This window comes from Chloroflexota bacterium (assembly GCA_016219275.1).
In the GTDB taxonomy this organism is placed as follows: domain Bacteria; phylum Chloroflexota; class Anaerolineae; order UBA4142; family UBA4142; genus JACRBM01.
On the sequence record JACRBM010000064.1, the window covers coordinates 1 to 57,647 of the forward strand.

The window sequence follows — 57,647 nt, forward strand, 5'->3', positions numbered from 1 at the left end:
CGTCAATTCACAGGGATATATCGTCGGCGTCGTATGGTATAATGTCTTTGGGGTTCTCATGCGCTGCTCTTTCTTTGGTAGGATAGAGACAGTGTGCATGAGAACCCTGTTTAGTCAAAAAGTGAGTTTTGCGGTACTGCTTAAATTCCTTCAATTGGTCTTCAGTCAAAGACTGTCCTGCAATTTCGCAATCTCGAATTGATTTAGCGTAGAGAAAAATATAATCGTGGAGCGTTGCCAAAAACTGCTCTGACTGTCTTCCTCTCGGATTGCTTTGAATTGTTATTTTGCCGATGAAATTTTCTTCTCCAAAAATTTCATCCATCAACAACTTCAAATTTGCTTGCTCGTTATCGTCAATGCTCACAAAAATCACGCCGTCTTCGCGCAGTAAATTCCGTGCCACGTACAAACGCGGATACATCATCGAGAGCCAAACGGAATGAAACTGCCCATTCTCGCGCGAGTTCTTGCGCCACAAATCTTGCTTGTTCAAATATCCCGCGCTGTCCGTAATTCCCGCGCGCTTTTTGTACTCGTCTTGCCGTTCGGCGTAATCGTCGGGATACACAAAACTATCGTTGCCCGTGTTGTACGGCGGGTCAATGTAAATCATCTTGACCTTGCCAAAGTATGACTTGAGCAATATCCTCAACACCTGAAGATTTTCGCCCTCGATAAAAATATGCTCATGCCGCGAATTGCGCGAATCTCCGCCAATTTCTGTTTCGCGCAAATTCGTGTCATTCGCGGCTGGAATCAAGGTCGCCGTCGTCTGCTTTTGAATTTCCTTGCGCGCCTCGGCTTTGCCCGCCCAAGACAATTCGTAATGCTCGTTGGGGAACGCGGCAGTTTCCCCCAACACATCTTTCAAGCGCGCAAAATCAATTTTATTTTCCGCAAACACTTCGGGGAAGAGCGCGCGCAGTTGCGCGATTTTTTCAGCGGTTAGGTTGAGCGATTGACCATCCATAAGCATCATCCTTTTCCAAGACCTGACAGGTCTTAAATTCCCGGTGATTCTATCACGACCATTTGAGCGAGTCAAAACTCACCCCAGCCCCCTATTTCGCATAACACTGATCGCTGGCTCGTCAATCTACCGGCGGAGTGATAACCTACTGATAACCTAGAACCTACCTACATCCTACCTAGCCCTTCCCAGCCACCTCCTAGGTTACACGAAACACGCCCGCGTCTTGCGACGCGGGCGTTTGTTGTTCTATGCTTTCAGTTTACCAAATCGTTGTAATATCAGCCGCGTGAATCTCGTGGTCCTTGGTGACGAGCGGCAGACCCAGATGCAACGCGGTCGCCGCAATAATGCGGTCAGGCATTTCCGGCACATCGGCGCGTGAAATGTGCCGCAAAGTCTGTGCGAGAGCAAGATCAAGCGGAACGAGTACCAAGTTGCTATCCGAGCGTTCCAGTTCAGATACAAGGCGCTCAAATACCGATTCCGGGATGCGTCCTTTTTCAACCAGGTAAACAATCTCAACCAAGGAAATCGAAGCAATGTAAATGGGTCCGCCGGTCGTGTCGGCATCATCAAGCGCGGCGACCGCCCCGGACGAAAGTTTTTCCGGCGATGCAAGATACCAAACGATAATGTGCGTGTCGGCAACAACCGCTCATAGTTCAATATCTCGCGGGAAATTTTTCCACATTTCTTTGCGCGCTTGCTTGATGTCCGATTCGGACAAGTCAATTTTGAGGTCCGCCCACGATCCTTTGAGACGACGACGCGACGATGCGGGCACAACTTGCTTGTGCGCCAAAAACTCGACGAATTCGAGCACCTCGCGTTGCTTGTCCTTTGGCAGTACGCGTAATCTCTGAACGACCGATTGTTCAATCGTCATTTCATCCTCCAAGCCAATCGGCTTTGCTTACGCGCATACTTTACCATATCACTTGCAGAGCGTCAACCGGAAAAAACCAACACGCTCGCGTCGAGGGACGCGAGCGTGTTTTGATTTATGCCTCTTGCGCTTCCGCTTCGCGCAACCCCGCTTTGTACGCGGCGGACTTGGCTTTGTGGCGCTCTTCGGTGCCCAGAATCTTTTTGCGAATCCGTAAATTCTTGGGCGTCACTTCCAAAAATTCGTCGTCGGAAATGTACTCGATCGCTTCGTCGAGCGACATGAGGCGCGGCGGTGTGAGCCGCACCGCAATGTCCGAGTTGGAACTGCGAATGTTCGTGAGATGTTTCAGCTTGCACACGTTCACCGGAATATCGCCCTCACGCGCCTGCTCGCCGATGACCATGCCTTCGTACACTTCGACGCCGGGACCGATGAACAAAATGCCGCGCCCCTCCGCGTTGTTCAGTGCGAACGCCGTCGTCGTGCCGGTCTCGAACGCGACGAGCGAACCATGCTCGCGCGTTTCAATGTCGCCCATCATCGGCTCGTACCCGTGAAAGAGCGCGTGCATAACCCCAGTGCCGCGCGTCGCGGTCAAAAACTTTGAGCGAAAGCCGAGCAAGCCGCGCGTCGGCACGAGGTAACGCAAATGCACCGAGCCATCGTCCGCGGTGTGCATCTCTTTCATCTGCGCGCGCCGCGTACCGAGCATCTCCATTACGACACCGAGAAAATCGGACGCAACCTCGATGTACACATCCTCGACCGGTTCCAATCTTTCGCCGTCGCGTTCCTGGAAAATCACTTCGGGCTTGCCAATGTGAAACTCGTACCCCTCGCGGCGCATCGTCTCGATCAAAATCGCGAGGTGCAATTCGCCGCGCCCCGACACGACGAACGTGTCCGACGACCCAGTTTCTTCGACGCGCAAACTGACGTTCGATTCGAGTTCCTTGAACAACCGCTCGCGCAATTTGCGCGATGTGCTCCACGTGCCTTCGCGTCCAGCGAACGGCGACGTGTTCACGCCGAACATCATCCGCACCGTCGGCGCTTCGACGCGAATCGGCGGCAGCGGTTTCGGATCGAGCGCGTCCGCGACCGTCTCGCCGATGTACACTTCGGGCAAGCCGGTGATCACGACGATTTCGCCCGCGGCGACTTCCGGAACTGGGATGCGCTCCAGACCTTGATGCACGAACAATTCCGCGATCTTGCCGGGCGTCTGCGATCCATCGTGCGCGATGCGAACGACATTTTGCGCGGGGCGAATCGTGCCGGCGAACAAGCGTCCAATCGCGATGCGACCTTTGTAGTCGTCGTACGCGAGCGTCGTGACGAGCAATTGCATCGGTTGATCCGGCTCGACCTGGGGCGCGGGCAAATAATTCACAATCGTTTCAAAGAGCGGCTGCAAATCAATCCCTGTGTCGCCGGGCGTGAGCGTTGCCGTCGCGCGAATCGCGTCGGTATAAACGATTGGAAACTCGGCTTGGTCGTCGGTCGCACCCAGGTCAATGAACAGGTCGAAGGTCGCATTCGCGACGTGATTGAGCCGCGCGTTCGGGCGATCCACTTTGTTGATAACGACAATCGCCTTGTGTCCCAGTTCGAGCGCCTTGCGTAAAACGAAACGCGTCTGCGGCATCGGACCATCCACCGCGTCCACGAGCAACAACACGCCGTCCACCATGTTCAACACGCGCTCGACCTCGCCGCCGAAATCGGCGTGCCCCGGCGTGTCCACGATGTTGATCTTGATGCCGCGATACGTGATCGCGGTGTTCTTTGCCAGAATCGTAATGCCGCGCTCGCGTTCGAGATCGTTCGAGTCCATCACACGTTCGGCGACGACCTGGTTGTCGCGAAAGATATGCGATTGCTTGAGCATTCCATCCACGAGCGTCGTTTTGCCGTGGTCCACGTGCGCGATAATCGCGATATTGCGGAGATCATTTCGAGTTTGCATCATTCCTCACTTGAAGGATGAAAGACAAAGGAATGACATTCGTCATTCGTCCTTCATCGCGCCAATAAAAACCTCGGCGTCACAAAAAGCCGAGGCACATCGGTACAACGAACGAGGCGCATTATACGCCGAATATCGCATTTGGCAAGTAGGGGGGCGGCATTGGCAGAATCGGATTCTTCGAGACAAGCAATTGAGAGCAACGAATCGTCTTCAAGATTCGTCAGTTGACAAATGTCTCGCCCCTACCAATGAACGCGCATTGCGCGCAAATACCTTTACGGATACAATCCAACTATCGCGCTATTGAACTATCGAACCATCCAACTATGACACGGAGAAAGTATGCCACCGAAATTCTGCGCGCAGTGCGGTCACGCGCTCGAATTGCGCCCGGTCGAAGATCATCGCGTTCGTCCGGTCTGCCCGGCGTGCGGGCACATCGTCTATCTGAATCCGCTCATCGCCGCGGGCGTGATCGCCGCGCGCGCAGATGGCAAACTCGCGCTCGTACTGCGCGGCGAAAATCCGGGCAAGGGGTTGTGGGGGTTTCCGACCGGCTTTATGGAGATTGACGAAACCGTCGAGCACGCCGCGCGGCGCGAATGTTTGGAAGAGACCGGCTTGCGCGTCGAACTGGGCGACCTGCTCGGCGTGTGGTCGTACGTCCACGAATGGAAGCAGAGTTCCGGCGTGTTGGTCTTGTACGCCGCGCGCGTCATCGGCGGCGAACCGCGCGCGGGCAGTGATACGATTGACGTGCAATTCTACGCGCCCGATGAAATTACGCCGGCGATGCTCGCGTTTGAAACACACCACGCCGCGTTGGAACTATGGAAACATCGAGCGAGCAAGTAACCGGAAACCAAACGCATTTCCCTGGTCTCCCCCCTACTTGACCAGTTGTTGCTCCAGAGCATCGAGCGCGCGAGCGTACTCTTGTTCGACGAGCGCGACCTGGGTCGTCACATCCTGCAGGTTTCTCATGCGCCCCATCATTTCGATTTCTTTCGCCTGCGCCGCCAACGCCGCCGCGCCAAGCGCCGCGCTGGTGCCCTTGAGACTGTGCGCGGTTTTGTACAACGCCTCGCTGTCGCCGCGTTCGGCAGCCACGCGCAACTGTTGGAGCAACGGCGGCGCAGTCTTGCGAAACATGTCGAGCAGTTCGCCGATAATATCGCCCATGCCCTCCGGTTGGAGCGCGCGCAATGTTTCAATCGTTGCTAAATCGAGCGTTGCATCATCCCACATCATTACCTCCTTGATCGTGATTGTTTATCCTTGCGAAGGTTTGAAAGTGAATTCTCTAGAAATCCAATTTGTTGTCGCCGCGCGATTCTTCGGCAAAGCGATTGGCAACCTTCGCAAGGATGCGTTGAGCAGATCCCCTTAATCATCGGTTGACCATTTCTTGATCACGTTTTCCAAATTTTCGAGTTTGACCGGCTTGCTGATATAATCGTCCATCCCCGCGGCGAGACAGCGTTCGCGATCGCCTTCCATCGCGTTGGCGGTCATCGCGATGATCGGCAGATGCCGCCCGCTCGTCAGTTCCGCTTTGCGAATCACGCGTGTCGCTTCGAATCCGTCCATCTCCGGCATTTGGCAGTCCATCAACACAAGCGTGTACGCGTCCGGGTCGGCGACGACTGCGCGAATCGCTTCGCCGCCGCTCTCCACTGTTTGCGCGGCGTAACCCAGTTTCCCCAGTTGTAGAATCGCGACGCGCTGATTGATCGGATTATCTTCCGCGACCAGAATCCGCGGCGAACACGCGGGCGCAGCGGTCTTGATGTCCGGCGACACGGGTTGCGGGTCGTGGCGCGCCTCGACCGCGTGCGCGAGCGCATCGAACAAATTCGATTGGCGCACCGGCTTGGTGAGATATGCGGCGAACCCGGACTGGAGCGCCTTTGCGCCGATGCCGCGTTCGTCGAACGCGGTGAGCAAGATCAATCGCGTGGTCGTCAGCGCCGCATCGCCCTGCACGCGCGCCGCGAGTTGCCAGCCATCCATATCCGGCATCCGCATATCCACGATGGCTACGTGGAACGGCTCGCGCGCGGCGGTGGCTTGACGCAACGCGGCAAGCGCCTCTACGCCGTTCCCCGCCGCCGCCGCGCGCATCTCCCAGGACGCGAGATAGTGCGCGAGAATATCGCGATGACTCTTGAGGTCGTCTGCAATCAACACGCGCAAACCGCGCAAATCTACCTGGCGCGGCGCGACCGGCTCTCCGCGCTCCAAACGCGCGGTGAACCAAAACTGCGTGCCCTTGCCTTCCTCACTCTCCACGCCGATTTCGCCGCCCATCAATTCGACCAAGCGTTTGGAGATCGCAAGCCCCAGCCCGGTCCCGCCGTACCGGCGCGTCGTCGAACCGTCGGCTTGCGTGAACGGTTGGAACAAAAGACGCTGCGCGGCGTCGGGGATGCCGATGCCGGTGTCGCTGACGACAAAGCGCAACAGCACATCCTGTTCGCGTTGCTCTTGCAATTCGACGCGCACGGCAACTTCGCCTTGCTCAGTGAATTTCACCGCGTTGCCGATCAGGTTGACGAGGATTTGGCGCAGTCGTCCTGGGTCGCCGAGCAGGTGACGCGGAATCGCCGGCGACACGAACGCCATCAAACTCAAGTTCTTGGCGCGCGCCTTGGACGCGAGCAATTCCACGCTCCCTTCGACCGTGTTGAACAAATCGAACGGCGCGCGGTCCAACACCAAGCGTCCCGCTTCGATCTTGGAAAAATCGAGAATGTCGTTGATGATCGTGAGTAACGCGCCGGCGGATTCGTGAAGGATGCCCGCGAGTTCGCGCTGGTTCGGCGTGAGCGTGTCGTCCAGCAACATTTCGCTCATGCCGATGATGCTGTTCATCGGCGTGCGAATTTCGTGGCTCATCGTCGCGAGAAATTCAGACTTGAGCCGCGACGCTTCCATCGCTTGATCGCGCGCGCGCGCGAGCGCCTGCTCATGCTCTTTGCCTTCGGTCATATCGCGCGCCACCGCTTGAAAGCCGGTGATCCGCGCGCCTTCGATCAGCAACTGGACTTTTTGACCGAGCCACAACTCGCGACCATCTTTGCAGAGCGCCGGAAATTCGAGATACGTGAGCGGCGTGCGCGCGACCAGTTGTTGGCGATAAAAGCGTTGCGCCGTGCGGCGAAAACGCGGGTGAATCAAATCCAGATAATGCCAGCCGAGCAATTCGGTTTCGCCATAACCCAAGACCTTGCTCGTCACGGGATTGTAGAACGTAAAGTGACCGCGCGCATCGGTGCGATAAATAATATCTTCGGCTTGGTTGATCATCGCGCGGAAACGTTCTTCGCTTGCCTTGAGTTCCGCTTCGACGCGCTTGCGTTGCTCCAACTCGCGTTCCGCCGCGGCGAACAAGCGCGCGTTGTCGAGCATCTGGCTCACCGCGCCGGCAACGCTCTGCACGAGCGCAATTTCCTCGGCGGTGAATTCGTGCGGCTCGTAGGTATCTAACGCCAACGAACCGATCATCCGATCGCGCACCAACAATGGCGCGATCAAAATCGAAGCAACGTTCAATCGGCGCAACAACTCGCGCGAGACGTCAATCCGCGGATCGGTGTTCACATCTAAAACCGCCAACGGCTGACGATACGCGCGGATGTACTCGGTGCTTGGATTGCCCGCCGCGGGAATCGTCTTGCCGCACGCAGAAGGCGCGTCGGCGGGACGATGTTCGGCGACGAACGTCAACCTGGTCTGCGCGTCGTTCATCAACGCGGCGCGCACTTGCGGCACATCCAAACCGTGCGCCAGTTCGTCGCAGGCGACTTGCAACACCCATGCCGGGTCGTGCGCGGTCGTCGCCGCGGAGATCACGCGGTTGAGCAACGTCGTTTCGCGCAACCGGCGTTCGAGTTGCGCTTCTTGTTCGTGGCGCGGCGTAATATCGCGCATGACGGCGAGAACCTGATCAGCGCCGCTCACATTCATGCGGATTTCATAATGGCGCGTGCGCCCGCTGGTGGTCAAGGGAAATTCGACGAACTGCATTTCGCCGGTGCGCAATGCCGCGTCAATGCGCTCTTGCACCGCTTTGCCGACTTGGCGCGGCATCACCTCATCCAGGTTGTGGTTGTGAAATCGTTGCGGCGGGATCAGAAATGCTTCCGGATTTGCCGCGCGATAATCGAGACAAACTCCGTCTTTGCTCAAGGTGAGAATCAAATCGGGCATCGCTTCGAGCAGCGCGCGGTGCTTGCTCTCGCTCGCGCGCTGCGCCGCTTCGGCTTGTTTGCGCGCGGTGATGTCGCGCAAAGTGACGAGTCGTCCGATCGTTTTGCCCTGCCGATTGCCAAGTGGCGACATCTGCAACTCTAAAAGCCGCGTCGTTTTCTTTTGTTTCATCGCGATTTCGGCGCTGGCTTTTTCCACGCCGCGATAACGCTCGACGATATCGGAACACTCCCCAAGAACTTGGACGGCAGGCAAACCGATGATGTCCATCTCCCAGTCGAGCAATTGTTGCGCGGCAGGATTGACCTCGACGATTCGCCCGGCGTTATCCAGCACCATCACTGCATCGCTCATGCTTTCAATCACGGCATCATGCGCGAGGGGCACCAGGTCGAATAGCCGAAATCGCAAGACGCCGAACCCAAAGATCAACCCGGCGAGCGTAAACGCGAACGGCGTTAAATCCAGGTTCGCGAGCGGCGTCCATCTGAACAGGTACAGCGCGTTGGCAAGCCACGGCACGAGCGCGACGAGGAACAATGCACGCGCTTGCGCGCGGTACACATTGCGCGTGCGCGCCGACAGACGAAGGAGGCGAACGCTCGCGATCAACAAGAGCAAGTACGCATACGCGACGTTGAGCCAGAACGCCGCACCATAACTCACCGCGAGAATCTGAATGTCTCCCAGAGCAACCTGGGTCGTTTGACTCCAAATGAGGTGATGCGCTTCGTTCGTCCAAACCAACACCAGAATTGCGAATGGCACGCTGGCGAGCGACCATCTAACGCGCCGCGCGAGAGACTGGCGATGATTGGCATACTGCGCAACGAAAATGAACCAGCCGAGCGGCACGGTGACGATACCGATGTACTCGACTTTTGCCCAAAACACCTGAACAGCAAGATCCGCGCTGGCGAGTTCGAGCGCGTAACCGAGCGACCAAATCGCGACGCCGAGCATAAAGCCGAGAAATGCCGGCAAGCCGCGCGACGAACGACGTCGCGCGGCGAGTACGGCAAGCCCTACGGCGACCACGGTCGCGAGTAGCGCGAGCACTGCATAGATCGAAAATTGCCAATTCATACGCATTACAATCTTTATTCGTCGGGCGGCGCGAGGTAGGCGAGCACGCCCACTTCCGTGATCGCGCCGGAAAGAATATTTACCGGATATTCTTGCCCGATTTCGTTCACCACGACGATCAACACCTGCGCGCCGCTGGGGAGCGCATCCAACGCGAAACGACCATCGGCTTGGGTCGTGACCGTTACGTCCGGCGCGGCGACGAGAAACACTTGCGCTTCCGCCAACGGTTGCTCTTGCGCGCCCACGACGACGCCGCGCACCGCGCCGTCACTGCGCGCCACGCGACTCGCGAGATTCGTGCCCAGCAACGGGTACGCAACGAGCGCAAGCGCGAGCACCATCAACACCACGGTCAGGACGCGCGCGACCTGACTGCCGCAACCCAGCCGCTCGCGCGGTTTGCCGTCGGTCGTATACTGAACTGCCGGACTATTCACGAAAGACATTTTAGCGACTCCCTGGCTTACGGCGCGGTCACTTTGAAATTGTCGAAACTGGCTTGGCTCGACCACACGCGCAGACCGGCTTGACCCGACGAGTACGTCGCGTCTTTGCCGACGAGCACCGTCTGCCCGTCAATCTTGGCGGTGAATGTATTTCCTTTCACCGTTAGATCAACGTGCCGTGGCGTATTCGTCCACTGATAATTCGCCGGCGGCTTTGCCGTCGCGATCGGGGGATACACTTGAGCGCCGTTCACCCACTTTCGCATAATGAATTGTCCCTTGCCAGACCCCGGCTCATACTGAAACGAATAGCCGTTGATTTTTTTATCGCCCGACGCGCGAAAGAACAGCCCATAACCGCTCCCCTTGTTGAGCAACGCGTCCACCGAAACCGTGTAATCCTTGGCATTGCTGCCCTTTGCCAGCGCGCGAAATTCACCGCTCGGACCCGCGCACAAACGTCCATCACAGAGCCGCCATTTGCCATTCAAGAAACTCCACCCGGCGGAATCCTTGCTAAAGTCATCGCTGAAAATCACGCTCGGCGCGAGCGCGCAACCCTTGCCGGCATTCGCGCTGAAAACGCCGACCACCTGACAAAAAACGCCATCGAGGCGAACACCGACGACCGGCAAAATGAGCATGGACACGACCGCGACCATCACCAAAAGCAAGGCGACTTCGACGTTCGATTGTCCGATTTGCGACCCAGCATCCTGTTTCATCGGCGCGGCTCCTTCACCTAGCGCGGCGGCGTGGCGGCGGCGGCAAGACGTTTCTTGACGCGCTGCCAACCCAGTTTCGGCGCGGCAGGTGGAATGGTGAGATGACGTTCTTTGCTGATGCGATACGCGTGATCTTCGATCAGCGCCGCGACCGGTTCATCCGGATGCGTGTGCATCAAGGGCGCGCCGCGATTGATCGCAGTGACAATTTGATCGGGCATAAACGGCAAGACGAGGTGAATCGGCAGGCGTAATGCGGCTTCGATATCTTTGCGCGCAAATCCTTGGCGTTGAAACGTCCAATTCAACACGACGTGGATTTTATCGGCGGGGTATCCTAGCTTGGTGTACGTCTCGACGGCGGCGGAGGCGGAACGAATCGAAGCAAGGTCGGGCGCGAGGACGAGCAGAACCAGGTCGGCGCTGTCGAGCGCGTGGAGCGCCACCGCGTTGAAATCGTGACTGAGGTCGGCGACGACATAATCGTAGCGCGGCACGAGCAGTTTCAAGATCGCGTCGATGTGCTCGCCGGTGATGTTCTCGCTATCGGCGGGCGACGTGGGTGCGGCGATCAGGTGCAAGCCACTCGCGTGTTGACCGATGATCGTCTCGAGCGCTTCCCAGTCGAGCTCATTCGGCGCAATCGCGGCAATGTCCGCCCACGTGCGCCGCAACGGCATATCGAGCATCAGCGCGTCTTGTCCGCTCGTCGTCACCAAATCGAGCATGGCGGTTTTGCCATCCCACAAGCCGGCGAGCGCGATCGCGGTGTTGACCGCAAGACTGGAACAACCGACCCCGCCGCGCAAACTGTGCACCGCGATGAGACGCGCCTGTTCGTCGGTTTTCAAGCCGAGCGATTGCGCGCTCTGCGCGACCTGACCGCGCCGCAACAATACCGCCAAGCGCGCGGCGAGTTCGCCCGGCTCGAACGGCTTGACGACATAATCGTCCGCGCCGGCTTCGAACGCGCGAATCTTTTCGTCGAGACTCGCCTGGCTGGTCAGCACGAGAATCGGCAGATACGCGAACGCCGGATCGCGGCGTAACCGCCGGGTGACTTCGTACCCGTCAATGCCCGGCATCACCACGTCGGTGATCACGAGTTCAGGGGACGTGCTCCGCACCATTGCAAGTCCCTGCTCGCCATCCGGCGCGGTAATCACTTGATAGCCGAGCGGGGTCAACGCGGCGGTAATAATCTTGTGAATGATTGGACTGTCGTCAATCGCGAGGATGCGCGGCATAGAGTACCTCTTTGGAATTTGCCCAAATTATATGCCGCGCAGATGTGGGGGACAATAGTACGCTTTGTCTGATACGGATGTCCTACTCGCCGGACGCGCATGCGTCCAGCAAATTTGCTTACGCGATTTCTGCCGCGACCGGATTTTCCAGAACGCCGATGTGTTCAATCGCGATTTTCACGACATCGCCCGCGCGCAAAATTATCGGCGGCGTGTGCGATGCGCCGGTGCCGCTCGGCGTGCCGGTTGAAATGAGGTCGCCTGGTTCGAGCGTCATCACCGAACTGAGATATGCAACGAGAAACGGCACGGAGAAAATCAGATCGCGCGTGTTGGCATGTTGGCGCAATTCGCCGTTCACCCACAACGACAAATCGAGAGCGCCGATGTGCGCGATCTCATCGCGCGTGACGAGCGCGGGTCCCAGCGGACCGAACGTATCGAATGTTTTGCCCATCGTCCACTGCGATTGGCGCTTTTGAAAATCGCGCGCGCTTACATCGTTGAAAATCGTGTACCCGGCGACGACATCGAGCGCGCGATCTTCCGGCAAGTTACGCGCGCGTGCGCCGATCACGACCGCGAGTTCGCCTTCATAGTCCACTTGATTCGCGATGCGTGGGAGCAAGATCGGTTGACCCGGCGCAAGCACGACGTTGTTGAATTTCGCAAAAATATCCGGATACGTTGGCGGCGTCGCGCCGGTGTGACCGTGATAATTGTGCCCGACGCAGATGATTTTGCCGGGGCGCGGGATAGGCGCAAGCAAGGTTACGTCCGATTGGGGCAACCGGAATTTCGCGTCGGCGCGCTCGACCGTTTCGCGGGTGAGCGCCATCGCCGCTTCGCCCGCGTCGAGGAACGCGAGCATGTCGGTTGGCAAACTGGGTTGCGCGCGATTCAGGTCGAGCACGAATTCGCCCATCTGCGCGCCGAGGCGCGGCGCGTGACCTTGGGTAAATGTGACTAGTTTCATCGTCGGTGTCTTCTCCTTTTGGGGATGCCTTCGTCAGAATCCAAGTTTCTTCGAGAAACCTGAATTATTAGTTCCGCTGGCACATTATCACATTTCGCCACGCAGGTAAATGTGCGTTTGGGTCAAAATCATCACGACTGCGAAAATGATGGTTACGCGAGGAGCGCCCAGGGTTCTTCGATCAGATTGGCGAGCGCATCGAGGAATTGCGCCGCGCGCGCGCCGTCCACGACGCGATGATCGCACGATAACGTCAGGGTCATCATCGGGCGCACGACGGCTTGTCCCTTCACCGCAACCACACGCTCGGCGATGCGACCGACGGCAAGGATCGCGGCTTGCGGCGCGTTGATGATTGCGTTGAACGCGTCCACGTTGTACATTCCCAGGTTCGTCAGCGTGAACGTACCGCCGGCAATATCCGCCGGTTTCAGTTTGCCCGCGCCCGCGCGTGCAACCATGTCCTTGCGACGCGTCGCGATGTCGCCCATCGTCAACGTGTCCGCGCGGTGCACAACCGGCACGATCAAGCCGTCTTCAATTGCGGTCGCGATGCCGATGTTGATCTCGTCGTTGAGTTTGATGTTTCCATCAACCCAGCTTGCGTTGACGCGCGGATGATCGCGCAATGTGTGTGCGATGAGCTTGACGAGCAGATCGGTGTACGTCGGTTTGACGCCGACGCGTTTCTCGACGAGTGATGCGATACGTCCGCGCAATTCGACGAGCGCGCGCGCGTCCACCTCGCGCACAACGTAAAAGTGCGGCACAGTCGTCCAGTTCGTCGTCATCCGTTCCGCCATCACGCGCCAGATAGTGGAAATGGGACGCTTCGCGTGGAGGTTAGAGGTTGGAAGTTGGAAATTGGACGTTTCACGTTGGACGTTGGACGTTGGAGCAGTAGGAACATCTGACGCGATAATTGCGCCGTCGGGACCAGAGCCGCGCAGGGTTGCGAGATCAACATTTCGCTCGCTCGCCAGGCGACGCGCTTGGGGAGACGCGGGAATTTTTGCTCCCCTCACCTGTTCGCCGATTTTGCGAACGGGAGAGGGGCTGGGGGTGAGAGCAAGATACGCCAGCACATCCGCTTTCTCAACGCGCCCGCCGCCCGGTTTCACACGCGCGAGGTCAACGCCGTGATCCTCCGCGATTTTACGCGCGACCGGTGACACCGGTAGAGACGTTGCACGCAACGTCTCTACCGAATCAACGATCAGCGCGATCGTTTGCCCAACCGGGATCACATCGCCTTCGCGCGCGGTAACATTCGCGAGCGTGCCGGTCGCAGTCGCTTCGATCTCGACGGTAACTTTGTCCGTCTCAATCTCCATGATCGGCTCGCCTTTTGTCACTGCGTCGCCTTCGCGCTTGAGCCAGCGTAAAATTTTTCCGGTATCCTGCGCCATTTCGAGCGCGGGCATGATGATGTTTGTGGGCATTCGACTCTCCGAGTTCCCTGATTTCCCTCAGTTCCCTGACTTCCCACAAAGGGAACTGAAGGAAGTAACGAAACTTAACCTCTGACCGCCGCGACCATTTTCTTCACATCCTCGTTCGGCTCTGGATCGTGCACGCGCGTCGTCGGCAGCGGACCGGTCGCGGTGTAATAGTGATGCCCGGCGACCATCAAATCGTTTGCCGGAAAACGCGTGATGATTTCGTGCCCGGTTTCCGTGACGACGATTTCTTCTTCGATGCGCGCCGCGCTCCAACCATCGGTCGAGGGCCAGAACGTTTCGAGCGCAAACACCATCCCCGGTTTCAACGCGATGGGATGATCGAGCGAGACGAGGCGACTGATGACCGGCTTTTCCCAAATCGCGAGACCGACCCCATGACCGTACTGCAACGCGAACGCGGCTTCTTCGTTCGGGAAGCCAAACTCGGTGGCTTTAGGCCACACGGACGCAACTTCGCCGGTCGTGCGCCCAGGGCGAATCAGTTCGATTGCCGCGTCGAGATAATCGCGGCAACGTTTGTACGCGTCCACCATCGCGCGCGAGGCGTAACCGATAACGAACGTGCGATAATAGCACGTGCGATAACCCATGTACGATTGCAGAACGTCGTAGTACACCGGGTCGCCGGGGCGCAACATACGATCCGAGAAAACGTGCGGGTGCGGATTGCAGCGTTCGCCGGAGATCGCGTTCACCGCTTCGACGTACTCGGAGCCGAGATCGTACAACACTTTGGAAACGATGCCGACCGCTTCGTTCTCGCGCATCCCCGGTTTCATCGCGCGATAGAGTTCGTCATACGCGGCGTCCACTTGCGCGGCGGCGTGTGTGATGAGCGCGATCTCGTCCTGGGTCTTGATGAGCCGTGCGTCAGACATGAGTTGCTGTCCGTCCACGACCTTCAAACCTTTTTTCTGCAACTCAAACAGCACGGGCACTTCGGCAATGTCCACGCCGACCGGCTCTTTTTCCAAGCCGCGCTCTTTCAACTCGACCCAGATTTTGTGCGCGACATCTTCCGCGCGTCCCATCTCCGGCGACATGGCACCGCGCAAAAGTGAGATGCCGGGACGCGAGCGTTTCTCGCCGAGCCAGGGCGCGTAGAGTTGATGATGCCGCGCCGCCGAGCCGAAATCCCAGAGAATCGGCTCGTCGTCTTGCGGCAACAACGTAAAGCGATTCATCTTGTCCTGCGCCCACGTGCCGATGTGCGTCGCGGTGAGATAGCGCACGTTGTTCATGTCGAAGCAAAGCAACGCGCCCATCTCCGATTCCTTCAAAAGTTTCTTGGCGCGCCCAAGTCGTTCCCGGCGCAATCGCTCAAAGTCAATGCGCTGTTCCCAGTCTACTGCCATCGTGCCGTAGGTTTTGATTGCCATTGTATCACTCCTTTTCGTCCGCGAATTACGCGAATCTACGCGAATAAAAATTAGCGCAGATTCGAGACTGTAGCATTGCTACTGCGAATTTGGTATTTACCGCTGAGACGCTGAGAGCGCAGAGTGCGCGGAGAGAATTCATATCAATAATCTCAGCGTGCTCCGCGTGCTCCGCGCCTCTGCGGTAAAATTTCCGACTCATCAGTAACGGTGCTAAAGTGTCGCAGATTCGCGTAATTCGCGGATAACTTATTTCCCGCACAACATCTTCGCCATCTCAAACACACTCTGCTCCGTCGGCACGGTCAGGTCTTCGAGCACCGGCGAGAAGGGCACCGGCACGTCCAGCGCGCCCATGCGCTTGACCGGCGCATCGAGATAGTAGAACGCGCCATCCGCGATGACCGACGCGATTTCGGCGGTGACGCCGTACTGCTCGTACCCTTCGTCAATCACGATGGCGCGCGACGTTTTCTTCGCCGACTCGACGAGCGTGTGCTTGTCGAGCGGCAAGGTCGTCCGCGGATCAATCACCTCTGCACGGATGCCGATTTCCTTTAGCATTTCCGCCGCGCCGAGCGCGACCTGCACCATCGAACTCGTCGCGACGAGCGTGATGTCGTCGCCCGCGCGTTTAATATCCGCGACGCCAAATGGAATCGTGTACTCGTCCGTTGGCACAATGCCTTTGAGTTTGTACATCATCTTGTCTTCAAAAAAGACAACCGGGTTTTCATCGCGAATCGCGGTCTTCATTAAACCCTTTGCATCGTACGGCGTCGAAGGAATCGCAACCTTTAATCCTGGGATATGGCTTACCCACGCGTGAAGTGATTGCGAATGTTGCGCGGCAGAGCGTCGCGTCGCGCCCATCGTCGTGCGAAACACCATCGGGACGCGCAATTTGCCGCCGGACATGTAATGCACTTTGGCGGCTTGGTTTGCCACCTGATCCATCACCAAGCCCAGGAAATCGCCGAACATGATGTCCACGACCGGGCGCATTCCGGTCATCGCCGCGCCAACGCCGATGCCGGAAAAACCTGGCTCGGAGATCGGCGTGTCAATCACGCGGTCTTTGCCAAATTCTTCAAATAAGCCGGACAGTACTTTGAACGGCGTTCCCGCTTCGGCGACATCCTCGCCGAGGATGAACACGCGCGGGTCGCGCCGCATTTCTTCCGCCAATGCTTCGCGGATCGCTTCGGCAAACGTGAGTTCGCGGTCAGGCATTGCATACCTCAAGAACGAGATTTATGGGACGCGGATTAACGCGGATGCACGCGGATTTTTTCTTTTTATCCGCGTTAATCCGCGTCCAAATTTTCTATGCGTAAACATCTTCATCCACTTCGCTCACATCCGGATACGGCGCGTCGAGCGCGAACGCGACGCCAGATTCGACTTCGGCGTTTACATCAGCTTCGATTCGCTCAAGCACGGATTGATCCGTCAATGAATTACCAATCAACCAATTACCCAAAATTTTCAGCGGATCGCGATTTGTTCGCCATTCGAGTTCTTCCTCTTTCGAGCGATAGTACGCGCGATTGATGTCGCCGACGTGATGACCGTAATAACGGTACGTGTCGCACTGCAAAAATGCCGGACCTTGTCCGCGTCGCGCGCGTTCGACCAGACGTTGCATTGCCACATAAACCGCGTGCACGTCTTGCCCATCCACGATTTCCGCGCACATGCCAAACGCACGTGCGCGCGCGCTCAACTCGCCGGCAGTCGTTTCGTTGTTATGCGTGTACTCGTTGTATAGATTATTTTCGCACACGTAAATCACCGGCAGTTTCCACAACTGCGCCATGTTCATCACTTCGTACAGCAAACCCTGATTCATCGCGCCATCGCCGAAAAAGCAGACCGCGACCTGACCACTGCCGCGCATTTTCGCCGACATTGCCGCGCCGGTCGCGATGCCCGCGCTCCCGCCGACAATCGCGTTCGCGCCCAGGTTGCCAGAATCCGGATCGGCAATGTGCATCGAGCCGCCCTTGCCGCGACAATACCCGGCTTCCTTGCCCAGCAATTCCGCGAACATACGATCCACCCGCGCGCCTTTGGCGAGACAGTGCCCGTGCCCACGATGCGTACTCGTGATGTAATCGTCGCGCTGCAACGCCTCGCACACGCCAACCGCGACCGCTTCCTCGCCAGTGTAGAGATGCGCCAGTCCTGGCATTTTCGCGCCTTTGTAGAGTTCGTTCACCTGTTCTTCAAACGCGCGAATCTTTGCCATTTGTTGGTACATGTGCAAGGATTGTTCGAGGTCTATGTGGTCGGTCATTTGTAAACTCCAAAATGTGATGCGTAAAACGTTATTACCATTTACCAATTACCCTTTTATCCCCGCCATTTGCGCCAGCGCTTGAAACATCACCGCGAAATCCTCTTTCGCAAATCCCATGCCACGCGCGGTCGTAAGCATCTCGTTCGTCGCCGCGGTCGTCGGCAGCGGCACGTCAAGTTGGCGACCCAGTTCGAGCGCGAGCAACATATCTTTTTGCATCATGTTCACGTCGAACCACGCTTCGTCCGGCAATTTCAAAACGAATGGTCCACGATACTTGACCATCGGCGACGCGATCACGCTGTTGAGCAAAACCTCGACGGCGGTCGCGCGCGGAATGCCGGCTTTTTCCGCGATGAGCACGCCTTCGCTGAAGGCGAGCATCTGCACCGCGAGCGACAGGTTCGTGGCGATTTTCATCGTGACCGCGAGTCCGTTCGCGCCAACGTAATTCACTTTCGGACCGATCGCGAGCAGAATCGGTTTGATTGCGTCGAAGGTCGCCTGGTCGCCTGCAACCATCAACGATACGTTCCCTTGTTCGAGCGTGATAACGCTCCCCGATACCGGCGAATCGAGCATCTGCGCGCCGCGCGCGGCGACTTGCGCGGCGATCTCGCGCGATGCCGCCGGGCTGACCGTGCTCATGTCGACGTACACCTTGCCGCGCGACAAACCGGCAAGAATTCCATCCTCGCCGTTCACGATTGCGCGCAACGCCTCGGTGTTCGTCACCATCGAGAACACAACATCGCTTGCTTGCGTGACCGCGCGCGGCGAGTCGCCCCACTTCATTCCCGCATCGAGCAACCACTGCGCTTTCGATTTCGTGCGATTGTACCCGGCGATGGTGTGTCCCGCGTCAAGTAATCGTTTCGCGATGCGACTGCCCATCACGCCGAGTCCGATGAAACCTAGGTTTGCCATTGTGCCTCCGGGGTTGGTAATTTGTAAATGGTCATTGGCAATGACCATTTACCATTTACTTTTCACTATCGCGCCGTACTTGCCTGAGATGCGCGCGCATCGCCTCGCGCGCGGTTTGGGGATCGTGCGCGCAAATCGCTTTGAGAATTTTCTTGTGATGGGATTGTCCGCGCGGCGCGCCGTTGACGAGGAAAATTTTCTTGCGATGCTCGCGGAGCAAATCCACGATTGGGTCGAGTAGCGTAGGGATGAACGCGTTCTGGGTTGCGCGCGCGAGCGCGAGGTGAAACGCGAGGTCGGCTTCGATGAACGCGTCGGCGTCGTCAATGGTGCGATCCATTGTCGCGACAATCGCGTTCAGGTCGGCAAGGTCTTGCCTGGTCGCGCGTTTGGCGGCGAGCGCGGCGATCTCCGGCTCGAACAATTCGCGCGCCTCGACAAGGTCATCCGCCCGTTCGGTCGTGCCGATCTGCATCATCCGTCCGAGCGAGTCGCGCGCGGCGCGCGAGGTGCCGTCGGTCACAAACGTGCCGCGCCCCTGCTCGCTACTGACGAGCCCCTTTTCGCGCAGGGTCTTGACTGCCTCACGCACGACCGTGCGGCTGACGCGAAATTTTTCGGCGAGTTCGCGCTCGTTCGGGAGACGGTCGCCCGGGTGGAATTCGCCGTTCAAAATTTGCGTTTCGATGCGCGCGACGACCTGTTCGTAGAGTCGCGCCGCGTGAATTGGCTGGTCTTGCATAATTGGTATGATGATTATACCAATTTCAGATTTCGCGTCAAGCGCGGCAAAAACGACGCCGCGCGGGTTCGTTCGCGCCCTTCTTTTTCAGATCGTGGTGACGGTCCGATTTACAAGTTGGTGATGGATAGAAAATAAAACGGGCGACCTGTGCGGTCGCCCCTGATTTTTCGCTGCGCTCAACGCGCGCGTCGCCATTCGAGATAATTGACGACCTGCTCTTCCGCGAGCGTCATCGGCGCAGACATGAGCGTGAGCAAGTCGCCGGTAAATTCGTAAAATTGTTCGCGATCAATCCCAACCCAGTTCGGATACGTACAGCCCTCGACGTGATGAATCACCATCGGACGCATCGTATCCACCTCGAACGTGCCCCAGTACGCCATGCACCCTTGAAACGCGGCTTGGATTTCTTCCGGCGTGCCGCGTTGCCAATCGTTCGACGCAAACCTGGGTCGGTCGGCTTCCATCACCTGCAGCGCCATGTGTCCGTCCGGCTCATAGATCAAAATTCCGCGCACGCCTTCGCCGAACGGATGAATCGAGATGCCGTCCGCCAAACGAATTTCGTACTTGATGAGTTTCCACACGCCGATGAAGGGATTGTCTTGCATGGTTCACCTCGTCGTGAAATGCGCGGCTTGAAACAACAACACGGTCGTCGCCATCGCCGCGTTGAGCGATTCCGCGCCGCCGTGCATCGGAATCGCCACGCGCGCGGTCGCGATTGTTTTCGCATCGTCGCCCGCGCCTTCCGCTTCGCCGCCGACGATCAACGCGACCGGGCGCGACCAATCCGCGCGCGTGTACACGATCTCGCCGCGCGCGTCCGCGAGATAGATGCGCGGCATCATTTCCATCATTTCCTTAATTTCCGTCCAAGCCCTTACGCGGATCGGGAGATAAAAATGCGCGCCCATCGCCGCGCGCACGACCTTGTCGTTGTACGGATCGGCGGCGCCGTGCGCGAAGAAGATCGCGTCCACACCCGCCGCGCGCGCCGAACGCAGAATTGCGCCGACATTCCCAGGATCGCGTACCGCGTCGAGAATCAAAATGAATTGCGGGTGCGCGGGCAATGCGAGTTCGATGAACGGCAGAACCGCGACGATGCCTTGCGGCGTTTCGGTACTCGCGATCTCCTGCATCAGCGCGTCGCTCACCTCAAGCGTGTCCGGCGTGAGCGCGCGCAAGCGTTCGAGCAACGCGTGTGTGCGCGGCTCACCTTCGATCTTTGCGGTGTAGAGCGCAAACGCGGGAATGATGTTCGCGTTCACCGCTTCTTCGATGAGGCGCACACCTTCCGCGACGAATTGCTGCGCGGCGTACCGTTCCTTGCGCCGCGCGAGTGCGCGGACGAGTTTGATTTTGGGGTTGGCGTGGCTGGTGATCATTTCAATTCATCAGGATCATTCTGAGCGGCATCGTCAAGTTGCCTCTGGTCAAATTCATCATACCGCAATCGTTCGTCGAGTTCTAATGGGTTCATTCGCTTGACTCTTTGCTGTACCTTGTGGTCATATTGACGGTCATTAGGATCCCACCAAGCGTGCTTCCGTCGGTATTCCTCATAGAATATTCTAATCACTTCGCTAAGACGTTTCTTTCTCTTGTTCATAATGACTCGCTGCCACTTTTCCATCAAGAAATCTTGCTATCAACGTAACATCGGCTCACGCGCAAGTTCTCACGCATGAGCCGATGTGTATAAGAGAATCGATTCCTCTCCGTCTGACTACTGTCTACTGACGACTGACTGCTGGCACTACGCCTTTGCGGTCTCAACCAACTTGGCGAACGCGTTTTCATCGCGGATCGCAATGTCGGCGAGCGCCTTGCGGTCCAGCTCGACGCCGGCTTTTTTCAAGCCCGCGATCAACTTGCTGTACGTCAATCCCAGCGGTCGCGCGGCGGCGTTGATGCGCGCGATCCACAAGCGGCGAAAATCGTCCTTGCGTTTCTTGCGCCCGACGGTCGCGTAATACTTGGAATGGAGCAACCCTTCGTTCGCGCGGCGGAACAGCAAACTGCGCGACAGGGCTTGCCCTTTCGTCTGCTTCAATACTTTTTTGTGGCGCGCGTGTGACGTAACGCCACGTTTCACTCTAGGCATCGTAATCTCCCATTTAGCAAATCGCGTATAGCAAATGGCTGATTGCGGATCGCAATCTGCTATACGCCATTTGCCAATTGCTATTTTTGGCGTAGCGTTGGCGCGAGTTGATGAATCTTTTTGGCGCGTTCGTGGCTCTCAACTTCCACCCGGCGATCAAATGCGCGCTTGTTGCGTTTGGCTTTGCGGCGGCGCAAGTGCGACTTGCCGACCTTGGTGTGCATCAATTTGCCGGTTGCCGACACTTTGAAACGTTTGGCAGTGGCTTTGTGGGTTTTCAGTTTGGGCACCATATCCTCCCAGGTGTTATTTCAGATTTATGATTTCAGATTTTAGATTTTGTATTGATAGCGATTTTCCGCCGGGGCTGGGGGCGAAAATCTGCAATCGGAAATCTGCAATCGGAAATCTACAAGAAACAGTCGGGGCAGAACCCCGACCGTGACGGTTGTTCGATTAGAAAAGCTTAGGCAACCGGCGGCTTGACTTCATCCGGCGACTGGACGACGATGCGCGAGTTTTGCACCAACGCCCGTGCGGCATCCGGTCCACCCTTCATCGGTCCAGGTATCAGCAACATCATCATACTTTTGCCGTCCATCAACGGGGCTTGCTCGATGGTGGCGGCGTCGGCAAGTTCCGTCGCGACCTTTTCCAGAATCTCGCGTCCGATACCCAGGTGCGTCATCTCGCGCGCTCGAAAGACCACGCGCACCCGAATTTTGTTGCCGTCTTTCAGAAACTCGCGCACGCGTTTGAGCTTGAAACCGGTATGATACCAATTCGTTTTGGGACGAATGCGTAATTCTTTGATCTCGATCTGCTTCTGACCTTTTTTGGCTTCGCGCTCTTTTTTGGTGCGCTCGTACATGAACTTGCCAAAATCAATTACGCGGCAGACCGGTGGTTGGGCATTGGGCGCAACCTCGACGAGATCGAGATCGCGGTCTTGCGCCATGCGTAATGCCTCGAACGTGGGCAGAACACCGACTTGCTTGCCGTCCGCATCAATGACGCGAACTTCTTTGGCGCGAATCTGTCGGTTGATTCGAAAATCCTTGTCGCTAATTAGTCTCGCCCCTTCCTGAAAAATGTGGCGCAACTATAGCACAAGATATGCCTCAAGTCAAATTGCTTTACAAAAAAGACACGGTTTTTCAAAAGTCATTTGCAGACCCATCCCCCTGCCCCCTACCCTTATAGGGAAGGGGTTGGGGGTTAGGTTGGCAAGTGAGTCAAGCGACTTTAGAAAAGCCGTGACAAAAAAGACCCGCAGGGTTTCGTAAACCCTGCGGGTCTTGGTTCATGGCTTGGGTGTGCCGATCGCCGCGGGCGTAGGTGTCTCGGCTGGAGGCGGTGTCGCCGTCGGTGTGATGAGCGGCGGCGCGTCCAACAACACCTTGGCGCCGTCAATGATCCATGTGCCAACGATAAACACCTTGTCGGTCGCGCCGGTGTAGATCACATAGTAGTTCGAATCGTCCGGCGTTTTGTCGCCAACGGTGATCGCATACGCCGTGCCATCGTTCGTCACCACGCGAATCTCGAGCGCGGCGGCGCTCAAGCCATACGCTTTGAGGTCGCTGACGTTCGCCAACACGCGCGTTGCCTGCAGCGTCGCGACATAGCCGATGGCTTGATCAATCTTGGGCGCGTCGGCATCCTGGTCGAGCGGCATGATGCGCCAACCCTTGTCCGTGCGCGAGACCGTCACTTCGCGCGCGGCGCGCAGATCGCGCACCTGGAGCGTTTTCACGTCTGCCGCTTTGAGTTGCAACACATACGGCTGGGTCGCGGCAGTCGGCGTGCCCATCGCTTGATTGATCTGTTCGGTCGTCTTGTTGATTTCGAAAAAGTAGACGTAGCCGGCTAACAGCGCAAAGACCGCGACCATAATCAGAGTACTGCGCGACTTCACTTAACGTCTCCTTATCCAGACCAACACGCCGATCAACACGATCACCATCGGCAAGAGCGCCACGCTCGACAATTTCACAAACGCGTCCTGTTCGGCGGTGAGGATGATCGGCTTGGCTTGCGTTGGGGTTTTGGGCTGAATCGCGATCAAGTTTTCCTGACCGGTCAACCAGTTGATCACGTTGCGGAACAGAATGAGGTTGCCCGCGTCCGCGCTGTTCGCGCGGAACAGTGCGTCCAGGTTGCCGTTCGCGACGAACGTCGAGTTGCCCATCACCACGACGCGCGCCGCTTTCTCGCCGGCAATCTCGACCGCGTACGCGATATTCAACGGACCGCGCGTGTCCGCGCCAACATCGAGTTGCACCTTTTGATTCTTGAGCGCCTCGAAATCGGTTTCCCCCCAGCTCAGTTCGCTCGTCGCAAAGAGCGCAGTGGTGGTGCGATTCGGCGCGGCGGCGCTTTCGGCGTTGACCGAGCGCGCGCCGGGGAGAACCACATCAATGCCGACGAGGTCTTTGGTGATCGTATGCGGCTGGAAATCATTGACGACCGGAATCTGCGCGCGCCCGAAAAAGCCCAGCTTGGGATCAATCACCATATCGTTCCGTAACACCAGACCCAGGTTCTTGATCACATCGCCGAAACCGGCTTCCAGTTGCGGATCGAACATCAAGTACACGCGCCCGCCGGCGGTGATGTAATCCTGCACGCGTTTGACTTCTGCCGGATCGTACGGCTGAACAGGACCGGCGATGACCAGCGCGGACAAATCGGAGGGCAAGGTATCGGTGACGGTTTTCAGATTGATCGTCGCCGTTTTGTAGTTGAACGCTTCGAGCACCGCGCCGATACGCGCGTAACCATTCTGGTTCGTGTCCGTCAGAGTGTGCTCGCCGTGCCCGGTCACAAAATAAATCACGGATTGAGTTTCTTGAGACACTTTGAGCAGTGCGTTCGTCAAACTCGATTCGTCCGTGCCGAACACATTCTCGCGCCGCGTGCCGCGTTCCAGCACGATCACGCCATCCTGCGGAACCTTAAAGTCCTTCGCCATTGCCGGGTCGGCGTACGGATCAATAAACTTGTACGTGAACTTGGGACCCAGCTGCGTGTAATCGCGCAAACGATCTTCCGCTTCGCGCCGGTTCGGCGCTTCGGGAGAATAGAACGCCACTGCCGTCACCGGGTCTTTCAAACCCTGGACGATATTCGCGGTCAGCGGCGACAAGGTATACGCTTGATTCGCCGTCACGTCCCAGCGCACGTTGTAACGGTTGCCCAAATAGTTGAGCAATCCGACGATGCCGACAAACGCGATAATCGCGATGAGCGTGTTGGCGCCATAACGCACCGTCCGCCCCGTCAGCGCGTCGCGCACTTCGGTGGGCCGCGCGTACACGTACAGCCCAAAGAGCACCGCGCCGATCACGCCGAGCGCGATCAAACGTTCGTTCGGTTGATTACCGATCAGGTACAAGATTGCCGCCGCCACCCACAAAGCGATGGCGACACCGGCGAAATAGATCGCCCACGCATTTAATCGTTCTCGCATTAGCGCCACCTCCGGGATTGCAACAATTGCGTCGTCAAGAATAGGAATACGGCGACGATGCTTAACGGATAAAGCACATCCGCTAACTCGACGACGCCGCGCAAAAAGTTTTCATAGTGCCGCGTGATCGCCATATACGAGAACGCATCACGCACTGGACCATACCCCGCCCAACTTGCCAGCGCGTCCGCAATCCACAGCAAAATCAGAATGGCGAAACCGCCCAACCACGCGATAATCTGATTTTGCGTCAACGAGGAGGTGAACACGCCAACGGCGAGAAAACTCGCGCCGAGCAAGAACACGCCCAGATAGCCGGTCAGCGTCGGTCCGATTTCGGGTTGCCCAAAGACGCGCAGAATCAAAAAATAGTACAGCGTGGGTCCCACAAACATGGTGAGGTACAAAATCAACGCGCCCAGGTATTTGCCGACGACGATTTGCCAATCGTGCACCGGCGCGGTGAACAAGAGTTCAATCGTGCCCATGCGGCGTTCGTCCGCCAGCACTTTCATCGTCAGCGCCGGCGCGATCAACAACACGATGAACGTGATGTTGCCAAACAACGGACGCAGACTCGCATCCGCGCTCGACGTGAGGATCGCGGCGAACAACGCGCCGGTGACCAGCAGAAAGAACGCGCTCGTCAAGTACGCGATCGGCGAAACGAAAAATGATTTAAGTTCGCGAACAGTGATCGTCCAAACGTTACTCATCGTGGCTCCTTATTGCTCCACCGGTTCTGCGGTCTCTTCGGTCGTCAGTTTCAAGAACACTTCTTCGAGTGACATACTGACGGGACGCAGTTCGAGGACACCCCAACCGCGCTGCACCGCCATCGCGGCGATGTCGGCGCGCCGATCGGTGCCCAGGTTGGTTTCGATTTCGTACTCGCCGGTGGCGGGGTCTTTGGCTTGGACGCTCAATACACCCAGGATTTTTTCGAGTTCGGTTGCGATGTCGGGCGTGGGCTTGGCGACTTGCAAGTGCACATGTTCCGCGCCGCGCACGCGCGCGGTCAATCGTTCGGGCGTGTCCTCCGCGACGATTTTACCTTCGGCGATGATGAGCACGCGCGAGCAGGTCTGGCTCACTTCGGGCAGAATGTGCGTACTGAGCACGACGGTGTGTTCGCCCGCGAGCGATTTGATCAAATTGCGAATCTCGATGATCTGGCGCGGATCCAACCCGATGGTCGGCTCATCGAGGATCAGCACATCGGGATTGTGGACGATAGCTTGCGCGATGCCGACGCGTTGACGGTACCCTTTCGACAACTTGCCGATCAATTGATTCGCGCGGTCGTCAATGTTCGTCAATTCCATCGCGCGCTCGATTGCGGCATCACGATCTTTGACGCTCCGCAAGCGCGCCGTGAAATCGAGATAATCCCACACCGTCATTTCGGTGTAGAGCGGCACACTTTCCGGCAAATAGCCGATGCGCTTGCGCGCTTCGATAGATTGCTCGAACACGTCAAACCCGGCGACGTGCGCGACGCCCGCCGATGCCGGCATATAGCCGGTGACGATCCGCATCGTCGTCGTCTTGCCCGCGCCGTTCGGTCCGAGAAAACCGAGCACCTCGCCTTTCTGCACGTTGAACGTCACGTCGCGCAATGCCGTGTACGTGCCATACGTTTTGCTCAAGTTCTCGACACTAATCATCACATTGTCATTTGGCATAGACAAACTCCCTGGTGGAATATTCGATCTTCGATTTCTGATTTATGCTTTCACCCCGTGGGTGGCGTGTATCCGGAAAAGAAACTTTTCGTGTCATGCTGAGGAGCGTTTTTCACGGCGAAGCATCTCGCAACTAGCGAATCGCGATACCCTTCGCTTCGCTCAGGGCGACAATTCAAAAGCGGAATTCGTGACCGCGCTCAATGTAAATTACGGCAACTAACGCTAACAAGCCACGATGAGATTCAAATTAAGCCCAGATTAAAGGCGTTTAATGCGTTGCCATGCCGCTATCGAACTAATCCCTCCAACAACATGATCGACCGCGCGATGCGCCGCAGAGTTTTCGCGCGTCCCATCATTTTCATCACGCCCATCAACGGCGGTGTGACCGTTTTGCCGGTGACCGCGACGCGGAGCGTACCGAAAAATTGCGCGTTCTTTTGTCCCAGTTTTTCCGCGTCTGCGCGTAATTCGGCTTCGACTTTTTCTTCGTCGTCGAACGCGGCGTACTTGCCGAGCGTCGCTTCGGCGGCGCGCAACGCGGCAAGCGCGGAGGCGGCGTCGGCTTTGCCGACGAGTAGTTGCGGATCGTACTCCACATCCTCTTCGAACAAGAAATCCACCATCGCGGCGATCTCGTTCAGTTTTTTGATGCGCGGTTTCACCAGCGGCGCAAGCGCGCGCAAGGTCGCGAGATCGGCGCGGGGGATAAACGGTTGCAACCGCGCGGCGAGTTCATCGTCCGGCAATTCGCGGATGTAATAGCCGTTCAGCCAATCGAGTTTGCCGTAATCGAAGATCGCCGGCGCGTGCTCGATCTTGTCGAGCGTAAAGAGTTCGATCAATTGCGCGCGCGAGAACACTTCGCTCTTGTCGTCGTACGACCAACCCAGGCGCGCGAGAAAATTGAACATCGCCTCCGGTAAGTACCCTTCATCGCGAAATTGCACAACACTCGTCGAGCCGTGGCGCTTGCCCAGTTTCTTTTTATCCGGACCCAGGACGAGCGGCACGTGACCGTGCGGCGGAATTTCCCAGCCAAACGCCTGATACAACAAAACGTGTTTCGGGAACGAAGGAATCCAATCGTCGCCGCGCATCACGTGCGAAATCTTCATCAGGTGATCGTCCACGACGACGGCGAGGTGGTACGTCGGGAATCCGTCCGACTTTAATAACACCTGGTCGTCCACGTCCTTGTTCGCAATCGTCAAATCGCCGTGAATGAAATCGGGCAGAGTCGTTTTGCCTTCTTGCGGTACGGCGAGCCGAATGACGTACGGATCGCCGGCGCGGTCGCGCGCCACGCGTTCCTCTGGCGAAAGAAAGCGACACTTGCCATCGTACCGCGTCGGCAGACCTTTCGCGTGTTGCTCGGCGCGCATTTGCTCCAAGCGTTCGGACGAACAGTAGCAACGATACGCCGCGCCTTGCGCGACAAGCCAGTCCGCGTGTTCGCGATAAATCGGCAAGCGTTTCGATTGTTCGTACGGTCCGTACGCGCCGCCGACATCCGGACCCTCGTCCCACGCGATGCCGAGGTAGCGCAACGAATCGAGAATCAGTGACAAGCCATTTTCGACTTCGCGTGCCTGGTCGGTGTCTTCGATGCGGAGAATGAATTTGCCGCCGGTGTGTTGCGCCCACAAATACGAAAACAACGCGGTGCGAATGTTGCCCACGTGGGGCGCGCCGGTCGGGCTGGGTGCATAGCGAACGCGAACGTCTGACATACGACCAATCTCTCTACCACAGAGCGCACGGAGAGCACAGAGATAAAAAATAAAATCTCTGTGTGCTCTGTGACCTCTGTGGTGAAATAAAAATTACTGTCCTAATTCAACAAACGTCAACTTGCCGGCTTCGACGGTGACACGCGCGGCGTACTGTTGTCCGCTGACGCGCACGACGTAATCGCCGGCGGCGAGATCGGGAAACGCGAAATTCTCGCCGAGTTCATCGTCCGAGTTGACCGGCGGAAATTCGTCGCGGCTGTACGATTCAATCGAGTAGATGAATTGTTCCGGATCGGCGCGCCATAATTGAATGATCGCGCCGCGCGTCAGTACGCCTTTTTCCGCGAAGCGTCCGACGAGAGCGCCGCGCCCGGTCAGCGGCGTGGTCCACAAAATCGGATTGCGCGTGTGCGCGTAATCGTTCACGCCGACGCGAATCTCGAAATGCACGTGCGGTCCCACCGCGATGCCGGTCATGCCGATTTCGCCGAGCGGATCGCCTTGCTTGACTTGATCGCCGACGTTGACCGCGATGCGATTCATGTGTCCGTACAACGCAAAGACGCGCTGATCTTTGTATTGCCGCGCGAGTTGAATCACGACGAGTTTGCCGTAAAAGTTGATATCGCGCCCGCACGTCTTTTTGTTATCGTCGCCGCACAAGCGCGCGCTCGTATCATCGCCTGCGACGACGACAGCGCCATCGGCGACCGCGAACAGCGGCGTGCCGGTCGGATTCACAAATTCTTCGCCGTGATGCACGTCATAGTCCCCGCGTGAAGTTGTGCCGTACAGATACGTCAGCGCCGGCACAGTTGCCATCGCGTTCGGCGCGACCGGGCGCGTGACGTACAAATGCGTGTTCGTGACGATGCGTCCGGAACGAATCGTGATCGGCGTGCGCGCGACGGTTGGCGCGGGTGTGTTATCGGGCGACGGAGTTGGCGCAGGTGTTGCCGGTTCCGGCGTCGGCACGCGCGTCGAGGTTGGGCGCAACGTGATCGTCGGTTGCGGGCGCGGCAACGTCGCGGTCGGTGTGGGCGTTGCGGTGGCGAGCATCGCGGCAAGTGTGCCGGATTGGACGAACAATCCGGCAATCGCGACCGCGCCGAAAATGCAACCGAGCACCAGACCCGCGCCAACCGCTAGAACTATTTGAGCGAGTGTTTCCCGTCTTGCTGTCACGAGCGCCGATTATAGCACAGAAAACCTAAAGCGCAATTCGGCATGCCGTTTTCAATTCAAATAAAAAAGCGCACTGCTTTGAAAACAGTGCGCTTGAACGTCAACCATGCGCGGTCAATCAATCTCTAACACGTTCAGCCGGTTTTTTAACTCTGCCAAGCGTGTCTCGGCTTCTTGCAAAGATTGATGAGACATTGGATTGTGTGATTGTGCGCGCAGGGTTGGAATGACGAGGGATTCGAGGACATCAATCTGACTGAGTAGATTAAGACGGTCTTTGTAGACCGCGAAGGTATGCCGTGACGTGAGAATAGTACGATTGGTGCCCAGATCGGCAGTAATTTGATTCATCATCCCTACTTTCATTGCAGAGCAACAACTTCGTCATTACCGTTCATGTTAAAGAGAAGGTACCTAGCTGGAAAAATACATTCGCCATTGGACAAAAAAAACGGACGATCGGTTTGAGACGATACGTCCGTGTCCTACATCTACATTTCCGCCAGCCCTATCCGGCTTTCTCGATTTTCGCCCACGTATCGCGCAAGGTGACAGTGCGATTGAAAACCGGACGACCGGGTTTAGAATCCGGATCAACGCAGAAATAGCCCACGCGTTCAAACTGGATATGCTCGCCGACATGCGCTTGCGCGAGCGCCGGTTCGATGTAGCAGTTCGTCAACGTTTCGAGCGAGTTGGGATTGATCTGCGCTTTCCAATCTTCGGCTTCGTCCGGTTTGGGCGACAAGAACAAGTTTTCGTACAAACGCACCTCTGCCGGTACCGCGTGTTGCGCCGAAACCCAATGGATCGTGCCTTTGACTTTGCGATCCGTCGAACCGCCGCGCGTCGCCGGATCGTACGTGCAGCGCACCTCGACGACCTCGCCGCGTTCGTTGTGGACGACGCTCGTACACTTGACGATGTACGCGTAGCGCAAACGCACTTCAGCGCCGGGCGCAAGTCGAAAATATTTTTTCGGCGGGTCTTCACGAAAATCATCCTGGTCAATCCAGAGTTCGCGCGCGAACGGGACCTTGCGCGTGCCCATCGTCGCGTCTTCGGGATTGTTCACCGCGTCCAACTCTTCGACCTGACCTGCCGGGTAATTTTCGATGACAACTTTGAGCGGATGCAAAACCGCCATCATGCGCGCGGCGCGCTTGTTCAAGTCCTCGCGGACGCAGTGCTCGAGCAATTCGACTTCGATGAGATTCTGATTCTTCGCCACGCCGATGCGATTGGCAAACTCGCGGATGGATTCGGGCGTGAAACCGCGACGACGCAAACCGCACAGGGTCGGCATACGCGGATCATCCCAGCCGGCGACGAGTCCTTCGTTCACGAGTTGCAGCAGTTTGCGCTTGCTCATCACGGTGTAGGTCATGTTTAAGCGCGCGAATTCGATTTGGCGCGGGTGGTAAATGCCGAGCGTGTCGAGGAACCAATCGTACAGCGGGCGATGGTCTTCGTACTCCATCGAGCAGAGTGAGTGCGTCACGCCTTCGATAGAATCGGATTGACCGTGCGCCCAATCGTACATCGGATAGATGCACCACGCATTGCCGGTACGATGGTGCTCGGCTTGGCGAATGCGGTACATCACGGGGTCGCGCAGGTTCAGGTTGCCAGACGCCATGTCAATTTTCGCGCGCAATACGCGCGAGCCGTCCGGAAATTCGCCCGCGCGCATCCGCGCGAACAGATCGAGATTCTCCACGACGGAGCGATTGCGGTACGGACTCTCCTTCCCCGGTTCCGTCAGCGTGCCGCGATACTCGCGAATTTCGTCCGCGCTGAGATCGTCCACGTATGCCTTGCCCGCTTGGATGAGTTGCACCGCCCACTGGTATAGTTGCTCGAAATAGTCGGACGCATAGTACGGATGATCGCCCCAGGTAAAGCCAAGCCAGCGAATGTCTTCCATGATCGCGTCCACGTACTCGGTCTCTTCCTTCGTCGGGTTCGTATCGTCGAAGCGCAAGTTGCAGTGTCCGCCGAAATCCTGGGGAACGCCAAAGTCAAGACAAAGCGCCTTGGCGTGACCGATGTGCAAATAGCCGTTCGGTTCGGGTGGAAAGCGCGTCACCACTTTGCCGCCCCACTTGCCGTTCGCGAGTTCTTCCGCGACAATCGCGCGGATAAAATCTACGGGTTTGGATTCGGATTCAGGCATAAGGCAATCTCCAATGACAGATTATTTCTCGTCGCAAATTTTTACGGAGCGATTTTGTGGTTCATCAATTGGACGCGTTAATCTGTAAACGATTTTGTCGCGCGGCTGCTATTTTCGTATATTTCAAACACGCGGTCAAAGCCCGCCATCTCGAAAATTTCGATGAGGCGCGGCGTGAGGCAACACAACTTGAGCGCGCCGCCATGCTTGCGCGATTCTTTAAGCGCGGCAAGCAGAACGCGCAACCCGTTCGAACTGATATAGCGCGTCTCTTTGAGGTCCACGATGAAGCACGCATGTCCGGCGGCGATATGCTGTTTGATTTCGTGCTCTAACGGACGCGCCCCCGCCGCGTCGAGCCGCCCCGCTGGAGTCAGCACGATGATTTCTTGAGTCATACCACGCACCACGTTTTGCAGTTCACTTTTTAATTTTCTTGACCATCGTCAGCGTGTTCCCTTGCTCTTCAGAAAACTGAAACTCGACCTTGTTCATCAGTTTCTTCATAAAAAACAAACCCAGCCCGCCGATGTTGCGCTCCGACAGCCCTGCGCGCGTTTTGGGTTGCGCGACCTGCTTCGGATCGAACCTCTCGCCGTGATCGCGAATCGTAACGACGAAATCGCCGCCGCGTTTCGCGCACTCGATGTGGATTTCGCCATCGGGCTTGGCGCGATACGCGTGCTCGATGACATTCGTCACCGCTTCGTCAATCGCCATCTGAACATCGTACAGTTGATCGTCGTTCAAGCCGCACGCGCGCGCCGCGCGTTCGACAAATTCGGCAACCTCGCCGAGACGGTTCACGTCACTGTCTATCGTCATTAAAAATGTTTGCGCCATGAGTCATCTACGCAATACGCAATACAGAATACAGAATACGGAATACGGGCAGGTACTGCGTATTGCGTAATGTGTATTCCGTTGCCTTACTCGCGCCGGAAAGTTACATTCCCAGTTCGTCCGCGCGAGTCTTTGAACGTACAAGTCAAGGTCGTGGCATTCGTATCCGCGCCACAATCGAAATCAATTCCGGAAATCACCGGCGTTGTCGTGGTGATCGTCGTCGTCCCAGTTATCGGCGTACTCGGCGCGACGGTTGCCGCTGGAGTAAAATCTACGTGGAACGTAACGCGATCCGCTTTGAGCGCGCCGGATGTGATACGTCCATCCGTATCCGGCGCGCCGGGCAAAACGAGTCTGAATTCACCGCGAATCGCAGTCCCGCTCTGGCGCAACATCGCGCTGTACTGACCGGTCGCCGCGGATGCATTCCACCGTCCGGAAAACGTGATCGGCGTGGGCGACGGGAGCGGCAACGCGGGCGCACTTATGTAACCGGAAACCGTCGCCGATTTGCCGGTCTGCCGATACATGTCCACGGCTTGCGCGAACAACGTCCACGTCCCCGCGCTCGGCGGCGACCAATCGCACTGCGCGGTCTTGTTCGTCGTCGCGTGCGCGTCGAGCGTACAAATCACTTGCGGATTCGGCTGACCCAGAGCATACCCCCACAATTCAATCCGGTCAAGTTCCGCATTGCCATTGCCGGCAAAGGTCACGCGCAACGGCATCGGCGCGTTAAAGTTGTCTTTCGGTTGAATCAGTTCCGCGCTCGGTGCGGGCGGCGGCTGCGGACGCGCGGTCGCAGTCGGGCGCGGCGTGCGCGTGCGCGTGGGCGTCGCGGTTGACGCGGGCAAAGGCGTCGCTTGCCCGGTTCGCAAAATGCTGACGATTTGCGCGGGCGATTCTTTCGCTACGTTGCCCGCGTTGATCGCGCGCGCGCTGAGTGAATAATCGCCGGGATTCGCGTTCTGCCACACAACCTGGGTTGTCAATGTAGTTTGCTTTGCCGGATTCCCGCTCGGACTCGCGGCGACCACCTCTTTGCCGTTGAGCAATTCGACGCGCTGGATGCCGCTCGCATCCAGCGCGGTGATCGTCACGGTGATCGGCTCGCCGACCGGCGCGTTCGTGCGCTCGAACGAAACGTGGAGCGCGGGTGTGTGAGTGTTCGCGACAAAAATTTTGAGCGGCGCGGAATCGGTCGTTTGTTCTTGCGCGTCGCGCGCGCGGATGAACAAGGTGTGCGTGCCGGGCACGAGCGCGTTCCACGCGAATACGGTGGAGAATTGGGGCGGCGCCGCGTTCGTCGGCACGACGTACGTGTAAATTTGATTGTCCACCCACAGATCAAGTTGCGTCACCCCCGCTTCATCCGCTGCGGCGGCGTAAATGGAAACGATCTCGCCCAGTTCGACCTGGGGCGTACCGACCGGAAATACGATCACCGCGCTCGGCTTGCGCGCATCGGCGACGACGTTGACGGTGGCTTCATCTGCACTGCTCACGCGATTCGTCGCGTCGTACGCGAGCGCGCGCAACACGTACGCGCCGGTTTGCGTCGGCGTCCACGGTACGATCACGGAAAACACCGGCAGTTTGACGGTTGGCGTTTCGGAACGCACAAGTGCGCCATCCACATAAAGCTCGAGGCGCGCCACACCTTGATCGTCTGCCGCGTACACGACGACGTTGATCACCTGGTTGACACTGACCTGGGTGTTGTTCTGCGGCGAAACCAATTGGACGACGGGCGCGGTCGTCGCGATATGCGCGGACACTTGCGCGTCCGGTGTAACAGGCGCGGCAGTCGGCGAGGGCATCACCGTTGGAAACGCAATGACCGTTGGCACGCCACTCGTCGCGGTCGGCGCGGGACGCGTGGCGGTTGGAGTAATCTCGGTCGGGAGCACATTCGGTAACGCTTCGCATGAAGTCGCGATCAACGCGACGATCAATCCCAACAGCGCGCGGCGCAGGACAAACAACGAGTGACGCACCTCTTGCCGCGCGCCACTCGTCTGGTTCGGACGGGTAAACATTGCGGGCATTATAATCCAATTTGAATGTGCGTCAAAACGCTGTCGCCGTACGGGTGTCCGTCAAAATTTTGGAACACTCAACCTGGCGAAGGTTTTGACGACAAATCAAATATGATTGCCGTTCAACCTTCGCAAGGTTTTTTCACCACCCAAAACTTTGACGCAATCCCTCGCCGGACTTTCTTTTTGCGATCAATACCTTCGCCAATCAAAAACTGAATGCAAAATCGTGGGGCAATTTTCCAAAATTGCCAAACAGAATCCGCGTTTGGCGAAGGTGTTGTGCGATAACACACCTTAAATGAGACGCTCTCCTAGTTCAACACACATTGACAAATCTGTCCGATACTAGTATGATTGCGCCCAATAGTACAGTCTAATTCATCTCGCACTCATTCGTATGCTAGCACAGCGACGTGTTAGCAAGACAAGGGAGCCATTTGGTTTTATGCTAAACTGTGCTCAATGTGGAACGTTGAATGCTGATGACAGTCATTACTGTCGCGCGTGCGGCACGCGTCTCGCCGCACAGACCTTCTCGCCTTGTCGGCATTGCGGCGCAACCAATCCCTCCGAAAGTCTGTACTGCAGTCACTGCGGCGGAACGCTTCTCTCACCCAGTCCGCTGATCGCGCGCCCCAAATTTACGTTCCCGCAACCCGATTCCGACCCGCCCACTGCCGCGCCCTCCGCGCCCGAAGCGCTCCCGGCGCGCGACACCAAGCCGATCCGCGAACCAGCCGCGCCCAGCCAGGGCTTGATTCCAACGCACGAATTACTGCGCATGGCAAACGCGATCGGGATTGACATTGACTATAGCACTCTGCGCTTTTGGCAAAAACGCGGCTTGGTCTCGCGACCATTGCGCGGTCCGGTCGAGAGCGGTCGCGGCACACGCGGCTATTACGATGCGAGTCTGATCGAACGCTTGGGTTTCATTCGCGAGATTCAAAAAACCTACTCGTTAGGTCTGGATGCGATTCGCGATGAATTGCAAAAGATAGATCAAGATATCGCCATCGCCGGCGACGCCTCGCGCGTCTATCGCGAACGGCTCACCGTTCTGCAATCGCACCGCGAGACTGAATCGAAACGCACACTGCTCGGCGTACTCGCGCGCGTGCTGAACATTCCCGCCGATGAAATCGCCATCGTCAGCGTACGAAAAAAAGACGGACAAAGCGTTCGCGTGTTCACGGATCGTTCACTGCGCGAACCCGGTCCGGAGATGACGCACGCAGACTTGGCGCGTTTGCTCGACGAAGAAAAAGAAAAGACGGTCAAGAAAACGAATTGACAAAATCGTCGTTCCGGCGATAATCGCCATCACAGGCAACGACGGAGACAAGTACCCGTTTCACATCCGCCAGAGAGAAAGACACTCGGTGCAAGTCTTTTCGGATCACGACGGCGAAATTCCCTCCCGAGCCGCGCACGCGAAATCGAAATTTGAAACTAGTGCGCGCCGCGTATCTCGCGTTACCGAGAAAGCCGATGTTGGTCGGCAAGAGTGAGTGCTATAGTGAGATAGTGCAATAGTGAGATGGTAGATTTGCAATCCTACTATCGCACTAACCCACTACCGCACTATTGAACTAACCAGGGTGGTACCGCGAGACGTAAACGCTCTCGTCCCTTTGGGGGCGGGAGTTTTTTATTGAATCGGAGGCAGGCGTGAAACCAATCTTGAGCGCGCTGGCGGAGCACTGTGCAAATGCCAATTTGGAATTGCTCAACACTGCTTCCCAGTTGAGTGAATCTGATTTGCGCGCGGCGACAAGCCCGAGCCGCGATTCTGTGTTTCGCTTGATCCAGCACCTCGTTGCAGGCGAAGCGTATTTTCTCGCGCGCTGCCAGGGCAAACATATCAAAATTGATCAGCAAGCCATCGCGACCATGGAATCACTCAAGACATTCGCCAACGCGGTAAGCGCAGAGATGCGAGCATTTATCGCAAACCTGGACGATGCACAGGCGCAACGCGTGATGGACACGCAAATCATGGATCGTTCGTTCCGATTTCCGATTTGGCAAATGCTCGTGCAAGCGTTCATGCACTCGGCGCAACATCGCGGCGAGCTTTCGATCCTGCTCAGTTCCCTGGGTCATCCCTTGCCAACCTCGGACATTATCGTCCAATTTATTCAGCAAAGTGGACAGGAATGGTTTCCGAGAAAGTAAACATCACGTTTCATCTTGTCCCGCTCGCGTACTGGGATTCGCTCGACCCGCGCGCCGATTACACCCCGGAACCGTTCGCGCGCGAAGGATTCATCCATTGTACCGACGGCGCGGACGAAATGGCGCGCACGGCGAATCGTTACTATCGCGATAATCCCGCGCCGCATGTGTATCTTTACATTGACCAGTCACGCGTGCGCGCGCCGATGCGGTACGACGCCGAGCCGCGCATCTACCCGCACATTTACGGCGCGCTGAATCGCGACGCGATTGTCGCGGTGCGCCCGGCGCGGCGCGCGAGCGACGGCGCGTTTCTGCCGCCGGAGGAATTGAGTGCGCCGAAAGAATCATCTCTCATCGCGCTCAAACTCTATCGCGATTTTCGTTTACTCTGGACGGGACAAGTCATTTCGTCCATCGGCAACCAAATGCAGATGGTCGCGATCAACTGGCACATTTACAACCTGACGCACTCGCCGGTGATGCTGGGTTTGACCGGGTTGATGCGCGTGGTGCCCATCGTAATTTTCTCGCTGTTCGGCGGCGTCGTCGCGGACGCGCATGACCGGCGTCGTTTGATGATCATCACGCAAACTTTGATGATGATCTTTGCCGCGATCCTGGGTCTCACGACGAACCTGGACCTGATCTCGGCGTACGTCATCTACGCGATGGCGGCGACAACTGCGGCGACAACCGCGTTCGACAGCCCGGCGCGTCAGGCGCTCGCACCGAACCTCGTGAAAAAGGAACATTTGACGAACGCGTTGTCGTTGAACAATATCAACATGCAGGTCGCTTCGATCACTGGACCCATGCTCGCCGGGTTTGTGATTGCCGGGCTAGGCGTCGGTGCGGTATATTGGATCAACGCGCTATCGTTTCTCGCGGTGATTATCGCGCTCGTCGCGATGAAGACGCCGACGCAAAAAAACCTGGGTGTCGCCAAGGTGAATCTCGATTCGCTCACCGAAGGCATCCGCTATGTGTTCAACGCCAAGATTATCCGCGCGACGATGTTGCTCGATTTTATCGCGACGTTCTTTTCGTCCGCGTCCGCGCTCTTGCCGATTTTCGCGCAGGACATTTTGAAAGTCGGTCCCGAAGGGCTGGGCGTTTTGTACGGCGCGGAAGCGGTTGGCGCGGTGATTGCCGGCATTTTGGTGGCGCGCGCGGGCAATATCAAACGTCAGGGCGCGATCTTGTTGGCGGCAGTGGCGTCGTACGGACTCGCGACTGCGTTTTACGGCGTATCGCAATTGTTTGCGCTCTCGTTCTTTTTTCTCGCGCTCGTCGGCGCGTCCGACACAGTCAGCACGATCATTCGCAACACGATTCGCCAACTCGCGACGCCAGATCATTTGCGCGGGCGGATGACATCGGTCAACATGATTTTCTTTATGGGCGGACCGCAACTCGGCAACCTCGAAGCGGGACTCGTCGCCGCGGCATTCGGTGCGCCGTTCGCGGTCGTCAGCGGCGGCGTCGCGACTGTCATCGCGGTGGGTGTGACGGCGTGGCTCGCACCGCAGTTGCGAAAGTACAGTGGGCAGTGAGCGGTAAACAGTGAACAGTATTCAGTATTCATTACACCGATGACCGAAGGAAATAAACTCAACCAAATCGTCGCGGGCATCATTCGACGCGGCGATGAAATTTTGCTTGTCGAACAACAAGGTCGCGATGATCCCGCGTCGGCGTGGGCGTTGCCCGGTGGTCGCGTCGAGCCGGGCGAATTGCTGACCGAGGCGCTCGCGCGCGAGATTCGCGAGGAAACCGGGTTGGCGATGCGCGGCATCACGCGATTGGCGTACCTCGCCCAGCACAACAACGCGAATCCCTGGCAAAATCTCGACGACGTGATTACCGTGTTCGTGTTCGAAATCGCGGGCTGGGATGGCGAAATTCGCGTGAACGACCCGGACAGATTTATTTTGCAAGCGCGCTTTGTGCCGGTGAGTGAGGCGCTTCGTCTGCTTGAAACAACCTTGCTATGGCGCACGATGCGCGAGCCACCCATCGCGTACCTGCGCGGCGAAGTGAATGCGGGCACAATGTGGTTTTATCGAAGACAGGAAAACGGCGAAGACGCGTTGGTGGCACGAATCGCCGCCGATTAGCAATCGGCGTCTAACCAAGCGGAAAATCGGCTGACGCCGATTGCGTGTTTTCATCAGCCCGATGAATCGGGCTTGACCTTCGCTAGACGTGCGATAAATCGCACGGCGTTGGTGTCAAGAATTACCAATTACCATTTACCTATCATAAGAACTGGAGGTTGCAATGCTCGACGAACTAAATAAACTCCGCGATGACGCACTCGCGCAACTGTCCCCGATTTGGGACGATGCCGCGCTCGAAGCATGGCGCGTCAAGTTTATTGGACGCAATGGCGCGCTCGCAAGCGCGATGACGAAACTGGGCGCGCTCGCCAAAGAGGAACGCCCCGCCGCCGGGAAACTCGCGAACGAAGTCAAGACCGCGCTCGAATCGGCATTCGAAGCGAAGGTCGGCGCGATGAAACAACGCGGACTCTCCGAGTCGCTCGAAGCCGCGCCGCTCGACGTGACCTTGCCCGGTCGCCCGGTCAAGCGCGGACGATTGCACCCCGCAACCGCGAATCTGCGCGAACTGTATCGCATCTGGGGCGACATGGGTTTCCAGGTGTTCTTGTCGCGCGAAGTCGAATCGGACGAAGTGAACTTTCAGTATCTCAATATTCCGCCGCATCACCCAGCACGCGACAATTGGAGCACGTTCTACATCGCCGACACCGATCATCGCGTTTTGCTTCGCCCGCACACCTCACCCGGTCAAATCCGCGCGATGCGCCAGTTAGGACACGCTTCGCGTGGCACGCAGCCGATTCGTGTCATTCTGCCGGGCATGTGTTTTCGATACGAGCAGGCAAGCGTGCGGTATGATATTCAATTCAACCAACTCGAAGGACTCGCGGTCGGACGCAACATCACGTTCGCGGATCTCAAAGGCACGCTCACCGAATTCGCGCGGCGCATGTACGGCGACCGCCCAGTGCGATTCTACGGCGATCACTTTCCGTTCACCGAGCCGAGCGCGCAGATGGACGTGCAGTGTGTCATTTGTGACGGCAAAGGTTGCGCGATCTGCAAACACACCGGCTTTCTTGAAATCCTGGGTTCGGGCATGGTGCATCCGACCGTCCTTCGCAACGGCGGTTACGATCCCGCCGAGTGGAGCGGCTTCGCTTTCGGCATGGGCACCGAACGCATCGCAATGTTAAAGCACGGCATCGAGGACATTCGGTACTTTTGGGGCAATGATCTGCGATTCTTGGAGCAGTTCTAAAATTTTCGATTTTTGATTTTCGATTTGCGATTTGCCAATCGAAAATCGAAAATGGAGCCACGATGAAACTACCACTTTCTTGGATACGCGATTACGTTGACATCACCATTTCGCCGGAAGCACTCGCGGAGAAACTGACCTTTGCAAATTTGGAAGTCGAGCAGATCGAGTACATCGGCGTGCCCGCGCCGGCGAATACGGTGATCAGCGACCGTCCCGCGCTCGCCTGGGATCGCGAGAAAATTTTCGTCGGCGAGATTTTGTCCGTCGAGCAACACCCAAACGCAGACCGCCTGACGCTCGTGAACGTCGCTTACGGCGCGGCAGAGCCGATCAAGATGGTGACTGGCGCGCCGAACATCGAGGTCGGCAAGCGCGGCTACAAGGTCGCACTCGCGCTCGAAGGCACGCGCCTGTTCGATGGGCACGCCGAGGGCTGGAAGTTGATGACGCTGAAGAAATCGAAAATTCGCGGCATCGAATCCGGCTCGATGGTCTGCTCGGAAAAAGAACTGGGCATGAGCGAAGAACACGAGGGCATCATTCTGTTGCCGGACGATGCGCCGGTCGGCACGCCGCTCGTGGATTATCTCGGCGACGTGGTGTTCGACATCAAGATCAATCCAAACATGGCGCGCTGCGCGTCCGTCATCGGCATCGCGCGCGAAGTTGCCGCACTCACCAATCAACCTCTGCGTCCGATTCCGCAAAACGTCGTCGCGACCGGCACACCGATTGCGGATCAAGTCCGCATCGTCATCAACGAGCCGTCGCTCAATCCGCGATTCACGCTCGCGCTGTTGAAAAACACCGCGATCAAACCCTCGCCATTTTGGATGCAACGCCGATTGTTGATGGCAGGGATGCGCCCGATCAGCAACATCGTGGACGTGACGAATTACGTGATGCTCGAAACCGGTCAACCGCTTCACGCGTTCGATTACGATAAACTTGTTGCGCGAGCACAAGGCATCGCCCCTACGATTATTACGCGACTCGCAACCCAGGATGAAGAACTCGAAACACTCGACGGCGTGAAACGCAAACTCGATCCGTTCACGATTCTCGTGTGCGATACGCGCGGTTCGCTTTCGATTGGCGGCATCATGGGCGGCGCGGAATCCGAAGTGGACGCGCACACCAAAAATGTTTTGCTCGAAGCCGCGGCGTGGGAGTTTATCAACATTCGCCGGACGATGGCGTCGCAACGCTTGTCGTCCGAAGCCGGGTATCGTTTCAGTCGCGGCGTGCATCCCGCGCAAGCGAAAACCGGATTGTTGCGCGCGATTGAGTTGATGCGCGAACTAGGCGACGGCGCAATCGCACAAGGCATCATTGACGAGTACCCTGGCAAACCGGCGGACATTGTCATCGAATTACCGGTCGCCGAAGTGAAACGGCAGTTGGGCGTCGCGATTCCGGCAGAACAGATCGTGAAATACTTGGAGAGTCTGGAATTTCAAGTCGCCAGTCAACAGTCAACAGTTAACAGTCTCCGCGTCACAGTACCGGATCACCGCCTCGACGTAGACGGCACCGACGACCTCATCGAAGAAATCGCGCGGATGTACGGTTACGACAATCTGCCGATTTCGCGGATGGACGACGAACTGCCGCCGCAAGCCGCGAACGTGGATCTCGAACAAGAAGAACGCGTGCGCGATATTTTGATTGACGCGGGCTTGCAGGATGTGATCACGTATCGCATGACGACGCCGGAACGCGAAGCAGCGTTCCTCGCGTCGCCGCGCGAGTACGTTCGCATCGAAAACGCGATCAATCCCGACTGCACGGCGCTCCGTCAAACTCTGGTCGCTAATCTCTTGGCGTTGACCGCCGCGAATTTGCGTTATCGCGCGCGTGTCGCCTTGTTCGAAGTCGGTCCAGTGTTTTGGCATCGCGGCGCGGACGATGCGCTGCTGCCGCGCGAACGCGCGACCGAATTACCGGAAGACCAGGGCATTCGCCTGCCGTTCGAACGCCGCCGGCTCGGCATCGTGATGACTGGTCCGCGCGATGACATTTCGTGGCAGAGCGCGGACACGTCGCCAATGGATTTCTTCGACCTCAAAGGCGTCGTCGAAGCACTGCTCGCCGATTTGCATCTCGCCGGCGCGACGTTCACACCAGTGACACACGCGGCGTTTCATCTCGGACGTACCGCGCAACTCGCGTTCGGCGATCAAGTAATTGGCGTGATCGGCGAACTGAATCCGTTCGTGCGCGACGCGGAGCGACTCGATCTGCCGAATCAACCCGTCCTCGTCGGTGAATTCGATCTCGACGCGTTGCTCGCACGCGTGACCTCGGATTATCGCGTTGCCGCGCTGTCGCGCTATCCCGCCATCGCGCAAGACCTTGCGCTCGTCGTGGACGAGAGCGTCCCGGCGGATCGTGTCCAAGGATTGATCGCGCAGACTGGCGGCGCACTGTTGCAACGCGTCGCGTTGTTCGACGTGTATCGCGGCGACCAGATTCCCGCCGGAAAAAAATCGCTCGCCTACGCGCTCACGTTCCAAGCGATGGACCGCACGCTGTCCGATGCGGACGCGAGCAAGGTGCGCGAGAAAATCATCGCGCGGCTCAAACGCGAACTCGGCGCGGACGTGCGCGGAAAATAAAATTCAGACGGAGGACCGTCATCGGTCTTCCGTCTTTTTAACAAGGTCATCCAAACAAACCACAGATAAACACAGATGCACACAGATTGTTCTTATCCGCGTTTATCTGTGTTCATCTGTGGCTCATTATCCAACCTTTGATTGGGGTGTCTATAAAATGCCAGAATCTTTTCAACGACTCGCGATTCAACTGCACGCGCGCGATAACGTCGCGATTGCCAAGCAGGACATCGCGCCGCAAACGATACTGACGATGCCGGACAATCGCGCGCTGACCCTGAGCGAAAAAATTCCGGCGGGACACAAATTCGCGTTGCGCGCGATTGCGCTCGGCGAAGCGGTGTCGCGTTACGGTCATTCGATTGGCATCGCGAGCCAGCCCATCGCGCCGGGGGCGTGGGTGCATTCGCACAACTTGCAGGTCGGCGAAATCAGCAAGGCATATTCGTACCAGGTCGTCGCGGCGCGACCGCTGCAAAGCGCGCCGCAAACATTTCTCGGTTATGCGCGCGCGGATGGACGCGTCGGCACGCGTAATTACATCGCGGTGATTTCAAGCGTGAATTGTTCCGCGCACGTCACGACGAATATCGCGCGCGCGTTCACGCGCGAACGACTGTCCGCATTTCCGAATGTGGATGGCGTGATTCCGATCACGCACCAAACTGGCTGCGGCATTCCGCTCGGCGACTCGGCGTACGATGTGCTGCAACGCGCGCTCGCGAACGTCGCGATCAATCCAAACATCGGCGCGTACGTGCTCGTCGGTCTGGGCTGCGAGATCAATCAAGCGGACGCGTGTTGTCAACGCATCGCGTCGCCCGCGCGCACGCACATCAACATTCAAGTCGAGGGCGGTTATCACAAAACCGTCGCGGCAGGCATCGCGATAGTCGAGCGATTGTTGCCCCAGGTCAACGCGGTCGCGCGCACACCACAACCGATTTCAGAATTAACGCTCGCGCTCCAATGCGGCGGCAGCGATGGTTGGTCGGGCATCACCGCGAATCCGCTTGTCGGTTTGGTCGCGGATCGAATTGTCGCGCAAGGCGGCACGGCGGTCTTGTCCGAAACACCGGAAATTTTCGGCGCGGAAGATTTGTTGTTGCGCCGAGTCGTCAGTTCCCAGGTCGGCGCGCAGTTGATCGCGCGATTCGATTGGTGGAACACGCAAGCGAAATTGCTGGGATTTAGCGTGGACAATAATCCTGGTCCCGGCAACAAAGCCGGCGGACTGACGACGATATTCGAAAAATCCTTGGGCGCGGCAGCCAAGGGCGGCAGTTCGCCGTTGACCGCGGTGTACGAGTACGGCGAACGCGTGACGCAACGCGGCTTGGTGTTTATGGATACGCCGGGGTACGATCCCGTGTCCGTGACGGGGCAACTCGCCGGCGGATGCAACTTGATCGTGTTCACGACCGGGCGCGGTTCGATCTTTCAAAGCAACGTCGCGCCGTGCGTCAAGGTCGCGAGCAACGCCGCGCTGTACGCGCGTATGCGCGACGACATGGATTTCGACGCGAGCGTCGTGCTGAACGATACGCCGATGGAACGCGCGGCGGATCAATTGTTCGAGTACGTGATCGCGACGGCGTCGGGACAACGGACGCGCGGCGAGCAACACGGCTTACCCGAAAACGAATTCGTGCCGTGGCATCTCGGCGCGGTGTTGTAGAGGCGAAGCATTTTTTCAAGTGCGAAAAATGCTTCGCCATCACGTGCTTGGAGAAAACCGCGTTCTAAATTATAATCACCCCACTTGACGCGAGGTCAATCCACATGCAGATTGTAATTACCGGCGGGCTAGGACAGTTGGGACGCACACTGACGCGCGTGCTGAGCGATAAACATTCGATCACCGTGCTCGATTTGCCCGAGTGCGATATTACCCAGGCAAGCGAGATTGATCGCGTTGCCGCGCTGAAACCGGATTTGATCATTCACGCGGCGGCGATGACGGACGTGGACGGCTGCGCGCGCGATCCAATCGCGGCGTACCGCGCGAACGCGCTCGGCACGCAGAACGTCGCGCTCGCGTGTCAACGCGCGGACGCGGCGATGCTCTACATCAGCACGAACGAAGTGTTCGACGGTACGAAGAGTACGCCGTACCTCGAACTCGACGAACCGCGCGCGATCAATCCGTACGGCGCGTCGAAACTCGCCGGCGAACAGTTCGCGCAAATGCTCCTGCAAAAATTCTACATCGTGCGAATCGCGTGGTTGTTCGCGCCGGGCGGCAACAACTTTCCGAAAAAGATGGTGGAACTCGCGAAACAAAAAGGGCAAGTCGCGGTCGTCACCGACGAAATCGCGAATCCGACATACGCGCCCGACCTGGCGCGCGCGATTGAAGGATTGATCGAGACGCGACATTATGGCATTGTCCATTTGACGAACGAGGGGATCGCCTCGCGTTTCGATTTCACCGCGCAAATTCTCAAACTCGCCGGGCTGGGACATATCCCGCTCACACCGATTCACCTTGCGGATTTTCACCGCGCATCCACGCCGCCGCGCTACGCGCCGCTCGCGAACGTGATTGCCGCCGATGTGCTCGGCATTCGCCTGCGCCCCTGGCAAGACGCGCTGGAAGACTACTTCAAATCCCAATGAGCCAATATGCCAGCTGTCTTTCCTAAAATCATAAATCTGAAATCTGAAATCTGAAATGTTCTCCGTCGTCATTCCGAACTGGAACGGTCTGCGCTTTCTCCCCACGTGCTTGAACGCACTTCGCGATCAAACGTATCGCGATTTTGAAACGATTGTCGTGGACGACGCTTCCACCGATGGCTCGCGCGCGCTCATCAAAAACGATTATCCCGAAGTGCGTGTGATCGCGCTCGAAAAAAATCGCGGGTTTGCGCACGCGGTCAACGCCGGCATTCGCGCGGCACGAGGTGACATCGTTGTTCTGCTCAACAACGACACCGAAGCCGATCCAAACTGGCTCGCCGAAATCGCGTGCGCGCTCGACGCGAATCCGCGCGCGGGAATCGTCGCGTGCAAATTGAAATTGTTCGACCAACGCAATCACATTCACAGCGCCGGCGATTTCTATCGCGTGGACGGCGTCCCCGGCAATCGCGGCGTATGGCAAAAGGATGAAGGACAGTACGATGATGCGCGAGGTGTGTTCGGCGCGTGCGGCGGCGCGGCGGCATACCGTCAAACGATGCTCGCGGAGATTGGATTATTCGATGAAGAACTCGTCGCGAATCTGGAAGATGTGGACCTGAATTGGCGCGCGCGTTGGGCGGGCTATGCGATTGCCTACGCGCCGCGCGCGATTGTCTACCATCACATCAGCGCGACCGGCGGCGGCGCGTACGGCAGTTTCTACGTCGGACGCAATTTTATTTTCGTGCTCGCAAAAAATTTTCCGGCGTCGCTTTGGAAAAAATACTGGACGCGAATCGTACAAGCCCAATTACAAATTACCAGGGATGCTCTTTTGAACATTCGCGGCGCGGCGGCGCGCGCACGCTTGCGCGGACAAATCGCCGGCGTGCTCGGTTTGCGCCACTGGCTCGCGCGGCGCGGCGAGGTGATTCGGCGCGTGAGTGATGCGGAAATCGAAGCGGCGCTTATAAAGTGAATTTTCCACGAAGGGCGCTAACATCACAAAGACAAATTCATGTCCCTTCGTGTCTTCTGTGGACAAATGAAATTATCGGTCATCGAAAACACAACCGACCAACGCGACGACACGCGCGATCTGCGCTCGCGCATCATCGCGGCGTACTCGGGCGTCATTCGTGCGTACGCGTTCATTCGCTTCAAAATCATTCACCTGCGCTTTCTCGAAGAGATCGAACAGTACCTGCCCGATCACGGCACGATTCTCGACCTGGGTTGCGGATTCGGCTTGTTCTCGCTCTACATCGCCGCGCGCAAACCGCACGCGCACATCGTCGGCGTGGATGTGAACCCGACGCGTTTACAGATCGCGCGCGCGGCGGCGCAGAAACTCGGCATCGTGAATGTGACGTACGAGCATCGCGATTTGCGCGCGTGGCGACCACACGCCGCGATTGCCGGTGCGTACTCGCTTGACGTGTTCCATCACATCCCCGTCGCGAGCGGCGACGCGCTCTTGCGCGAGTTGTTCGTGCGGCTTGAACCGGGTGGACGGTTTTTGCTCAAGGACATTGACACTCAGCCGCGTGCGATGTTGTGGTTCACGTACTGGCTTGACGTGCTCATGTCGCCGCGCGACGATTTCTTTTATCGTTCGGCAAGCGTGTGGCAACAGGAAATTGGCGGCATTGGCTTTGCGCCGGTGCGCGTGCACTATTTGTGGGATATCCTCCCATACCCACATATCTTGGTAATTTGCGACAAACCAAATTGAGATGCGGATGAACGCGGATAAGAATAACGAATTGTCATTGCGAGGAGCCGCAACGCGGCGACGAAGCAATCCCCGACCCCTCCCAACCCTCCCCTTGGCAAGGGGAGGGCTAGGGAGGGATGGATTACTCCTTGCCATTCTCCTCCTCGCCTTCGCGCTGCGCGTGTGGAACGCCGGCTCATTGCTCATGTGGGGCGATGAAGGATTCAGCGTCTATTCCGCCAATCACAGTTTGTATACGATTACGTTTGAAGGCAAGGATGTTGATCCGCACCCGCCGCTGTACTATTACCTCTTGCATTTCTGGCTTCCGCTCGGCGGCTATTCCGAATTCTCCGTGCGATTTTTTTCCGTGTTCTTTGGTACCGCGACTGTCGCGCTCGCGTTCGCGCTCGGCAAGCGATTGTTTGATGCGCGCGTTGGCTTGCTCGCGTCCGCGTTGATGGCGATTGCACCGTTCGCGATTCACTATTCGCAAGAAGTGCGAATGTACGCGCTCGTCATCTTTCTCGCCGCGCTCGCCCTCTGGTTTTTCGTCCGACTCGTTCGAGTACACACTTCCAACTTCCAACCTCCAACCTCCAATTTCCAACTCTGGCTTGGCTTCTGGGTCGCGATGTTCCTGACCCAGTACTCGCTATACCAATCCGCATTCCTCTTCGTCGCGCAAGGACTGACGCTGTTGCCACTGCTCAAATCGCACTTTTGGTTTGTCGCGCGCTGGCTCGCCGCGTCGGTGAGCATCGTCGTGTTGTTCCTGCCCTGGCTCGCGTTGCATTCATCATCCGCGTTCGAAGATGTGAAAGGCGTCGCGGGCGATACGCGCCCGATGGACATCGCGACATTCCTGGGACGCGGTTTTGCCGGCTTGCTTCTCGACCCGACGACGCCACTTGCTAGTTCGCAGTTGCCTGCCGCGTTGTTTGCACTCGTCATCGCGGTCGGACTCGGCATCGCGATTTTCACGCGCACCGCGAAACTCGCGGACGGAATGCTCGCGTGGTCCGTCGCGATTCCGATGCTCGCGATGTATCCGCTCTACATCCTCTTGCCGCTGTATCGCGGACGCTTGTTCGCGCTCGCGCTCGTACCGTTGATGTTGCTCGTCGCGCGCGCGTTCGGCTTGCTCGCACAACGTACGCGATGGTTGTCCGTGCCAGTCGCGCTGGCAATGCTCGCGGCAATGGCGTTTGGGCTGAATCAGTACTATTTTCGCTACAATCGCTACAGCGCGGTCGTGGATGATTACATCCCGGCGATTCGCGCGATTGAGAAGATCGCGCAGCCGGGCGATGTGGTTTTATTTCACGCGTACTGGCAGGAAGGATATTTCCTCAGCCACCACACGGGTGCGCCATTGACGTATGGCAGTTTGGAAAAGCAAACCGATTTGCAGAACGCCGTCGCGCAACCGCGCAACGTGTGGGCAATCGTCCAAGCGATCCCGCATCACGCCGCCGAAGATTGGCTCGCGCAAAATGCGTTCGCGCTCGCCGAGACCCAGTTCGGGCAGATGCGCGTGATTCAATATCGCGCCGATCCGCAACCGGCGGTCGCGTTGCCAACGCCGATTGTTTTCAACAACGGCATCACGCTCAACGGCGCGCGCATCGAATCGAACGACACGCGCGCATCGGTACGGCTTGATTGGCAAGCCGCGCAAAAACCAGCGCGCGATTTCACGGTGAGCGTGCGCGTGACCGATGCGCGCGACGAAAATGTGATTTGGGCGCAAGCGGACGAGCAACCGGCGAATGGCACGCTTGCCACGTCGTCCTGGGAAGCATCCCAGGTTGTCGCGGATCGGCACACGATTGCGATTCCAGCCGGGATGCCGCCGGGCGAGTACGCCGTGCGCGTGATGCTGTACGATTCGCAAACCGGTGCGCCGGCATTCATCGTTGCGCCGGACAACGCGCGCGGACAAGTGGCGTTGATTGGTGCGATGACGATTCAACGCGGCGCGCCGCTCGCCAACGCGCCCCAGGTTTTGCGCGATATGTCCTGGGGCGATCTTGCGCTCATTGAAGCCAAAGTCGGCGCAAGCGACATCGTGCCGGGTGATGCCTTGCCGTTGACGCTCGTCTGGCGCACGCTCCAAACGCCGACGCGCGATGTGACGACAACTATCGAGATCGTTGACGCGTCCGGCAAAATTCGCGCGACGCGAATGTATCGTCCGGCGAATGATTCGTTTACGACGCGCGCGTGGCGCGCCGGCGAAACCTGGCTCGACGCGATGCGTTTGAACGTGGAGGCGGAATCGGCAAGTGGTCAAGCGACGGTACGCGTGAGCGTGGACGGACGCGCGTTCGTGGTTGCGCGCGTGATGATCCACGCGCGCCCACATCGTTTCGATTTGCCGACACCATGGTTTGCCAAGCGCGCGACGCTCGGCGACAGGATCCAATTGCTGGGATACGATCTCCCGGAGAATCCGCTTCAAGTCAATGCGACGATTCCGCTCATACTCTACTGGCAAGCGTCGGACAAAATCGAAACGCGCTACAAAGAGTTCGCGCATCTGCTCGACGCGCAAGGCAACATCGTCGCGCAACGCGACAGCGAGCCGGATGCCGGCAACGCGCCGACGACGAGTTGGCTCAAAGGCGAAGTGATTGCGGATACACTCAATCTGGTCGTGCCGGAAAAATTCGCGCCGGGCGAATACACCTTGATCGTCGGCATGTACTCGGCGAGTACCGGGCAACGTTTGCCAGTGGTCAACACGAATGCCGACCACCTTGTGTTGGCAAAATTCCGGCTGGGACAATGACGTTTGTGTTTTTGATTGTTTCGGATAGAATAGTGGGCGATTTAGGATTTCGGATTTATGATTTAGGATTTGCGCGACCGCGTCCCTTGAAATCATAAATCGAAAATCATAAATCATAAATCGGTTTCTGGAGATTTGACATTAGCACCATACCACCGCGTCCGTTCTTGTCTGTCGTCGTGCCGGCGTACAACGAAGAGCGACGCTTGCCGCAAACACTCGAACAAATTACCAGCTATCTCACGCGCCAAACGTACACGAGCGAGTTGATCGTCGTTGACGACGGCAGTGCGGACCAGACCGCGTCGGTTGCCGAGTCGTTCTGCGCGGCGCATCCCGATGTGCGCGTGATTCGCAACGATCATCGCGGCAAAGGGTACACCGTTCGCACGGGAATGCTCGCCGCGCGTGGACACATCGTTTTATTTTCCGATGCGGACCTGAGCACGCCCATCGAAGAAATCGCGAATCTCTTGCCCTGGTTCGAACGTGGCTACGGCATTGTCATCGGCTCGCGCGAGGGGACGGGCGCGAAACGCATCAAGGAGCCGTTCTATCGGCATTGGATGGGGCGCGTGTTCAACTTTATCGTGCGCGCGCTGACCGTGCGCGGAATTCAAGACACCCAGTGCGGCTTTAAGGCGTTTCGCGATGACGTCGCGCGCGACGTGTTTGGTCGAATGCAATTGTACGGCGACGACGCCAAACGCATCACGGGGAGTATGGTCACCGGCTTTGACGTCGAAGTGTTGTTCATCGGCGCAAAAGCCGGCGTCAAGATCAAAGAGGTGCCGGTCGAGTGGCGCTACGGCACCGAGACCAAGGTGAATCCGATCAAGGATTCGTGGCGCAATCTGCGCGATGTGTTGCGCGTGCGGCTGAACGATTGGCGCGGGCTATACGACAAAAAGTGAAACTCCGAAGGACTTTTCCTTCGGAGTTTTTGTTACACATTGTATGCAATGTGCGACCTGTTTGTCATTTCGAGCGTAGCGAGAAATCTCTTGTGCGCGCCTGGCGAGATTTCTCGTCGCGAAACCCGCTCCTCGAAATGACAATTTGGATGTTGCACATTAGGTACATTGTATCTGCTCAGCCAATCCTTGCGAAGGTTACGAATTTCTTTGACCAAGAATCGCGCTTTCTAACCTTCGCAAGGTTGAGCAACTATTACGTGCTGATTGTTTGCGTCGCATAGTTACGCGTCAGTTCGCCTTCGCCCGACTCGCGTTTGCGTTGGAGATTGCCGGCTTGAACCAGCTTGACGAACATCTCGGCGAGGCGTTGCTCGAATTGTCTGCCGCCGCGATCGAGAATGTGCGCGATCACTTTTTCCTCGGGCCATGATTGGCGGTATGGTCGCGCGGAACGCAACGCGTCCCACACATCCACGACTGCAAAGAGCCGGGCTTCGAGCGGAATCTCTTCGCCTTTCAATCCGCGCGGATATCCGGTGCCGTCCCATTTTTCGTGATGGCAGTACGGAATCGCGAGCGCGAGACGCAATGGTTCAATCGGCGCGAGCATCGTGTATCCAATCGTCGGATGCTGACGCATTTGATTCCACTCGTCTTCGGTCAACGCTTCGGGTTTGAGCAAAACACTTTCGGGCACGCCCATCTTGCCGATGTCGTGCAACAGCGCGCCGCGCCGCACGTTGACGAGATGCGCCTCTTGGAAATTGAGCGCGCGCGCGAATTGTACCGTCATTTCGGCGACGCGCGCGGTATGTCCTTCCGATTCTTGCTCGCGCATTTCGAGCGCGCTGACCATCGCCGTAATCGTCGCGTCAATCGTGTGCGCGAGTTCCTGATTCTCGAATTGCAGTTTGCGAATCTCCATCGCGCGATGCACTGCCAGCCCGCTCTGCGCGACGACGCGTTCGAGCAATTTCAATTCCTCGTTGCCCATCTGCCATTCCGCGCGACAAAACAACTCGATGACGCCTTCGAGTTGTCCGTTGACGACGAGCGGCACGCCGATGTACGACACGAATCCTTCGCGCGCCAGTTCGGTCCCGTTCAATTGACCGATGAGATTTTTGAGATTGCGGATGAGCGCCGTGTGTTCATCGCGCACGACCTGCCCGGCGAGCGCCGTCACGCGCGCCGGCGCGCGGTCAAAGTTTTGCGTATAAAAACCCCGCCCCGCAACAAAGCGCAGTGTGCGCGTCGGCGTGTCGTACAGAATGAAATCTACCGCGTGCACGCCAAAGTGCAGAATCACGTATCCAAAGATCGCTTGGAGGGTCTCGTACAAATCGCCGGCGACCTTGATCAAGTCGGTGCTAATTTCGTACAGCGCAAGGTCTTGTTTGAGCATAACCAAAATCCTTTCGGGCGCAGTATAAATCTGGCGCTTGCCGCGTGTCCATCACCCAAAAGGTATAGCGAAACAAAAACCCGTTTCCTATGTGCAATATCTTCGCCAAAATCATAAATTGATCCGCGAATCACGCGAATCACGCGAATAAAAAACAAAATTAGCGAAGATTCGCGAGATTCGCGGATGAAGGAATAAATTGGCGAAGGTATTGTATGTGCAATATCTTCGCAAAGGTTGTGTGAGCCGGGAAAAAAATCCAGGTTTCTGCGAGAAACCTGGATTCTGAGTAGATGGTCAATCCAAAATCAGAAATCAGAAATCGAGAATTCCCTACCGACTAATCAATTTCGCAATCGTCACGCCTTCGCCGCCTTCGTGCGCTTCGGCTTCGCGAATTTGCGCGACGAGCGGATGCCCGCGCAACAAATCGCGTGCGAGTTTGCGAAGCGTGCCGGTGCCTTTGCCGTGCACAATGCGCACGTACGGCAAGCCGGCAAGATACGCGCGGTCTAGATATTTTTCGAGCGTGTCGAGCGCGTCATCCGCGCGCATCCCGCGCAAACTGATCTCGACGCCGGGATTCTCCGCCTCCGGCAATTTCACTTCACTTGTTTTCGGCACAAACGCGCTCATCGGCGGCGCAACCTTGTCGCCCAGTTCATTCGCTTTGAGCCGCACGCGAAAATTGCCGACCTGCACGTCCGCCCCGTTCGCATCGAGTGCGATGACCTGACCGGCTTGCTGCAGGCGCGCGACCCACACGTGATCGCCGACCCCCGCCCTACCCTCCCCCTTGAAGGGGGAGGGCAAGGGAGGAGGTTCGGTCGTCGGTAATTCTTTCGCGAGGTTTTCCAGTTTGGCTTGCTCACCAGCGACAAAATCGCGCGCCACTGAAACTGCGCGCCACTCTTGCCGCAGCCGATTCAGTTCTTCGCGCGCGAGCGCGATTTCGGCTTGCGCCTCCGCGTGCGCGCGATCCAGAATTTTAGCGCGGGCTTGCTCGGTTTCGAATGAAAGGCGACGTGCTTCGGCGGCGCGTTGTTCCGCGTCGCGTTGCGCGATCTCCGCGTGCGCCTGCGCCGAGATCGCATCCTGCCGCGCGCGTTTGATTTCCGCGAGCATTTTTTCGAGTTCGACATCCGCACCCGACAGCGATTCTTGCGCGCGCGCGATGATCGCGCGATCCAACCCGAGCCGCGTCGCAATCGCAAACGCGTTCGATTTGCCGGGCAAGCCCATCACCAAATGGTACGTCGGCGAAAGCGTTTCGACGTCGAACTCGACCGACGCGTTCTGCACGCCGGGCGTCGTTTGCGCGAACGCTTTCAACTCGGCGTAGTGTGTGGCGACGAGCGCCGGCACGCGCCGCGCAAGCAAGTCATCGAGTATCGCGCGCGCGAGCGCCGACCCTTCGACCGGATCGGTACCTGCGCCCAGTTCGTCGAGCAGGACGAGCGAGTGCGCATCCGCATCGCGCAAAATTTCGATGATGTTTTTGAGATGACCGGAAAACGTCGAGAGCGATTGCTCGATGGATTGCTCGTCGCCGATGTCGGCAAAGATGCCGGAAAAAATCGGCAAGCGCGACCCTGGGTTTGCCGGAATGTGCAAGCCGCACTGCGCCATCAACGCGAGCAAACCAATCGTCTTGAGTGTAACGGTCTTGCCGCCAGTGTTCGGTCCGGTGATGACCAGAATCGAAAACGCGCCGCCGAGTTCGAGCGATACCGGCACGACCTGGGTTGGGTCGAGCAAGGGATGACGCGCGGCAAGCAAATGGAGGTTGGAGGTTAGAGGTTGGAAGTTGGAAATTGGCGGTTGGGGATTGGAGCGCGTTGCACCTTCCAATTTCCAATCTCCAACGTCGAACGTCCAATTTCCAACTTCCAATTGCGGCTCGACTCCGCGAATCTCGACTGAGTACTTGGCTTTGGCGAACGCGAGGTCGAGTTCGGCGAGCGTCGCGACGGTCGCGTCGAGTGCATCAGCGTGCGCGGCGATGAGGTCGGTCAGCTCGCGCAGAATGCGTTCGATCTCGCGCGTCTCTTCGCGTTCAAGTTCGCGCACGCGGTTGCCCATCTCGACGGTCGAGAGCGGCTCGATGAACAAGGTCGCGCCGCTCGCGCTTGTGTCGTGCGTGATCCCAGGAATGCGCCCCTTGGATTCAGCGCGAATCGGAATCACATAACGTCCATCGCGCTCGGTGATGATCGCTTCCTGGATGTATTTTGCGTTCGCGGCGGACGCGATGAGACGCTGCAATTTGTCCATCAGTCGTCCGCGCACGACGTTGAGTTCGCCGCGAATGCGCGCGAGCGCGGGCGATGCGCTGTTCACGATCTCGCCGCGATCATTCACCGCGCGCCCGATCGCGTCCACGACGGTCGGTAATTCTTCGAGCAACGCGGCGCGCGCGGCAAGGCGCGGGTACAGTTCGCCAAAGCGTCCAAGCGAACGGCGCAAGGTGCGCGCGGCGATGAGCGTTTGCCGTACTTCGAGCAGATCGGTCGGGGCGAGGATCGCGCCGATGCGTGCGGCGCGCGCGAGCGGTCGCACATCGCGCGCGCCGCCGACGCTCGTTTCGGGATGTTGATCGAGGAGTGCGACGGCTTCGGTCGTTTCGCCTTGCCGCCGCGCCAGTTCGTCCGGGTCGGTGAGCGGGGCGAGCGCGCGCGCGAGTTGTTCGCTCGCGGCAAACGCGGTGTGCGCGGCAAGGCGCGCGAGAATTTTGTCGAGTTCGAGAGCGCGTAAATAACGTGAGTTCATTCGTTTGACACAGAACACGCAACACAAGGTGTGTTGCGTGTGATACTTGTCGGTAAAAGTATAACTTTACACCGGTTCGGTTATTGCGCGAGTAACGCGGGGATGCCACCGGGCAGCCACGGACTGAGCGCGCTGAGCACCGCGGGTTTGAGACTTGCGAAAAATGGGATCAGTTGCGCGACCTGCATTTCGTCGCGCGCCAAGACGCGCCACTGGTCGTTGTACGGCATCGGCTCGGCGAGCGTGAACGTGATGACCGGCAACAAGAGACTGATGAGAATAACCATCGTCGCCAAACCGAGCACACTGCCGCCAAAGTAATCGAGCAAGGGAAACACGCGCAAGCGCGTCGAGCGGTACACGTCGTACGCCATGATGTTGAGCACGGTCGCGACGATAAAGACGATCAGCAAGAACGCGACGCCGTTCAAAAAGCGATTCGTCACCCCGGAACGAAACACCGCGAGCAACCACCCGGTGACCACGCCAAAGTATTGCATCCCGATTACCGCGGCAACGTAGAGCGTGCCCAGCGCAATCACTTGCCGGAGCAATCCTTGCGTGAACCCCAAGACCAACCCAGTGATACAGAGCACAATGAGGATCAGGTCAACGGAATGAACTCCCATTAGCGACATGCTTCACTCCATTCTCACTACGGTTACGGCGAAACGAAAAATACAAATCGCCCCAACAGAATCAAAAGAATACACAACGCGAGAATGATAAGCGTCATCTGTGCGCGCGTGATTTTCATCGTGCGCCTCCTGGCAAGAGTATACCACAAAATGAAGGAAAGACGAAACAAGCGGAATAAAATTTGCCAAGAAATAGCAGTTGTGTTATTATCTGCGCCGCACGCGGGCCGCTAGCTCAACTGGCAGAGCAAATGACTCTTAATCATTAGGTTCAGGGTTCAAATCCCTGGCGGCTCACAAGCGTCCCCCTGGGACGCTTACACGGACGTTTCGGTTGTTAAAGAGCGTTCGTGCAGGCAATCAGAAACCAACGCCGACCCAACCATAACCTGGCAGATCATAGTTGGTGACTGATTGTGCATTGTGAGGGATGCGCTCGACTTGCTTGCCGGCTGGCGAGCGCATCCCTTACTTTGAATAAAACAAAATGGGGCTAGCAAGCCCCAAGGAATCCTGGTAAAATGGTACTGCAACTGCTTGAAGTGAGGCTTTGACACTTAAGCAGTAGGCGAGGTTGGGTGCTAGCACACCCGCCTCGCTTTCATTTTTTCTCTTCTTTTCGCACGTAGCCGACTACGCGACGCAACCCAAGTCCATCAAGGATCTTTTCACCGGGAGAGCGTTTGCCATGGAGTACATCGCTAATGTATGCTTCGGTCACACCGAATTCTCTAGCGATGGCTACCTGCGTACCCGCTTTCTCGACCTTCCTTTTGAGCAATTGAACCACATCATCGCGTGTCATCAAGTCGCATCCTAAGGCAAGTAGTTAAGATTGTCAAATCCTGTTCGATACCGACAGTCAGATGAGAGCATATCCGAATATCGAAACACAACCGCCGCGCGCTACTGTCTGTAGCGCGCGGCGGTTTTTTCGTGCCGATAAAAGTAAAGAAAATTTATCCTTTCTCGGCTCAATTTGCCCAAACTCGTTGGCACAAAAATCAAATCCTCATGATATAATGCACCCAGTTTCCACATGTGCGCTCGTTCGAGCACATTTTCTTTCGCTCCACCAGTTCTTCTCGGTTTGACCCTGTAGTAAAGATTTACCGCACGCTCAGCACGTCGAAATTCAGCTCGTTGTGAAGGTGCGCGTTGCATTGCCGTATTCTAGACCCAGGGTTCCTCGGTTTGTTCGACTGTTTCTGTACCTAACCATCCCTACGGTTTCCCGGTCCTGATCCAATTCATCATACCACAATCGTGGTCTGCTTGTTTGCGTTTGTCGTTTTTGGTGCACTGAATCACGATCGCTTACTTTTTCGGTGGGGGAACATCCATGAAACACAATCATCTGACGCAATTCACACGCGCGCTGCACGTCATTCTCCTCGTCACACTCGTGGCGAACCCATTTCTCAACGTGGGGCAAGCCATCGCCGCAAGCGAACGGCTCCACGTGGGGCAAACCAACCCAGGTATTGTTCCTCCGAATATGGACTCGCTCGGTCTGCCAGCCGCGCTTGCGCCGATTGCGGCAACCGCGACGTTGACTCCGACACTAACCGCGACGCGCACGACGGTGCCACTTGCCGCGGCGACGGCAACCGCGACACGCACGAGCGCGCCCATCGCGACGCTCAGCCCCACCGCTTCTCGAACAGCGCCGCCCGCCGCCACGGCGACGCAAACGCGCACCTTTACCGTTGTTCCTGCCGTGACACAAACGCGTACCCCCACCCGCATTCCCACCGCGCTTCCTACCGCGACGCAAACGCGTACGCCAACTCGCGCGGCAACCGCGTCCAGTACTGCAACCTTGACCCGGACGCTCACGACAACGAACACCCCTGCATTGTCCCGCACGGCTACCATCTCAAAAACCGCAACGCTGACACGTACCCCTACTACTGGGCTGATGAACGAATGCTCAAGTAGTTGCGGGAAGTTGATCCCGTTTTTGTTCCGCAATCTTTAACAATTTTATCCGCTGGCGTCGTTGGGCTTGCACCGACTTGCCGAGTTTTTCCTGACACCACGCCCGAACGTC

General features: G+C 57.5%; 51 protein-coding genes, 1 tRNA gene and 1 other annotated feature. Of the genes, 15 read left to right on the plus strand and 37 right to left on the minus strand.

Annotation, left to right across the window (positions count from 1 at the left end):
• Positions 1-7 precede the first annotated feature (7 nt).
• The 4 genes from HY868_17925 to typA form a co-directional block, all read right to left on the minus strand.
• Complete coding sequence (locus tag HY868_17925; protein MBI5304019.1) at positions 8-973, minus strand: site-specific DNA-methyltransferase; 966 nt, start codon at positions 971-973, stop codon at positions 8-10.
• Between the two features lie 262 nt (positions 974-1,235).
• Positions 1,236-1,610 carry a type II toxin-antitoxin system VapC family toxin gene (locus HY868_17930; GenBank protein ID MBI5304020.1) on the minus strand — a complete coding sequence of 125 codons (375 nt, stop codon included), beginning with the start codon at positions 1,608-1,610 and terminating at the stop codon, positions 1,236-1,238.
• Between the two features lie 21 nt (positions 1,611-1,631).
• Positions 1,632-1,862, minus strand: a complete 231-nt coding sequence (locus HY868_17935; GenBank protein MBI5304021.1) for a DUF2281 domain-containing protein — start codon at positions 1,860-1,862, stop codon at positions 1,632-1,634.
• A gap of 115 nt (positions 1,863-1,977) precedes the next feature.
• The gene (typA, locus tag HY868_17940; GenBank protein ID MBI5304022.1) at positions 1,978-3,834 is read right to left on the minus strand and encodes a translational GTPase TypA; all 1,857 of its coding nucleotides are present in this window, start codon (positions 3,832-3,834) and stop codon (positions 1,978-1,980) included.
• Positions 3,835-4,179: 345 nt separating this feature from the next.
• Here typA and HY868_17945 point away from each other — a divergent pair, with 345 nt between their 5' ends.
• On the plus strand, positions 4,180-4,692 hold the full coding sequence (locus HY868_17945; protein MBI5304023.1) for an NUDIX hydrolase: 513 nt from the start codon (positions 4,180-4,182) through the stop codon (positions 4,690-4,692).
• 33 nt (positions 4,693-4,725) lie between these two features.
• Here the strand turns inward: HY868_17945 and HY868_17950 are convergent, their stop codons facing one another.
• From HY868_17950 to HY868_18090, 29 genes are all read right to left on the minus strand, one after another.
• Positions 4,726-5,085: an Hpt domain-containing protein gene (locus HY868_17950; GenBank protein ID MBI5304024.1), complete on the minus strand. Its 360-nt coding sequence runs from the start codon at positions 5,083-5,085 to the stop codon at positions 4,726-4,728.
• Between the two features lie 138 nt (positions 5,086-5,223).
• Positions 5,224-9,135, minus strand: a complete 3,912-nt coding sequence (locus HY868_17955) for a response regulator (GenBank protein ID MBI5304025.1) — start codon at positions 9,133-9,135, stop codon at positions 5,224-5,226.
• Positions 9,136-9,149: 14 nt separating this feature from the next.
• Positions 9,150-9,584 (minus strand): carboxypeptidase regulatory-like domain-containing protein, encoded by a 435-nt coding sequence (locus tag HY868_17960; GenBank protein MBI5304026.1) that lies wholly within the window; start codon positions 9,582-9,584, stop codon positions 9,150-9,152.
• Positions 9,585-9,601: 17 nt separating this feature from the next.
• Positions 9,602-10,309: a DUF1080 domain-containing protein gene (locus HY868_17965; GenBank protein ID MBI5304027.1), complete on the minus strand. Its 708-nt coding sequence runs from the start codon at positions 10,307-10,309 to the stop codon at positions 9,602-9,604.
• 17 nt (positions 10,310-10,326) lie between these two features.
• Positions 10,327-11,556, minus strand: coding sequence for a response regulator (locus HY868_17970; GenBank protein ID MBI5304028.1), 1,230 nt, complete (start codon positions 11,554-11,556; stop codon positions 10,327-10,329).
• 118 nt (positions 11,557-11,674) lie between these two features.
• The gene (locus HY868_17975) at positions 11,675-12,532 is read right to left on the minus strand and encodes a fumarylacetoacetate hydrolase family protein (GenBank protein MBI5304029.1); all 858 of its coding nucleotides are present in this window, start codon (positions 12,530-12,532) and stop codon (positions 11,675-11,677) included.
• A gap of 152 nt (positions 12,533-12,684) precedes the next feature.
• Positions 12,685-13,974, minus strand: coding sequence for a 2-oxo acid dehydrogenase subunit E2 (locus HY868_17980; protein MBI5304030.1), 1,290 nt, complete (start codon positions 13,972-13,974; stop codon positions 12,685-12,687).
• A 74-nt stretch (positions 13,975-14,048) separates the two neighbouring features.
• Entirely contained in the window at positions 14,049-15,374 is a 1,326-nt protein-coding gene (locus HY868_17985; GenBank protein ID MBI5304031.1) for an aminopeptidase P family protein, read from the minus strand.
• A 249-nt stretch (positions 15,375-15,623) separates the two neighbouring features.
• The gene (locus HY868_17990) at positions 15,624-16,607 is read right to left on the minus strand and encodes an alpha-ketoacid dehydrogenase subunit beta (GenBank protein ID MBI5304032.1); all 984 of its coding nucleotides are present in this window, start codon (positions 16,605-16,607) and stop codon (positions 15,624-15,626) included.
• A 94-nt stretch (positions 16,608-16,701) separates the two neighbouring features.
• Positions 16,702-17,673 carry a thiamine pyrophosphate-dependent dehydrogenase E1 component subunit alpha gene (locus tag HY868_17995; protein ID MBI5304033.1) on the minus strand — a complete coding sequence of 324 codons (972 nt, stop codon included), beginning with the start codon at positions 17,671-17,673 and terminating at the stop codon, positions 16,702-16,704.
• Between the two features lie 48 nt (positions 17,674-17,721).
• The gene (locus HY868_18000) at positions 17,722-18,603 is read right to left on the minus strand and encodes an NAD(P)-dependent oxidoreductase (protein ID MBI5304034.1); all 882 of its coding nucleotides are present in this window, start codon (positions 18,601-18,603) and stop codon (positions 17,722-17,724) included.
• A 55-nt stretch (positions 18,604-18,658) separates the two neighbouring features.
• On the minus strand, positions 18,659-19,345 hold the full coding sequence (locus HY868_18005; GenBank protein ID MBI5304035.1) for a FadR family transcriptional regulator: 687 nt from the start codon (positions 19,343-19,345) through the stop codon (positions 18,659-18,661).
• Between the two features lie 179 nt (positions 19,346-19,524).
• The gene (locus tag HY868_18010) at positions 19,525-19,959 is read right to left on the minus strand and encodes a lipocalin-like domain-containing protein (protein ID MBI5304036.1); all 435 of its coding nucleotides are present in this window, start codon (positions 19,957-19,959) and stop codon (positions 19,525-19,527) included.
• A 3-nt stretch (positions 19,960-19,962) separates the two neighbouring features.
• Complete coding sequence (locus HY868_18015; protein ID MBI5304037.1) at positions 19,963-20,739, minus strand: RNA methyltransferase; 777 nt, start codon at positions 20,737-20,739, stop codon at positions 19,963-19,965.
• Positions 20,736-20,987: a hypothetical protein gene (locus HY868_18020; protein MBI5304038.1), complete on the minus strand. Its 252-nt coding sequence runs from the start codon at positions 20,985-20,987 to the stop codon at positions 20,736-20,738. The genes HY868_18015 and HY868_18020 overlap by 4 nt, the downstream gene beginning before the upstream one ends.
• A 123-nt stretch (positions 20,988-21,110) precedes the next feature.
• Positions 21,111-21,458 (minus strand): 50S ribosomal protein L20, encoded by a 348-nt coding sequence (rplT, locus tag HY868_18025; GenBank protein ID MBI5304039.1) that lies wholly within the window; start codon positions 21,456-21,458, stop codon positions 21,111-21,113.
• 80 nt (positions 21,459-21,538) lie between these two features.
• Complete coding sequence (rpmI, locus tag HY868_18030) at positions 21,539-21,748, minus strand: 50S ribosomal protein L35 (GenBank protein ID MBI5304040.1); 210 nt, start codon at positions 21,746-21,748, stop codon at positions 21,539-21,541.
• Between the two features lie 176 nt (positions 21,749-21,924).
• Positions 21,925-22,527, minus strand: a complete 603-nt coding sequence (locus HY868_18035) for a translation initiation factor IF-3 (GenBank protein ID MBI5304041.1) — start codon at positions 22,525-22,527, stop codon at positions 21,925-21,927.
• 234 nt (positions 22,528-22,761) lie between these two features.
• The gene (locus tag HY868_18040; GenBank protein MBI5304042.1) at positions 22,762-23,376 is read right to left on the minus strand and encodes a DUF4340 domain-containing protein; all 615 of its coding nucleotides are present in this window, start codon (positions 23,374-23,376) and stop codon (positions 22,762-22,764) included.
• Positions 23,377-24,930, minus strand: coding sequence for a GldG family protein (locus HY868_18045; protein ID MBI5304043.1), 1,554 nt, complete (start codon positions 24,928-24,930; stop codon positions 23,377-23,379). It abuts the gene before it with no gap.
• Positions 24,930-25,646, minus strand: a complete 717-nt coding sequence (locus tag HY868_18050; GenBank protein MBI5304044.1) for an ABC transporter permease subunit — start codon at positions 25,644-25,646, stop codon at positions 24,930-24,932. The genes HY868_18045 and HY868_18050 overlap by 1 nt, the downstream gene beginning before the upstream one ends.
• 9 nt (positions 25,647-25,655) lie before the next feature.
• Entirely contained in the window at positions 25,656-26,597 is a 942-nt protein-coding gene (locus HY868_18055; protein MBI5304045.1) for an ABC transporter ATP-binding protein, read from the minus strand.
• Between the two features lie 308 nt (positions 26,598-26,905).
• The gene (locus HY868_18060; protein ID MBI5304046.1) at positions 26,906-28,351 is read right to left on the minus strand and encodes a glutamate--tRNA ligase; all 1,446 of its coding nucleotides are present in this window, start codon (positions 28,349-28,351) and stop codon (positions 26,906-26,908) included.
• 93 nt (positions 28,352-28,444) lie between these two features.
• Positions 28,445-29,539, minus strand: coding sequence for a M23 family metallopeptidase (locus HY868_18065; protein ID MBI5304047.1), 1,095 nt, complete (start codon positions 29,537-29,539; stop codon positions 28,445-28,447).
• 114 nt (positions 29,540-29,653) lie between these two features.
• A complete protein-coding gene (locus tag HY868_18070) occupies positions 29,654-29,890 on the minus strand; it encodes a hypothetical protein (GenBank protein ID MBI5304048.1) in 237 nt (78 codons plus the stop codon).
• A gap of 157 nt (positions 29,891-30,047) precedes the next feature.
• Positions 30,048-31,715 carry a glutamine--tRNA ligase/YqeY domain fusion protein gene (locus HY868_18075; protein ID MBI5304049.1) on the minus strand — a complete coding sequence of 556 codons (1,668 nt, stop codon included), beginning with the start codon at positions 31,713-31,715 and terminating at the stop codon, positions 30,048-30,050.
• A 77-nt stretch (positions 31,716-31,792) separates the two neighbouring features.
• Positions 31,793-32,113: an STAS domain-containing protein gene (locus HY868_18080; GenBank protein ID MBI5304050.1), complete on the minus strand. Its 321-nt coding sequence runs from the start codon at positions 32,111-32,113 to the stop codon at positions 31,793-31,795.
• 22 nt (positions 32,114-32,135) lie between these two features.
• Entirely contained in the window at positions 32,136-32,558 is a 423-nt protein-coding gene (locus HY868_18085) for an ATP-binding protein (protein MBI5304051.1), read from the minus strand.
• Between the two features lie 86 nt (positions 32,559-32,644).
• Positions 32,645-34,609, minus strand: coding sequence for an Ig-like domain-containing protein (locus tag HY868_18090; protein ID MBI5304052.1), 1,965 nt, complete (start codon positions 34,607-34,609; stop codon positions 32,645-32,647).
• 466 nt (positions 34,610-35,075) lie between these two features.
• Here HY868_18090 and HY868_18095 point away from each other — a divergent pair, with 466 nt between their 5' ends.
• The 12 genes from HY868_18095 (at position 35,076) to HY868_18150 (ending at position 50,779) form a co-directional block, all read left to right on the plus strand.
• Positions 35,076-35,897, plus strand: a complete 822-nt coding sequence (locus HY868_18095; GenBank protein MBI5304053.1) for a MerR family transcriptional regulator — start codon at positions 35,076-35,078, stop codon at positions 35,895-35,897.
• 29 nt (positions 35,898-35,926) lie between these two features.
• Positions 35,927-36,240 (plus strand) — a binding site (T-box leader).
• 34 nt (positions 36,241-36,274) lie between these two features.
• The gene (locus HY868_18100) at positions 36,275-36,781 is read left to right on the plus strand and encodes a DinB family protein (GenBank protein MBI5304054.1); all 507 of its coding nucleotides are present in this window, start codon (positions 36,275-36,277) and stop codon (positions 36,779-36,781) included.
• Complete coding sequence (locus tag HY868_18105; GenBank protein MBI5304055.1) at positions 36,763-38,337, plus strand: MFS transporter; 1,575 nt, start codon at positions 36,763-36,765, stop codon at positions 38,335-38,337. Before HY868_18100 ends, HY868_18105 begins: the two co-directional genes overlap by 19 nt.
• 39 nt (positions 38,338-38,376) lie before the next feature.
• A complete protein-coding gene (locus tag HY868_18110; GenBank protein MBI5304056.1) occupies positions 38,377-38,901 on the plus strand; it encodes an NUDIX hydrolase in 525 nt (174 codons plus the stop codon).
• A gap of 163 nt (positions 38,902-39,064) precedes the next feature.
• Positions 39,065-40,108, plus strand: coding sequence for a phenylalanine--tRNA ligase subunit alpha (gene pheS, locus HY868_18115; GenBank protein MBI5304057.1), 1,044 nt, complete (start codon positions 39,065-39,067; stop codon positions 40,106-40,108).
• A 62-nt stretch (positions 40,109-40,170) separates the two neighbouring features.
• Positions 40,171-42,729, plus strand: a complete 2,559-nt coding sequence (locus HY868_18120) for a phenylalanine--tRNA ligase subunit beta (protein ID MBI5304058.1) — start codon at positions 40,171-40,173, stop codon at positions 42,727-42,729.
• A 157-nt stretch (positions 42,730-42,886) separates the two neighbouring features.
• Positions 42,887-44,407, plus strand: a complete 1,521-nt coding sequence (locus HY868_18125; GenBank protein MBI5304059.1) for an altronate dehydratase — start codon at positions 42,887-42,889, stop codon at positions 44,405-44,407.
• 104 nt (positions 44,408-44,511) lie between these two features.
• A complete protein-coding gene (gene rfbD / locus HY868_18130; protein MBI5304060.1) occupies positions 44,512-45,348 on the plus strand; it encodes a dTDP-4-dehydrorhamnose reductase in 837 nt (278 codons plus the stop codon).
• Positions 45,349-45,403: 55 nt separating this feature from the next.
• Complete coding sequence (locus HY868_18135; protein MBI5304061.1) at positions 45,404-46,333, plus strand: glycosyltransferase family 2 protein; 930 nt, start codon at positions 45,404-45,406, stop codon at positions 46,331-46,333.
• 66 nt (positions 46,334-46,399) lie between these two features.
• Entirely contained in the window at positions 46,400-47,089 is a 690-nt protein-coding gene (locus HY868_18140; protein ID MBI5304062.1) for a class I SAM-dependent methyltransferase, read from the plus strand.
• Between the two features lie 7 nt (positions 47,090-47,096).
• Positions 47,097-49,865: a glycosyltransferase family 39 protein gene (locus HY868_18145; protein ID MBI5304063.1), complete on the plus strand. Its 2,769-nt coding sequence runs from the start codon at positions 47,097-47,099 to the stop codon at positions 49,863-49,865.
• 149 nt (positions 49,866-50,014) lie between these two features.
• Positions 50,015-50,779 carry a glycosyltransferase family 2 protein gene (locus tag HY868_18150; GenBank protein MBI5304064.1) on the plus strand — a complete coding sequence of 255 codons (765 nt, stop codon included), beginning with the start codon at positions 50,015-50,017 and terminating at the stop codon, positions 50,777-50,779.
• 256 nt (positions 50,780-51,035) lie between these two features.
• Here HY868_18150 and HY868_18155 read toward each other — a convergent pair whose 3' ends face one another.
• From HY868_18155 to HY868_18165, 3 genes are all read right to left on the minus strand, one after another.
• Positions 51,036-52,187, minus strand: a complete 1,152-nt coding sequence (locus HY868_18155) for an HD domain-containing protein (protein ID MBI5304065.1) — start codon at positions 52,185-52,187, stop codon at positions 51,036-51,038.
• A gap of 333 nt (positions 52,188-52,520) precedes the next feature.
• Positions 52,521-54,956 carry a Smr/MutS family protein gene (locus tag HY868_18160; protein ID MBI5304066.1) on the minus strand — a complete coding sequence of 812 codons (2,436 nt, stop codon included), beginning with the start codon at positions 54,954-54,956 and terminating at the stop codon, positions 52,521-52,523.
• Positions 54,957-55,036: 80 nt separating this feature from the next.
• Positions 55,037-55,594, minus strand: coding sequence for a CvpA family protein (locus tag HY868_18165; GenBank protein ID MBI5304067.1), 558 nt, complete (start codon positions 55,592-55,594; stop codon positions 55,037-55,039).
• Positions 55,595-55,818: 224 nt separating this feature from the next.
• On the opposite strand from HY868_18165, the gene HY868_18170 reads away from it, so the two are divergent.
• Positions 55,819-55,891, plus strand: a tRNA-Lys gene (locus tag HY868_18170).
• A gap of 304 nt (positions 55,892-56,195) precedes the next feature.
• Here HY868_18170 and HY868_18175 read toward each other — a convergent pair.
• Positions 56,196-56,399 (minus strand): transcriptional regulator, encoded by a 204-nt coding sequence (locus HY868_18175; protein MBI5304068.1) that lies wholly within the window; start codon positions 56,397-56,399, stop codon positions 56,196-56,198.
• Positions 56,400-56,936: 537 nt separating this feature from the next.
• Here HY868_18175 and HY868_18180 point away from each other — a divergent pair.
• Positions 56,937-57,575, plus strand: a complete 639-nt coding sequence (locus tag HY868_18180) for a hypothetical protein (protein MBI5304069.1) — start codon at positions 56,937-56,939, stop codon at positions 57,573-57,575.
• Positions 57,576-57,647: the final 72 nt, after the last annotated feature.

Bases quoted from the DNA above. Each gene is read 5' to 3' on its own strand.
- HY868_17945 (MBI5304023.1), top strand. From the start codon at position 4,180: ATGCCACCGAAATTCTGCGCGCAGTGCGGTCACGCGCTCGAATTGCGC.
- HY868_17975 (MBI5304029.1), bottom strand. From the start codon at position 12,532: ATGAAACTAGTCACATTTACCCAAGGTCACGCGCCGCGCCTCGGCGCG.
- HY868_18085 (MBI5304051.1), bottom strand. From the start codon at position 32,558: ATGGCGCAAACATTTTTAATGACGATAGACAGTGACGTGAACCGTCTC.
- HY868_17955 (MBI5304025.1), bottom strand. From the start codon at position 9,135: ATGAATTGGCAATTTTCGATCTATGCAGTGCTCGCGCTACTCGCGACC.
- HY868_18045 (MBI5304043.1), bottom strand. From the start codon at position 24,930: ATGCGAGAACGATTAAATGCGTGGGCGATCTATTTCGCCGGTGTCGCC.
- HY868_18005 (MBI5304035.1), bottom strand. From the start codon at position 19,345: ATGCAAGACCAGCCAATTCACGCGGCGCGACTCTACGAACAGGTCGTC.
- HY868_18020 (MBI5304038.1), bottom strand. From the start codon at position 20,987: ATGGAAAAGTGGCAGCGAGTCATTATGAACAAGAGAAAGAAACGTCTT.
- HY868_17950 (MBI5304024.1), bottom strand. From the start codon at position 5,085: ATGTGGGATGATGCAACGCTCGATTTAGCAACGATTGAAACATTGCGC.
- HY868_18105 (MBI5304055.1), top strand. From the start codon at position 36,763: ATGGTTTCCGAGAAAGTAAACATCACGTTTCATCTTGTCCCGCTCGCG.
- HY868_18145 (MBI5304063.1), top strand. From the start codon at position 47,097: ATGAACGCGGATAAGAATAACGAATTGTCATTGCGAGGAGCCGCAACG.
- HY868_18010 (MBI5304036.1), bottom strand. From the start codon at position 19,959: ATGCAAGACAATCCCTTCATCGGCGTGTGGAAACTCATCAAGTACGAA.
- HY868_18015 (MBI5304037.1), bottom strand. From the start codon at position 20,739: ATGATCACCAGCCACGCCAACCCCAAAATCAAACTCGTCCGCGCACTC.
- HY868_18090 (MBI5304052.1), bottom strand. From the start codon at position 34,609: ATGCCCGCAATGTTTACCCGTCCGAACCAGACGAGTGGCGCGCGGCAA.
- HY868_18060 (MBI5304046.1), bottom strand. From the start codon at position 28,351: ATGTCAGACGTTCGCGTTCGCTATGCACCCAGCCCGACCGGCGCGCCC.
- HY868_18125 (MBI5304059.1), top strand. From the start codon at position 42,887: ATGCCAGAATCTTTTCAACGACTCGCGATTCAACTGCACGCGCGCGAT.
- HY868_17935 (MBI5304021.1), bottom strand. From the start codon at position 1,862: ATGACGATTGAACAATCGGTCGTTCAGAGATTACGCGTACTGCCAAAG.
- HY868_17925 (MBI5304019.1), bottom strand. From the start codon at position 973: ATGGATGGTCAATCGCTCAACCTAACCGCTGAAAAAATCGCGCAACTG.
- HY868_17995 (MBI5304033.1), bottom strand. From the start codon at position 17,673: ATGACCGACCACATAGACCTCGAACAATCCTTGCACATGTACCAACAA.
- HY868_18175 (MBI5304068.1), bottom strand. From the start codon at position 56,399: ATGACACGCGATGATGTGGTTCAATTGCTCAAAAGGAAGGTCGAGAAA.
- HY868_18055 (MBI5304045.1), bottom strand. From the start codon at position 26,597: ATGATTAGTGTCGAGAACTTGAGCAAAACGTATGGCACGTACACGGCA.
- HY868_18000 (MBI5304034.1), bottom strand. From the start codon at position 18,603: ATGGCAAACCTAGGTTTCATCGGACTCGGCGTGATGGGCAGTCGCATC.
- HY868_17965 (MBI5304027.1), bottom strand. From the start codon at position 10,309: ATGAAACAGGATGCTGGGTCGCAAATCGGACAATCGAACGTCGAAGTC.
- HY868_18140 (MBI5304062.1), top strand. From the start codon at position 46,400: ATGAAATTATCGGTCATCGAAAACACAACCGACCAACGCGACGACACG.
- HY868_18165 (MBI5304067.1), bottom strand. From the start codon at position 55,594: ATGTCGCTAATGGGAGTTCATTCCGTTGACCTGATCCTCATTGTGCTC.
- HY868_18160 (MBI5304066.1), bottom strand. From the start codon at position 54,956: ATGAACTCACGTTATTTACGCGCTCTCGAACTCGACAAAATTCTCGCG.
- HY868_18110 (MBI5304056.1), top strand. From the start codon at position 38,377: ATGACCGAAGGAAATAAACTCAACCAAATCGTCGCGGGCATCATTCGA.
- HY868_18155 (MBI5304065.1), bottom strand. From the start codon at position 52,187: ATGCTCAAACAAGACCTTGCGCTGTACGAAATTAGCACCGACTTGATC.
- HY868_17980 (MBI5304030.1), bottom strand. From the start codon at position 13,974: ATGCCCACAAACATCATCATGCCCGCGCTCGAAATGGCGCAGGATACC.
- HY868_18180 (MBI5304069.1), top strand. From the start codon at position 56,937: ATGAAACACAATCATCTGACGCAATTCACACGCGCGCTGCACGTCATT.
- HY868_18080 (MBI5304050.1), bottom strand. From the start codon at position 32,113: ATGACTCAAGAAATCATCGTGCTGACTCCAGCGGGGCGGCTCGACGCG.
- HY868_18120 (MBI5304058.1), top strand. From the start codon at position 40,171: ATGAAACTACCACTTTCTTGGATACGCGATTACGTTGACATCACCATT.
- HY868_17990 (MBI5304032.1), bottom strand. From the start codon at position 16,607: ATGCCTGACCGCGAACTCACGTTTGCCGAAGCGATCCGCGAAGCATTG.
- rfbD (MBI5304060.1), top strand. From the start codon at position 44,512: ATGCAGATTGTAATTACCGGCGGGCTAGGACAGTTGGGACGCACACTG.
- HY868_17970 (MBI5304028.1), bottom strand. From the start codon at position 11,556: ATGCCGCGCATCCTCGCGATTGACGACAGTCCAATCATTCACAAGATT.
- HY868_18050 (MBI5304044.1), bottom strand. From the start codon at position 25,646: ATGAGTAACGTTTGGACGATCACTGTTCGCGAACTTAAATCATTTTTC.
- typA (MBI5304022.1), bottom strand. From the start codon at position 3,834: ATGCAAACTCGAAATGATCTCCGCAATATCGCGATTATCGCGCACGTG.
- HY868_18075 (MBI5304049.1), bottom strand. From the start codon at position 31,715: ATGCCTGAATCCGAATCCAAACCCGTAGATTTTATCCGCGCGATTGTC.
- pheS (MBI5304057.1), top strand. From the start codon at position 39,065: ATGCTCGACGAACTAAATAAACTCCGCGATGACGCACTCGCGCAACTG.
- HY868_18070 (MBI5304048.1), bottom strand. From the start codon at position 29,890: ATGAATCAAATTACTGCCGATCTGGGCACCAATCGTACTATTCTCACG.
- HY868_17985 (MBI5304031.1), bottom strand. From the start codon at position 15,374: ATGGCAATCAAAACCTACGGCACGATGGCAGTAGACTGGGAACAGCGC.
- HY868_18135 (MBI5304061.1), top strand. From the start codon at position 45,404: ATGTTCTCCGTCGTCATTCCGAACTGGAACGGTCTGCGCTTTCTCCCC.
- rplT (MBI5304039.1), bottom strand. From the start codon at position 21,458: ATGCCTAGAGTGAAACGTGGCGTTACGTCACACGCGCGCCACAAAAAA.
- HY868_17960 (MBI5304026.1), bottom strand. From the start codon at position 9,584: ATGTCTTTCGTGAATAGTCCGGCAGTTCAGTATACGACCGACGGCAAA.